The sequence below is a fragment of the Streptomyces sp. NPDC005574 genome (assembly GCF_040605435.1).
Taxonomy (GTDB): domain Bacteria; phylum Actinomycetota; class Actinomycetes; order Streptomycetales; family Streptomycetaceae; genus Streptomyces.
Window position 1 is genome coordinate 169,175 of sequence record NZ_JBEXCW010000002.1, and the last position, 56,799, is coordinate 225,973.

48 protein-coding genes, 1 tRNA gene and 1 pseudogene (1 of these 50 running past the window's edge) are annotated in these 56,799 nt (G+C 72.9%); 24 read left to right on the forward strand and 26 right to left on the reverse strand.

Annotated features, from left to right (window positions below; genetic code table 11):
- On the forward strand, positions 1-423 hold the end of the coding sequence (locus ABZT03_RS02435) for a trehalose-6-phosphate synthase (RefSeq protein WP_356032372.1). It extends 1,059 nt beyond the left edge of the window; only the last 423 of its 1,482 coding nucleotides appear in the window; the start codon falls outside the window, past its left edge; the stop codon is at positions 421-423.
- Here the strand turns inward: ABZT03_RS02435 and otsB are convergent.
- The 3 genes from otsB to ABZT03_RS02450 form a co-directional block, all read right to left on the reverse strand.
- Positions 411-1,280: a trehalose-phosphatase gene (gene otsB, locus ABZT03_RS02440; protein ID WP_356032374.1), complete on the reverse strand. Its 870-nt coding sequence runs from the start codon at positions 1,278-1,280 to the stop codon at positions 411-413. The two genes, ABZT03_RS02435 and otsB, sit on opposite strands and share 13 nt — an antisense overlap.
- 552 nt (positions 1,281-1,832) lie before the next feature.
- On the reverse strand, positions 1,833-2,066 hold the full coding sequence (locus ABZT03_RS02445) for a DUF3263 domain-containing protein (protein WP_356032376.1): 234 nt from the start codon (positions 2,064-2,066) through the stop codon (positions 1,833-1,835).
- A 40-nt stretch (positions 2,067-2,106) separates the two neighbouring features.
- Positions 2,107-3,324, reverse strand: a complete 1,218-nt coding sequence (locus tag ABZT03_RS02450; protein WP_356032619.1) for an extracellular solute-binding protein — start codon at positions 3,322-3,324, stop codon at positions 2,107-2,109.
- 153 nt (positions 3,325-3,477) lie between these two features.
- On the opposite strand from ABZT03_RS02450, the gene ABZT03_RS02455 reads away from it, so the two are divergent.
- The 3 genes from ABZT03_RS02455 to ABZT03_RS02465 all read left to right on the forward strand — a co-directional run bounded on the left by ABZT03_RS02455 (position 3,478) and on the right by ABZT03_RS02465 (position 6,724).
- Positions 3,478-4,461 carry an ROK family protein gene (locus tag ABZT03_RS02455; protein ID WP_356032378.1) on the forward strand — a complete coding sequence of 328 codons (984 nt, stop codon included), beginning with the start codon at positions 3,478-3,480 and terminating at the stop codon, positions 4,459-4,461.
- Entirely contained in the window at positions 4,461-5,678 is a 1,218-nt protein-coding gene (nagA, locus tag ABZT03_RS02460) for an N-acetylglucosamine-6-phosphate deacetylase (RefSeq protein ID WP_356032380.1), read from the forward strand. The genes ABZT03_RS02455 and nagA overlap by 1 nt, the downstream gene beginning before the upstream one ends.
- Before the next feature lie 116 nt (positions 5,679-5,794).
- Positions 5,795-6,724, forward strand: coding sequence for a 1-phosphofructokinase family hexose kinase (locus ABZT03_RS02465; protein WP_356032382.1), 930 nt, complete (start codon positions 5,795-5,797; stop codon positions 6,722-6,724).
- A gap of 15 nt (positions 6,725-6,739) precedes the next feature.
- On the opposite strand, the gene ABZT03_RS02470 is transcribed toward ABZT03_RS02465, so the two are convergent.
- Both ABZT03_RS02470 and cdgB read right to left on the reverse strand, forming a co-directional pair.
- Positions 6,740-7,690 (reverse strand): CBM35 domain-containing protein, encoded by a 951-nt coding sequence (locus tag ABZT03_RS02470; RefSeq protein WP_356032385.1) that lies wholly within the window; start codon positions 7,688-7,690, stop codon positions 6,740-6,742.
- 122 nt (positions 7,691-7,812) lie between these two features.
- Complete coding sequence (gene cdgB / locus ABZT03_RS02475) at positions 7,813-9,468, reverse strand: diguanylate cyclase CdgB (protein WP_356032387.1); 1,656 nt, start codon at positions 9,466-9,468, stop codon at positions 7,813-7,815.
- Between the two features lie 377 nt (positions 9,469-9,845).
- Between cdgB and ABZT03_RS02480 the strand changes: the two genes are divergently transcribed.
- Positions 9,846-10,427, forward strand: coding sequence for a flavin reductase family protein (locus ABZT03_RS02480; protein ID WP_356032622.1), 582 nt, complete (start codon positions 9,846-9,848; stop codon positions 10,425-10,427).
- 222 nt (positions 10,428-10,649) lie between these two features.
- Positions 10,650-11,129: a GNAT family N-acetyltransferase gene (locus tag ABZT03_RS02485; protein ID WP_356032390.1), complete on the forward strand. Its 480-nt coding sequence runs from the start codon at positions 10,650-10,652 to the stop codon at positions 11,127-11,129.
- A 15-nt stretch (positions 11,130-11,144) separates the two neighbouring features.
- Here ABZT03_RS02485 and ABZT03_RS02490 read toward each other — a convergent pair.
- Positions 11,145-11,910: pseudogene (locus ABZT03_RS02490) on the reverse strand (sigma factor-like helix-turn-helix DNA-binding protein).
- 82 nt (positions 11,911-11,992) lie between these two features.
- Positions 11,993-12,430: an alternative ribosome rescue aminoacyl-tRNA hydrolase ArfB gene (gene arfB / locus ABZT03_RS02495; protein ID WP_356032392.1), complete on the reverse strand. Its 438-nt coding sequence runs from the start codon at positions 12,428-12,430 to the stop codon at positions 11,993-11,995.
- Positions 12,431-12,607: 177 nt separating this feature from the next.
- On the opposite strand from arfB, the gene ABZT03_RS02500 reads away from it, so the two are divergent.
- Both ABZT03_RS02500 and ABZT03_RS02505 read left to right on the forward strand, forming a co-directional pair.
- Positions 12,608-13,183: a TerD family protein gene (locus tag ABZT03_RS02500; RefSeq protein ID WP_121402233.1), complete on the forward strand. Its 576-nt coding sequence runs from the start codon at positions 12,608-12,610 to the stop codon at positions 13,181-13,183.
- Positions 13,184-13,261: 78 nt separating this feature from the next.
- Complete coding sequence (locus tag ABZT03_RS02505; RefSeq protein WP_356032396.1) at positions 13,262-14,257, forward strand: bifunctional GNAT family N-acetyltransferase/NUDIX hydrolase; 996 nt, start codon at positions 13,262-13,264, stop codon at positions 14,255-14,257.
- A 339-nt stretch (positions 14,258-14,596) separates the two neighbouring features.
- Here ABZT03_RS02505 and ABZT03_RS02510 read toward each other — a convergent pair whose 3' ends face one another.
- On the reverse strand, positions 14,597-16,165 hold the full coding sequence (locus tag ABZT03_RS02510; RefSeq protein WP_356032399.1) for a M1 family metallopeptidase: 1,569 nt from the start codon (positions 16,163-16,165) through the stop codon (positions 14,597-14,599).
- 6 nt (positions 16,166-16,171) lie between these two features.
- Between ABZT03_RS02510 and ABZT03_RS02515 the strand changes: the two genes are divergently transcribed.
- Positions 16,172-16,672: a hypothetical protein gene (locus tag ABZT03_RS02515; protein ID WP_356032402.1), complete on the forward strand. Its 501-nt coding sequence runs from the start codon at positions 16,172-16,174 to the stop codon at positions 16,670-16,672.
- A 138-nt stretch (positions 16,673-16,810) separates the two neighbouring features.
- Here ABZT03_RS02515 and ABZT03_RS02520 read toward each other — a convergent pair whose 3' ends face one another.
- The gene (locus ABZT03_RS02520; protein WP_356032404.1) at positions 16,811-17,578 is read right to left on the reverse strand and encodes a pentapeptide repeat-containing protein; all 768 of its coding nucleotides are present in this window, start codon (positions 17,576-17,578) and stop codon (positions 16,811-16,813) included.
- Between the two features lie 158 nt (positions 17,579-17,736).
- Between ABZT03_RS02520 and ABZT03_RS02525 the strand changes: the two genes are divergently transcribed.
- Both ABZT03_RS02525 and ABZT03_RS02530 read left to right on the forward strand, forming a co-directional pair.
- Positions 17,737-18,897, forward strand: a complete 1,161-nt coding sequence (locus ABZT03_RS02525; RefSeq protein WP_356032406.1) for an NAD(P)-binding protein — start codon at positions 17,737-17,739, stop codon at positions 18,895-18,897.
- A gap of 261 nt (positions 18,898-19,158) precedes the next feature.
- Positions 19,159-20,661, forward strand: a complete 1,503-nt coding sequence (locus ABZT03_RS02530; protein WP_356032409.1) for a DHA2 family efflux MFS transporter permease subunit — start codon at positions 19,159-19,161, stop codon at positions 20,659-20,661.
- A 71-nt stretch (positions 20,662-20,732) separates the two neighbouring features.
- Here the strand turns inward: ABZT03_RS02530 and ABZT03_RS02535 are convergent, their stop codons facing one another.
- From ABZT03_RS02535 to ABZT03_RS02545, 3 genes are all read right to left on the reverse strand, one after another.
- Positions 20,733-23,990, reverse strand: coding sequence for an IPT/TIG domain-containing protein (locus ABZT03_RS02535; protein WP_356032411.1), 3,258 nt, complete (start codon positions 23,988-23,990; stop codon positions 20,733-20,735).
- A gap of 98 nt (positions 23,991-24,088) precedes the next feature.
- Positions 24,089-25,495, reverse strand: coding sequence for an FAD-dependent oxidoreductase (locus ABZT03_RS02540; RefSeq protein WP_356032413.1), 1,407 nt, complete (start codon positions 25,493-25,495; stop codon positions 24,089-24,091).
- An 8-nt stretch (positions 25,496-25,503) separates the two neighbouring features.
- Positions 25,504-26,157 (reverse strand): rhomboid-like protein, encoded by a 654-nt coding sequence (locus ABZT03_RS02545; protein WP_356032416.1) that lies wholly within the window; start codon positions 26,155-26,157, stop codon positions 25,504-25,506.
- Between the two features lie 34 nt (positions 26,158-26,191).
- Here ABZT03_RS02545 and ABZT03_RS02550 point away from each other — a divergent pair, with 34 nt between their 5' ends.
- Together ABZT03_RS02550 and ABZT03_RS02555 are read left to right on the forward strand one after the other, a co-directional pair.
- On the forward strand, positions 26,192-27,082 hold the full coding sequence (locus ABZT03_RS02550) for an aminoglycoside phosphotransferase family protein (RefSeq protein ID WP_356032419.1): 891 nt from the start codon (positions 26,192-26,194) through the stop codon (positions 27,080-27,082).
- A 9-nt stretch (positions 27,083-27,091) separates the two neighbouring features.
- Positions 27,092-27,565: a GNAT family N-acetyltransferase gene (locus ABZT03_RS02555; protein ID WP_356032421.1), complete on the forward strand. Its 474-nt coding sequence runs from the start codon at positions 27,092-27,094 to the stop codon at positions 27,563-27,565.
- Between the two features lie 52 nt (positions 27,566-27,617).
- On the opposite strand, the gene ABZT03_RS02560 is transcribed toward ABZT03_RS02555, so the two are convergent.
- Both ABZT03_RS02560 and ABZT03_RS02565 read right to left on the reverse strand, forming a co-directional pair.
- Positions 27,618-29,372 carry an HEXXH motif domain-containing protein gene (locus tag ABZT03_RS02560; protein ID WP_356032423.1) on the reverse strand — a complete coding sequence of 585 codons (1,755 nt, stop codon included), beginning with the start codon at positions 29,370-29,372 and terminating at the stop codon, positions 27,618-27,620.
- A gap of 9 nt (positions 29,373-29,381) precedes the next feature.
- Positions 29,382-29,561, reverse strand: coding sequence for a hypothetical protein (locus ABZT03_RS02565; protein ID WP_356032426.1), 180 nt, complete (start codon positions 29,559-29,561; stop codon positions 29,382-29,384).
- A 249-nt stretch (positions 29,562-29,810) separates the two neighbouring features.
- On the opposite strand from ABZT03_RS02565, the gene ABZT03_RS02570 reads away from it, so the two are divergent.
- The 3 genes from ABZT03_RS02570 to ABZT03_RS02580 all read left to right on the forward strand — a co-directional run bounded on the left by ABZT03_RS02570 (position 29,811) and on the right by ABZT03_RS02580 (position 33,069).
- Positions 29,811-30,917 (forward strand): trypsin-like peptidase domain-containing protein, encoded by a 1,107-nt coding sequence (locus ABZT03_RS02570; protein WP_356032428.1) that lies wholly within the window; start codon positions 29,811-29,813, stop codon positions 30,915-30,917.
- 131 nt (positions 30,918-31,048) lie between these two features.
- Entirely contained in the window at positions 31,049-31,216 is a 168-nt protein-coding gene (locus ABZT03_RS02575; protein ID WP_356032431.1) for a hypothetical protein, read from the forward strand.
- Positions 31,217-31,233: 17 nt separating this feature from the next.
- Positions 31,234-33,069 carry an HEXXH motif domain-containing protein gene (locus ABZT03_RS02580; protein ID WP_356032434.1) on the forward strand — a complete coding sequence of 612 codons (1,836 nt, stop codon included), beginning with the start codon at positions 31,234-31,236 and terminating at the stop codon, positions 33,067-33,069.
- A 4-nt stretch (positions 33,070-33,073) separates the two neighbouring features.
- On the opposite strand, the gene fxsT is transcribed toward ABZT03_RS02580, so the two are convergent.
- From fxsT to ABZT03_RS02595, 3 genes are all read right to left on the reverse strand, one after another.
- Positions 33,074-37,237 carry an FxSxx-COOH system tetratricopeptide repeat protein gene (gene fxsT / locus ABZT03_RS02585; protein ID WP_356032437.1) on the reverse strand — a complete coding sequence of 1,388 codons (4,164 nt, stop codon included), beginning with the start codon at positions 37,235-37,237 and terminating at the stop codon, positions 33,074-33,076.
- Between the two features lie 147 nt (positions 37,238-37,384).
- Positions 37,385-38,857, reverse strand: coding sequence for a hypothetical protein (locus ABZT03_RS02590; RefSeq protein WP_356032439.1), 1,473 nt, complete (start codon positions 38,855-38,857; stop codon positions 37,385-37,387).
- A 114-nt stretch (positions 38,858-38,971) separates the two neighbouring features.
- A tRNA-Thr gene (locus ABZT03_RS02595) sits at positions 38,972-39,045 on the reverse strand.
- A gap of 243 nt (positions 39,046-39,288) precedes the next feature.
- Between ABZT03_RS02595 and ugpC the strand changes: the two genes are divergently transcribed.
- From ugpC to ABZT03_RS02610, 3 genes are all read left to right on the forward strand, one after another.
- Positions 39,289-40,425: a sn-glycerol-3-phosphate ABC transporter ATP-binding protein UgpC gene (gene ugpC / locus ABZT03_RS02600; protein WP_356032442.1), complete on the forward strand. Its 1,137-nt coding sequence runs from the start codon at positions 39,289-39,291 to the stop codon at positions 40,423-40,425.
- 205 nt (positions 40,426-40,630) lie between these two features.
- Positions 40,631-41,086, forward strand: a complete 456-nt coding sequence (locus ABZT03_RS02605) for a hypothetical protein (RefSeq protein WP_356032445.1) — start codon at positions 40,631-40,633, stop codon at positions 41,084-41,086.
- A gap of 94 nt (positions 41,087-41,180) precedes the next feature.
- A complete protein-coding gene (locus ABZT03_RS02610) occupies positions 41,181-41,912 on the forward strand; it encodes a nucleotidyltransferase family protein (RefSeq protein WP_356032447.1) in 732 nt (243 codons plus the stop codon).
- Positions 41,913-42,066: 154 nt separating this feature from the next.
- Here ABZT03_RS02610 and ABZT03_RS02615 read toward each other — a convergent pair whose 3' ends face one another.
- From ABZT03_RS02615 to ABZT03_RS02640, 6 genes are all read right to left on the reverse strand, one after another.
- Positions 42,067-43,752: a DoxX family membrane protein gene (locus tag ABZT03_RS02615; RefSeq protein WP_356032450.1), complete on the reverse strand. Its 1,686-nt coding sequence runs from the start codon at positions 43,750-43,752 to the stop codon at positions 42,067-42,069.
- A gap of 117 nt (positions 43,753-43,869) precedes the next feature.
- The gene (gene rlmB / locus ABZT03_RS02620; RefSeq protein ID WP_356032453.1) at positions 43,870-44,811 is read right to left on the reverse strand and encodes a 23S rRNA (guanosine(2251)-2'-O)-methyltransferase RlmB; all 942 of its coding nucleotides are present in this window, start codon (positions 44,809-44,811) and stop codon (positions 43,870-43,872) included.
- 123 nt (positions 44,812-44,934) lie between these two features.
- Entirely contained in the window at positions 44,935-46,335 is a 1,401-nt protein-coding gene (gene cysS, locus ABZT03_RS02625) for a cysteine--tRNA ligase (protein ID WP_356032455.1), read from the reverse strand.
- A 118-nt stretch (positions 46,336-46,453) separates the two neighbouring features.
- On the reverse strand, positions 46,454-46,951 hold the full coding sequence (gene ispF / locus ABZT03_RS02630; RefSeq protein WP_356032458.1) for a 2-C-methyl-D-erythritol 2,4-cyclodiphosphate synthase: 498 nt from the start codon (positions 46,949-46,951) through the stop codon (positions 46,454-46,456).
- Positions 46,941-47,693, reverse strand: a complete 753-nt coding sequence (ispD, locus tag ABZT03_RS02635) for a 2-C-methyl-D-erythritol 4-phosphate cytidylyltransferase (protein ID WP_356032460.1) — start codon at positions 47,691-47,693, stop codon at positions 46,941-46,943. Before ispD ends, ispF begins: the two co-directional genes overlap by 11 nt.
- 366 nt (positions 47,694-48,059) lie before the next feature.
- Complete coding sequence (locus tag ABZT03_RS02640) at positions 48,060-48,542, reverse strand: CarD family transcriptional regulator (RefSeq protein WP_003953493.1); 483 nt, start codon at positions 48,540-48,542, stop codon at positions 48,060-48,062.
- A 734-nt stretch (positions 48,543-49,276) separates the two neighbouring features.
- Between ABZT03_RS02640 and ABZT03_RS02645 the strand changes: the two genes are divergently transcribed.
- Positions 49,277-49,918 carry a DUF461 domain-containing protein gene (locus ABZT03_RS02645; RefSeq protein ID WP_356032463.1) on the forward strand — a complete coding sequence of 214 codons (642 nt, stop codon included), beginning with the start codon at positions 49,277-49,279 and terminating at the stop codon, positions 49,916-49,918.
- Positions 49,919-50,047: 129 nt separating this feature from the next.
- On the opposite strand, the gene ABZT03_RS02650 is transcribed toward ABZT03_RS02645, so the two are convergent.
- Complete coding sequence (locus ABZT03_RS02650; protein ID WP_015659563.1) at positions 50,048-50,728, reverse strand: response regulator transcription factor; 681 nt, start codon at positions 50,726-50,728, stop codon at positions 50,048-50,050.
- A complete protein-coding gene (locus ABZT03_RS02655; protein ID WP_356032466.1) occupies positions 50,725-51,999 on the reverse strand; it encodes an ATP-binding protein in 1,275 nt (424 codons plus the stop codon). Before ABZT03_RS02655 ends, ABZT03_RS02650 begins: the two co-directional genes overlap by 4 nt.
- Positions 52,000-52,223: 224 nt before the next feature.
- Here ABZT03_RS02655 and phoU point away from each other — a divergent pair, with 224 nt between their 5' ends.
- From phoU to ABZT03_RS02675, 4 genes are all read left to right on the forward strand, one after another.
- Positions 52,224-52,913 (forward strand): phosphate signaling complex protein PhoU, encoded by a 690-nt coding sequence (phoU, locus tag ABZT03_RS02660; RefSeq protein ID WP_356032468.1) that lies wholly within the window; start codon positions 52,224-52,226, stop codon positions 52,911-52,913.
- A 174-nt stretch (positions 52,914-53,087) separates the two neighbouring features.
- Positions 53,088-53,246, forward strand: a complete 159-nt coding sequence (locus tag ABZT03_RS02665; protein ID WP_356032471.1) for a hypothetical protein — start codon at positions 53,088-53,090, stop codon at positions 53,244-53,246.
- Positions 53,247-53,558: 312 nt separating this feature from the next.
- On the forward strand, positions 53,559-54,503 hold the full coding sequence (gene sigJ / locus ABZT03_RS02670; RefSeq protein WP_356032474.1) for an RNA polymerase sigma factor SigJ: 945 nt from the start codon (positions 53,559-53,561) through the stop codon (positions 54,501-54,503).
- A gap of 101 nt (positions 54,504-54,604) precedes the next feature.
- Positions 54,605-55,801: an FAD-dependent oxidoreductase gene (locus ABZT03_RS02675; protein WP_356032477.1), complete on the forward strand. Its 1,197-nt coding sequence runs from the start codon at positions 54,605-54,607 to the stop codon at positions 55,799-55,801.
- A 232-nt stretch (positions 55,802-56,033) separates the two neighbouring features.
- On the opposite strand, the gene ABZT03_RS02680 is transcribed toward ABZT03_RS02675, so the two are convergent.
- Complete coding sequence (locus ABZT03_RS02680; RefSeq protein ID WP_356032480.1) at positions 56,034-56,774, reverse strand: class I SAM-dependent methyltransferase; 741 nt, start codon at positions 56,772-56,774, stop codon at positions 56,034-56,036.
- Positions 56,775-56,799 lie beyond the last annotated feature (25 nt).

Below are 56,799 nucleotides of genomic sequence, written 5' to 3' on the forward strand. Positions count from 1 at the left end.
CGGGTGGCCGAGGAGATCAACTCCCGCTACGGCACGCCCGGCTGGACCCCGGTCGTGCTGCACGTCAAGGACGACTTCGCGCGGTCCCTGGCCGCCTACCGGCTCGCCGACGTGGCTCTGGTCAACCCCATCCGGGACGGCATGAACCTGGTGGCGAAGGAGGTACCGCTCGTCTCCGACGAGGGGTGCGCGCTGGTGCTGTCCCGGGAGGCGGGGGCGTACGAGGAGCTGGGCGAGGACGCGATCGTCGTCAACCCCTACGACGTGAGCCAGACGGCGCGGGCGCTGCACACCGCGCTCCGCATGCCGCAGGGCGAGCGCGGTGAGCGCGCGAAGCGGCTCGCCGCGGCCGCCACCGCGCTCCCGCCGGCCCAGTGGTTCCTGGAGCAGCTGACCGCGCTGCGGGAGATTCAGCCCAGCTGAGCGGCGAGCCCGGCGAGCAGTGCCACGACGCCCGCCGGGCCGTCGACCACCAGGTCCGCCCGCTCCCGCAGTTCGGCCACCTCGTCGCTGCCGCTGCACACCAGCAGCCCCGGGGTGCCGTCGGAGCGGAGCTTGTCGACGGCCGTGAAGGCGGGCAGGTCACCGAGGTCGTCGCCGGCGTACAGGACCGAGGCCGCGCCGGTGTCGCGGACGTGGTCGAGCAGCGCCACGCCCTTGTCCATGCCCGGCGGCCGCAGTTCGAGGACCAGACGGCCGGGTTCGACGATGAGGCCGTGCCGGGCGGCCAGGTCGCCCAGAGGGGCGCGCAGGGCGTCGAAGGTGGCCTGGGGGTCGGCGGCTCGGCGGGTGTGCACGGCCACCGCCCGGCCCTTCTCCTCCACCCAGGTGCCCTGGCCGGCCCCGGCCGCGTCGAGCAGCCCGGGCAGTTCGGCGCGGACGGCGGCGACCCCCGGGTGCGGGGGCGGGGCGGTGACGGTGCCGGTGACGGCGTCCCAGCGCTCGGCGCCGTAGTGGCCGAGGACGACGAGGTGTTCGAGGCCGGGGACACCGGCGAAGCCGCCGTGCCGGACGGCGACCTCGGCCGGGCGGCCGGTGACCACCGCCACCGAGGCGACCTTCGGCGCGAGCCGGGCCAGCGCGGGTACGGCGTCCGGGTGGGCGCGGGCCTGCTCGGGGTCGGCGACGATCGGCGCGAGCGTGCCGTCGAAGTCGAGGGCGATCACCGCCCGGCCGGGCCGCGCCAGCAGGCCGGCGAGCCCGTCCCGCCCCTGCCGGGTCGAGGGCTCGGGGAGGCGGAGGGGCTCTGCGGGGTCCGTGGAGTCGTTGTGGCTACCCATGCCTGGACCCTATCCACGAGTCACCGACGACACGCTCCTGGATTCTCCGGACCTCCTCCGGACCTGTTCTCATGACCGGTCCCGAGCGGCCCGGGGCCGGGTCGGAGCCGGCCCGTGACGGGCCTGGGGCGGCCCGGGTCCGGGCGGGGCCGGCCCGTGCCCGGCCTCGGGTCAGGGCGCCGGACGGGGCGGCTCCGGAACGGCCCGCGGCCGAGCCGCGGCCGGAGCGCCGGGCGGCTCAGCGTTCGACCCGGCGCGCCTCTCGGATTCGGCGCGCCGTGACCGGAGCGGGGCGGGGCCGGCCCGTGACTGGCCCCGCCGCGGGCCAGCGGCCGGGGCGCAGGCCGGGGCGGCCCGGTGCCGAGTGGCGGCCGTAGCGCTGGGCGGCTCAGCGCTCGGACGGGCTCCAGAGCGGCCCGCGGCCGGAACACCGGGCGGGGCGGCTCCGGGGCAGCCCGGTTACCGAGCGGCGGCCGTAGCGCCGGGCGGCTCAGCGTTCGGCCCGGCTCCGCAGCGGCCCGCGGCCGAGCCTCGGCCGGAGCGCCGGGCGGTTCAGCGTTCGGCGCGGCGCGCCTCTCGGACCCGGCGCAGGCGGTTGACCGTCACCGGGTCGTGGGCCAGCGCGCGCGGGTCGTCCAGCAGGGCGTTGAGCAGCTGGTAGTAGCGCACCGGCGCCAGTCCCAGTTCCTCGCGTATCGCGCGCTCCTTCGCGCCGGGGCCGGGAAACCCGCGGCGCTCCAGCGCGAGGACGTCCTGTTCGCGGCGGCCGAGCTGCTCCTGGTCCATGTTCCGCACGGTAGTCCCCGCCACCGACAGCACGCCGGGGCTACTCGGCGTTCTGCGCGGTCGACGCCGTCGTCTGGAGCCGGCTCAGTATCGAGGCGGGGTCGCCGCCGGGGGCGACCGCCTGGCCGATCTCCTTCTTCACGTCCGCGCTGACGTCGGCCCAGGAGGTCTTGCCGACCGGCGGGAGTTCGGAGAGCGGCAGTTCGGTGAGGAACGGCTTGAGGTCCGCGTCCCGCTTCGCCCCGCCCATGACCTCGGACGCGGAGTTGGTGACCGGCAGCAGGTCGTACTCACGGGAGAAGGCGAGCACGTTCTTCTTGCTGTAGACGAAGTCGAGGAAGTCACCGACCTGTTCGGCGTGGCCGTTCTTCTTGAACGCCATCATCCAGTCGGCGACGCCCATCGCCACCTTGCTCTGCGCCTGGGCGCCCGGCATCGGCACCATGCCGAACTTCACGCCCTTCGCGGCGGCGCTCTTCATCAGCGAGGGGTGCCCGTTGAGCATCCCCACCTGGCCGTCGGCGAAGGCCGCGAACGCGGTGGCGCGGTTCAGCTTCCCGGGCGCGACCGGCCCGGTCAGGCCCTTGCCGACCAGGTCGTCCTTGAGCCAGGTGAAGGTGTCGATGTTCTGCGTCGAGTCGATCTGGTAGGTGCCGAGCTGGTCGGTGTAGCCGCCTCCGCCGCTGAGCATCCACTGCATCGACTCGGCCTGCGCCTCCTCCGGGCCCAGAGGCAGCGCGTACGGGTACTTCACGCCGTCCGCCTTGAGCGCCGCCGCGTCACTCGCGAGCTCGCCCCACGTCTTCGGCGGGGTGATGCCGGCCCTCGCGAAGAGGGTCTTGTTGTAGAACATCAGGCGCGTGGAGGACGCGAACGGCATGCCGTACTGCACGTTGTTGACCTGGCCCGCGCTCGCCAGCTGGGAGACGAGGTCGGCCTGCGTGGTGATGGAGAGCAGGTCGTCGGCCGTGTAGAGCAGGCCCTTGGCCGCGTAGTCGGCGTAGGCGCCGATCTGTGCCATGTCCGGGGGCCGGCCCGCGTCGGCCATCTCCTCGACCTTGCGGTCCACGTCGTTCCACGAGTACACGCTGACGTCGACCTTCACGTCCGGGTGGCCGGCCTCGTACTCCGCGACGAGCTTCGCCCAGTACTTCCCGGACCCGTTCGCCGCGCTGTCGCCGTAGTCCGCCGCGACCAGCCTGAGGGTGACCTCGCCGGAGCCGCCGGAGAGTCCGCAGCCGCCGAGGACCGCGGTCATGCCCAGCGCGGACACCGCCGCGATCGTTCCCGTCCTTCGCCGTTGCACTTCGCTCGCCCCAACCCTGCCGAAAGTTTTCAGGAACTCGACCATAAGGTCTACACCACGTAGTGGACTAGACCTCTTACGGGTCCACACGCCACACTGTCACCCGTGAGACATGTCATCGCCCTCGACGTGGGCGGCACCGGAATGAAGGCCGCCCTCGCGGACGCGAGCGCCGCGCCCTCCGGCGGCCCGGCCGGGCGCCCCGCGCTGCTGCACCAGGCCCGCCGCGCCACCGGACGCGAGCGCGGACCGGACGCGGTGGTCGAGGCGATCCTCGAATTCGCCGCCGAACTGCGCGCCTACGGCGTCGAGCACTTCGGCGAACCCGCGGCCGCCGCCGGCCTCGCCGTGCCCGGCATCGTCGACGCGGAGAAGGGCGTCGCCGCCTACTCGGCCAACCTCGGCTGGCGGGACGTACCCCTGCGCGACCTGCTCTCCGAGCGGCTCGGCGGCATACCGGTCGCCCTCGGCCACGACGTGCGCACCGGCGGACTCGCCGAGGGCCGCGTCGGCGCCGGCCGGGGCGCCGACCGCTACCTGTTCGTGGCGCTGGGCACCGGCATCGCCGGCGCCATCGGCATCGGCGGACAGGTCGAGGCGGGCGCCCACGGCTTCGCGGGCGAGATCGGCCACATCGTCGTACGCCCCGGCGGCGCCCCCTGTCCCTGCGGGCAGCACGGCTGTCTGGAGCGGTACGCCTCCGCGGCGGCGGTCAGCGAGGCGTGGTCGGCGGCCTCCGAAGACCCCGCGGCGGACGCGGCGGGCTGCGCCGAGGCCGCCCGGTCCGGGAACCCGCGGGCGCGGGCGGTCTGGCAGGACGCCGTCGACGCGCTGGCCGACGGACTCGTCACCGCGCTCACCCTGCTGGACCCGCGCACGCTCATCATCGGTGGCGGCCTCGCCGAGGCGGGGGAAACCTTGTTCACACCGCTGCGGGACGCCGTCCGGCGGCGGGTCACCTTCCAGAAACTGCCGGCCCTCGTCCCCGCGGCACTCGGCGACACGGCCGGCTGCCTCGGCGCCGGACTGCTCGCCCGGGACCTGCTGACCGTCACGTCCACTCCTACGACGCCGGAGGTAACAACCTGATGGCCACCCCACCAGGGGCGCGGGGAACTGCGCGACCAGCCACGCCCCACCCGCGGCCCGCGGACGGCGCCACCCGGCGGGTGCTCACCGGCGCCCGCGTGGTGCTGCCCACCGGCGTCGTGGACGACGGCCGGATCACCGTCGACGGCGGACGCATCGCCCCCGACGCCCCGCAGGCCGACGCCGGCGCGGACATCATCGACGTCAGCGGCCACTGGCTGGTCCCCGGCTTCGTCGACATCCACAACCACGGCGGCGGCGGCACGTCGTTCTCCGGCCCCGCCGAGGACGTCCTCACCGCGGTCCGCGCCCACCGTCTGCACGGCACCACCACCCTGGTCGCCTCCACCGTCACCGACGACATGGACTTCCTGACCCGGCAGGCCGGGCTCCTGTCCGAGCTCGCCGAGCAGGGCGACATCGCCGGCATCCACTTCGAGGGACCGTTCATCTCGCCGTGCCGCAAGGGCGCGCACTCCGAGCGGCTGCTGCGCGACCCGGACCCGGCGGAGGTCCGCAAGCTGATCGAGGCGGCGCGCGGGCAGGCCAGGATGGTCACCCTCGCCACCGAACTCCCCGGCGGCCTCGACTCCGTACGGCTGCTCGCCGAGCACGGCGTGATCGCGGCCGTCGGGCACACGGACGCCACGTACGAGCAGACGGTGGAGGCCATCGACGCGGGCGCGACGGTCGCGACGCACCTGTTCAACGCGATGCCCCAGATCGGCCACCGCGCCCCGGGCCCGATCGCTGCCCTCCTGGAGGACGAGCGCGTCACCGTCGAGCTCATCAACGACGGCACACACCTGCACCCCGCCTCCCTCCAGCTGGCGTTCCATCACGCGGGCGCCGCACGGGTCGCGTTCATCACCGACGCCATGGACGCGGCCGGCGCCGGCGACGGCCGCTACCAGCTCGGCCCGCTGGAGGTCGAGGTCAGCGAGGGCGTGGCCCGCCTGGTGGAGGGCGGCTCCATCGCGGGCTCCACCCTCACCCTGGACCGCGCCTTCCAGCGGGCGGTGACGGTCGACGGGCTGGCCGTCGAGGACGTGGTGGCCGCCCTGTCCGCCAACCCGGCCCGCCTGCTGGGGAGATACGACACGGTGGGTTCCCTGGAACCCGGCAAGGACGCCGACCTGGTCCTGCTGGACGCCGGCTTCAACCTGCGGGGCGTGATGCGCCGCGGCGCGTGGGTGGTCGATCCCCAACTGGCCTGATCCGTACGCGAACCGGGAGACGGTGGCCGATCCGGGGGCTGGGAGCAGCGCCGTCTCTTTGGCATGATCGAGCCTCGGACAGGCACGCGCACGCACCGTCGGGGGAGGTCGCCCAGGTGATCCTCACGGTCACGCTGAACACCGCCCTCGACCTCACCTACCGCGTGCCGGCCCTGCTGCCCCACGCCTCCCACCGGGTGTCCGAGGTCACCGAACGCCCGGGCGGCAAGGGCCTGAACGTGGCCCGCGTCCTGGCGGCCCTCGGGCACGAGGTGACGGCGACCGGGTTCGCGGGCGGTGCCACCGGGCGCGCGGTGCGCGAGCGGCTCGCCGCCGTGCCGGGGGTGGTGGACGCGCTCCTGCCGGTCGCCGGTGCGACCCGGCGCACGGTCGCCGTCGTGGACGAGCGCAGCGGCGACACCACCCAGCTCAACGAACCCGGCCCGTCGGTCGGTCCGGCCGAATGGGCCGCCTTCCAGAGGGCGTACGGCGAACTCGTCGCGTCCGCCTCGGCGGTGGCCCTGTGCGGCAGCCTGCCGCCGGGGGTGCCGGTGGGGGCGTACGCCGGACTGATACGGGTGGCGAGGGCGGCGGGCGTCCCCGTGCTGCTGGACACCGGCGGCGAACCGCTGCGCCGCGGGGTGGCCGCGCGCCCCGACATCGTGAAGCCGAACGCGGAGGAACTCGCCGAACTGACCGGCTCACACGAGCCGTTGCAGGCCACCCGGGACGCCCGGCGACGCGGCGCCCACGCCGTCGTCGCCTCCCTGGGCCCCGACGGGCTGCTCGCGGTGACCCCGGAGGGCCGCTGGCGCGCCGCCCCGCCGGCCCGGGTCCGGGGCAATCCGACGGGCGCCGGCGACTCCGCGGTCGCCGGCCTGCTGTCGGGCCTGGCGGACCACCTGCCCTGGCCGGACCGCCTGGCCCGCGCGGTCGCTCTGTCCACTGCGACGGTCCTGGCACCGGTGGCGGGCGAGTTCAGCCGGACGACCTACGAGAACCTGCTGCCCCGGACAAGGGTGACGAGCGAGGCCGGCGCGGCGTGACCGGCCGGACAGCTCCTAGGAGTCGACCCAGCCGCTGACGAGCCACATCTGGTCGAGCAGCGCGTCGCACTGGTTGCCGTTCTCGCAGGACACCTTGATCGTGTTGGTGCCCTTGTTGAGCTGGATGTAGTTGTAGGTCTTCGTCCAGCCCTTCTCGTAGTCGCCCTCGCCGGCCTTCGCGTAGTTCTTCAGGCCGACCGGCGAGTCGGAGGCCGTGCCGTTGATCGTGAGGGTCGCGGTGGCGTCCTTGCCGGGGACGCTGTAGCCGGTGTAGAGGCTGTACTTGCCGCCCTTGGGGATCCCGCTGACGTTCCAGGTGACCGAGGCTCCGGTGGTGTTGAAGCCGGTCACGTAGACGCCGCCGTCGGCCTTGGCGCCCTTGACGTCGGACGCGGTCGCGGCGCCGCCACCGAGCAGCAGCGCCTTCGCGTCGATGGTCGGCAGGTTCTCCTCGCTGGCCTCGCTGTTGCTGTTCGACGGGCTCGGCTGGCTGCTCTGCGAGGTGGACGGGGCGGTGGACGCCTGGCCCTCGTTCTTCTTGCCGCCGCCGGAGTCGCCGTTCGCCATGGCCACCACGATGCCGATGACGACCGCCGCCACCACCGCGATCGCGCCGATCAGCAGGCCCTTGGTGTTGGGGCCGCGGCCTCGGCCGCCGCCGTGCGACGACTGCTGCGGGGACGTGGGCGCGCCGCCGCCGGGGAACGTCTCGGGCGCGGCGTAGTGGGCGGCCTGCTGGCCGTGCGGGCCCTGCTGCTGCGGCACGGTGGGCTGGCCGTACTGCGCGGTGGTCGCCTGCTGGCCGTACTGCCGCTGGCCGACGGCGCGCACCCGGTTGACGGAGTTCGGGTAGCCGTAGCCTCCGCCGGACGGCGGCTGCGCCCCGTTGGCCTGTCCGTCGGCGTAGAGGTAGCCGAACGGGTCGTCGTCCTCGGGCGGGGTCGCGCCGTTGTTGCCGGACGTCATCCCTTGGTACTCCTCAAACAGGTGCGGGTCGGTCGCGATACGTGTGGTCAGAATGGCGAGCCTACCCGCTCCCCGTGGCCCAAACGGGTGACTCCGCTCGCATCAACTCGCTGACCTGGGGATCATCCCGCGCGTCTGTGCTGTTTGGGACGAGATCGTTTCTCTACGTACATCCGCTCGTCAGCGGATTTCAACACCTCGTCCGCCGTCATTCCGCAGTGCGCCCAGCCGATGCCGAAGCTGGCCCCGACCCGCACGGCCCGGCCGTCGACGCGGATGGGCTGGATGATCTCGTTGCGCAGGCGTACGGCGAGGTCCTGGGCGTCGGCGCGGCCGAGCCCGTCGGCGAGCACGACGAACTCGTCACCGCCGAGCCGGGCCACCGTGTCGCCGTCGCGGACCCCGTTCGACAGCCGCCGGGCGACCTCGATGAGGACCGCGTCACCGGCGTTGTGACCGAAGCGGTCGTTGATCGACTTGAAGCCGTCGAGGTCGCAGAAGAGGACGGCGAGCCCCTTGGCGCCCTCGTCGCGCCCGTCCTCGGGGGCGGCGGTGTGCACGTGGTGGTCGTAGGCGTCGAGCGCCTCGGCGGCCGGCCGGTAGTCGTCGAAGTCCTCGCCGCTCACCGCGTAGACGGGATGACCGAAGGCCGCGTCCAGGGACTCCAGGGCGGCGGAGTGGCCGGCCCGCTGGCACAGGCGGGAGGAGAGGCGGGAGCGCAGTTCGGCGGAGTTGGGCAGTCCGGTGAGCGCGTCGTGGGAGGCGCGGTGCGCGAGCTGGAGCTCGCGGCGCTTGCGCTCCTCTATGTCCTCGACGTGGGTGAGCAGGAAGCGCGGCCCGTCGGCGGCGTCCGCGACGACCGAGTTGCGCATGCTGACCCAGACGTAGGTGCCGTCGCGGCGGCCGAGCCTGAGCTCCGCGCGGCCGCCCTCGGCGGAGGTCCGCAGGAGCGTGCCTATGTCCTCGGGGTGCACGAGGTCGGAGAAGGAGTAGCGGCGCATCGCGGAGGCGGGCCGGCCGAGCAGGCGGCACAGGGCGTCGTTGGTGCGCAGTATTCGGCCGTGCTGGTCGCCGCCCATCTCGGCGATGGCCATGCCGGAGGGGGCGTACTCGAAGGCCTGCCGGAAGCTCTCCTCGCTGGCACGCAGGGCCTGTTGGTCCCTTTCGAGCCTGACCAGTGCGCGCTGCATGTTGGCCCGTAGGCGCGCGTTGCTGATCGCTATGGCGGCCTGGAACGCGTACATCTGGAGCGCTTCCCGACCCCACGCGCCCGGCCGGCGGCCGTTGCGCGGGCGGTCCACGGAGAGCACGCCGATCAGCTCGCCGCAGGCGCCGCCCTGCACGCCGGGCGTGAACATGGGCGCGAACAGCCGGTCCGAGGGGTGCCACTCGTCCTCGAAGCGGGGCGCGGGTCCGTCGGTGTACCACTGCGGTACGTCGTCGTCGTCGAGGACCCAGCCCTCGGTGTGCGGGATGAACACCAGGTCGCCCCAGTGCTCGCCCATGCCGAGCCGGCGCTCCCAGGAATCGCGGGAGCCGACCCGCCCGGTGATGAGGGCCTCGGCGGCCTGGTTGCCGGAGAAGGCGGCGACCACCAGGTCGCCGTCGGGGCGGACCAGGTTGACGCACGCCAGCTCGTACCCGAGGGCGCTGACCACGCCGTCCGAGACGGTCTGCAGTGTGTCCGCGAGGCTGCGTGCCGTGTTCATCTCGGCCATGGCCTGGTGCAGCTGTCGCAGGGACGCAAGGCGGACGTAGGGTTCCGACTCGGTCTCCATGTGCGCCCTCCCCCCGAGACCTCGCAGCGAATCAAGGGTTCTCTTCGGCGTATCGTCCTGGCAGTTTCTCCGCCACTGAATCACAGCGCGCTGCCCACTCGGTACACAGGGTCAACAATTAACGTCTCTTGTGACTCAAGTCACAGCTAGAGATGAACAATTGAGTGGGCTTTCTGCGGTTTTCCTGTGCGTTTCCTGAACGCTGTTTTTCTCCCCGGGCGGGGAGATGGTGCACGTACGGTAACGCCCGGGTACCCACCGCGTCCGGGGGAAGTCCACACACCCCGCCGAGGGAGGTCCTAGGCCGGTCCTAGGTCCGGCCTCGGCCGGAGGCCCGATGCGGGGCGCGGACGGCGGGCACTAGCGTTTCCGGCGTGCTGAAGACTCCCCCCGCCGCGCCCCCCGCCACCCCCGTGCCCGCCGCCGGGCATGCTGAGGGGGTGAGCAACGACGAGTTCCGCGCCGCCATGTCCCGGCTGGCGGCGGGCGTGGTCCTGGTGACCGCCCTCGAGCCCTCCCTCGACCCTGACGACCCCGGCGCTCCGGACGGCGAGGACGTCGGCATGACGGCCACCGCGTTCCTGTCCGTCTCCCTCGACCCGCCCCTGGTGATGGTGAGCCTCCGCGACGGCTCCCGCATGGACGACCTCCTCGACGAGCAGCCCCTGTGGGGCGTCTCCGTCCTCTCCGAGAGCCAGCGGCACATCGCGGGCCGCTTCGCCATGAAGGGCCGCATCAGCGACCGGTTGCTGTTCGAGGACATCCCCTACGTACGCGGCGAGGTGTCCGGCGCTCCCCTGGTGGGCGGCGCCCTGGCCACCCTGGAGTGCCGTACGGAGCAGCGCATACCGGCGGGCGACCACACCCTGGTCATCGGCCGCGTACTGACCGCCCGGGTCCCGAGCGCGGAGGGCGGCCCCCTGACGTACTTCCGGGGGCGCTACCGGCAGTTGGGCTGAGGAGGGCCGATACGGGCGGCCGTCGCGGGAGGCCGACTGCGGGAGGCCCGCACAGGTGGCCTGCAGGGGCAGCCGTCACGGGAGGCCCGCACAGGTGGCCTGTACGGGAGCCGTCACGGGTGGACCGCACGGGAGGCCGTCGCGCCCGGCCGTCCCGCAAGGGGGCCTCGGGGGGCCGTAATTCCGTCGCTCGCCGGTGAACCGCCCTCCTAGGGTGCGGACATGACGACCAGGTGCGGGCCCCGCCTCGAAGAGATCACCAGGCACAACCTCGCCGCCGCCCTCGGCGTACGGGTGCGCCCCGACCAGGAGCACGCGGTCGAGCCCGTCGCGGAGTCCCTCGCCGAGGCGTACGTCCGCGCGGACCTCGCCTGGCCCCGGCTGATCGTCGACGGGGACCGCCCGGTCGGCTTCCTGATGGCCTTCCTCGACATCGACTGGAACGGCGACGGCACCTCCGTCCGCTCCGGTCTGTGGCGCCTGAACATCGCCGCCGGCGAACAGGGCCGCGGCTACGGCCGGTTCGCCGTGCGGTCGGTGGCCGAGGAGATCCGCCGCCGCGGCGGCAAGGAGCTCTACGTCACCTGGCATCCCGGGCCCACCGGTCCGGAGGGCTTCTACCTCGGGCTGGGCTTCCGCCGCACCGGGGAGACGAGCGGGGACCAGCCCGTCGGGGTCCTGGAGCTGTCGCGGCTCACCTGACCCCTCCGAGCGGCGTCACGCCGAGGCGGGAACCCGCTTGGGGTCCCTCTCGACGTCGATGACGGCGATCCGCTCCCCCACGAACGTGGAGATCACCACCCGCTCCACCCGGTCCCCGGCCGGCACCACGAGGCCGGTCGCCCCGTCGACCAGGACGGGGGCGCGCGAGACGGGCGAGGTGGGCGAAACCTCTCGCGCCACCCGCCACCGCCGCCGCGCCCGCGGTCACCCCGGCCGCGCCGCGCGCCAGCACGTCCGGGTCGAGGACCCTCACCAGCCCCTCGAAGTCGCCGTCCCGGGCTGCGGCCGGGAACGCCTCGACGACCTCCCGCCGCCCGGCCTCCGGCGTCCCGGCCCCGCGCACCCGGCGCCGGGCCCGGCCGGCCGGCTGCCGGGACGCCTCCGGGGAGCGCCCCAGCACGGTCGCGATGTCGTCGTAGGGCACCGCGAACAGGTCGTGCAGGAGGAACGCCAGCCGTTCGGCGGGCGTCAGGGCCTCCAGGACGACCAGCAGGGCGACGCCCGCCGGGTCGGCGAGGAGCGCGTCCTGTTCGGGGCCCGCGGCCGGGACGGCACCGGCGCCGTGACATCGAGGGGTCCTCGGCCCGGGACCGGCGCGAGCGCAGCATGTCCAGGCAGACCCGTCCGGTCACCGTCGTCAGCCAGCCGCCGAGGTGGGCGATGTCACGAGTGTCGGAGCGGCTCAGCCGCAGCCATGTCTCCCGCACGGCGTCGTCGGCCTCGGTGAGCGAGCCGAGCATGCGGTGGGTGACGCCCGCAGCCGGCCCGGGTGGGCTTCGAAGTGGGCGCGGGACGGCGGGCGCGGGACGGCGGGCGCGGGACGGCGGGTCGGCCCGGAGGCGTTATCCCCAGTCCCGCCCGGTCCGGCCGCGCTTGGTGTCCGAGCGCTGCTTCTTCTCCCGCAGCCGCCGTTCGTTGATGCCGCGCGGGATGCGCGTGGGACGGCGCGGCTTGGGCGGCGGGGCGGTCGCCTCGGCGAGCAGCGCCGCCAGGCGTACGGCGGCGGTCTCGCGGTTGCGCCACTGCGAGCGGTGCTCGGAGGACCGGACGGTGACGACCCCGTCGACCAGCCGCCCGGACAGCCGCTCCAGGGCCCGCTGCTTCCACACCTCGGGCAGCGCCTCGGTCTTCGCCACGTCGAAGCGCAGCTCCACCTGGGAGTCGCTGGTGTTGACGTGCTGTCCGCCCGGCCCGGACGACCGCGAGAAACGCCACAGGAGCTCGGCCTCGGGGAGCGAGACGGAGCCGCGGATGAGATAGGGACCGGACATGACGTCCATGTTCCCGGTTCTGTCCGGTCCGCGTCACCCGATTATCCCGGGCGGCGAAAGAGTCGGGTAAAGAAAGTAAAGAGAGCTGGAACCCTGCGTACCCCTCTCTGCGTTCCTAGGGGTAGCGGTAGCTTCGTGCCGTACTGGCGTACTTCCGTACGCAAAACTAGGAAAGGACTCCCAACCATGGCTGTAAGCCTGTCCAAGGGTGGCAACGTCTCGCTCACCAAGGAGGCTCCGGGCCTGACCGCCGTCACCGTGGGCCTCGGCTGGGACGTCCGCACCACCACGGGCACCGACTTCGACCTGGACGCGTCGGCCATCGCGGTCAACCCCCAGGGCAAGGTCTACTCGGACGGACACTTCGTCTTCTTCAACAACAAGCAGACCCCGGACCAGACCATCGTCCACACCGGTGACAACCGCACCGGCGAGGGCGCCGGCGACGACGAGGCGATCAACGTCAACCTGGCGGGCCTCCCCGCCGACGTCGAGAAGATCGTCTTCCCGGTCTCGATCTACGACGCGGAGAACCGCTCGCAGAACTTCGGCCAGGTCCGCAACGCCTACATCCGCATCGTCAACCAGGCCGGCGGCGCGGAGATCGCCCGCTACGACCTCTCGGAGGACGCGGCCACGGAGACGGCCATGGTCTTCGGCGAGCTGTACCGCAACGGCGCGGAGTGGAAGTTCCGCGCGGTCGGCCAGGGCTACGCCTCGGGCCTGGTCGGCATCGCGCAGGACTTCGGCGTCAGCGTCTGACGCCCGCCCCGCCCCGACGAAGCCCCCGGCCGCGCGGATGCCGGGGGCTTCGGCGTGCCCCGCGATAGGTTGCCGGGCGTGATCCTCCAGCCGCTCGCCCTCAGTTCCGACCGCGACCTGCCGGCCGCCCTCCTCACCGAACTCACCGCGCTGTACGCCTCCAACCGCGAGTTCCACGCCCTCAGCGGCGACTTCCCCGACCCGGACGACATCCGGCCCGAGCAGGTGGCGACGGCGCTGGCCGACGAACTGGCCGACCCGGACGTGGAGGTCCTGCTCGCCCGCGAGTCCGGGCGGCTCACCGGGATCGCCGTCACCCTGGCCCACCACCCCGACCCCGCCGATCCGGACCCGTGGATCGGGCTGCTGATGGTGGACGCCGGCGCACACCGGCGGGGGCACGGGCGGCGGCTGGCCGCCCTGGTCGAGGACCGCCTCCGGGCGGCGGACCGCACCGCCGTCCGTCTCGCCGTCCTCGACGACAACCCCGGGGCCCTCGCCTTCTGGACCGCCCTCGGCTACGAGGTCGTCGCCCACCGCCCCGACCGCCGTCGCGGCCGCCCCTGCGCGGTGCTGCGCAAGACGCTGCGCACCCCGCGCCCGGCGGCCCGCGTCGCCGTGGTCGACCCTGAGGGCGCGGTCTACCTCTTCCGGTACGACAACCCCGAGACCGGCGTGCACTGGGCGCTGCCCGGCGGGGGCCTGGAGACGGGCGAGACCCCACGCGAGGGCGCCCAGCGCGAACTGCGCGAGGAGACCGGCTGGACGGACGTGGAGCCGGGCCCGCTGCTGTGCACCTGGGAACACGACTTCAGCCGATTTCACGTCCACATCCGCCAGCACGAGCACATCTACGTCGCCCACGGCCCCCACCGCGAGCCCGCCGGCCCCGGACTGGCCGCCGCACAGGCCGAGGACGGCATCCTCAGCGGACGCTGGTGGAGCCGGGAGGAACTCGCCGAGGAGGCGGAGCCGGTGTGGCCGCCCGGTCTGGCCAGGCTGCTCACCGCTTGGGAACAGGAGGGGAGCGGGACGGCCGGGGGAGGGGAGTGGGACGCGCAGCGACCGAGCTGACGGTGGCCCGGGGGTGGTGTGAACCGGTGCGACTGGTGAGGTCGCGTGAACCGGTGCGGTCGGCGTGCTCGTGTGAACCGAGGTAACGCGTGTGTTCGTGTGAACTGGTGCGGTCGGTGAACTCGTGTGAACGGGAGCGGTCGGCGTCCCGTGTGAACCGGTGCGGCTGACGCGCTCGCGTGAACGGAGGTAACGCATGTGTTCGCGTGAACTGGTGCGGCCGGAGGGCCCGTGTGAACCGGTTCGGCTGACGTGCCCGTGTGAACCGGCGCAGCCGCCGTGCCCGTGTGAACCGGGCGCCCCGGTCTGCCCGTGTGAACTCATGCAACCCTGCCGCCCCTATCCCCCGCCCGCCGGTCTGCCGTCCCCGTACAGCCAGTCCTTCCAGATCTCGCTCAAGTCCTTGCCGGGTGCCTTCCGCTCCACGTACGCGGTGAAGTCGGCGGTGTCCGCGTTGCCGTGACGGTGGACGGCGGCCCAGCCGCGGAGGATGCCGCGGAAGGCGCCGTCGCCGACCGTCTGCCGGATCCTGTGCAGGACCATCGCGCCGCGCTCGTACACGGGGCTGTCGGACAACCGCCCGGCGCTCGGCGGTTCGGCGGGCGGGAAGGCCCAGACGGCCTCGTTGTAGTCGGGGCTGTCGTAGTAGTCGCCCCGGTACAGGGCGGAGAAGACCGCCTCGGCCGTGTCACCGCCGTGCTCCTCCTGCCACAGCCACTCCGCGTACGTGGCGAAGCCCTCGTTGAGCCACATGTCCCGCCAGGTTCTCGGCGTGACCGAGTCGCCGTACCACTGGTGCGCGAGTTCGTGGACGAGGGTCCCGGTGTCGGGGACATCGGGGAAGACGGGCCGGTTCTGGGTCTCCAGGGCGTAGCCGAGGCCGTCCGCGCGGTCGACGATCGCCCCGGTGGAGGAGAAGGGGTAGGGGCCGAAGACGCCCTGCGCCCACCGCATGATCCCGGGGATGCCGGCCAGCACCGCCCGGCTCGCCTTCGCCCGCCGGGGATCGACGGCGACGTACACGGGCACTCCGTCCCGGGTGGTGGACCGGGTGATCTCGTACCGCCCGACGGCGACCGTGGCGACGTAACTCGCCATGGGCTGGGCGGTGTGCCAGCGGAAGGTCGTCCGGTGGCGGGCGGTGGTACGGCTCGTCAACTCCCCGTTGGACACGGCCTGGAGACCCTCGGGGACGGTGACGGCGATGTCGTACGACGCCTTGTCGGACGGGTGGTGGCTGCCGGGGAACCAGGTCATGGACCCGGTGGGCTCGCCGAGGGCCAGGGCGCCGTCGTCGGTGCGCACCCAGCCTTCCGCGGAGCCGTCGGCGTCGGTGACCGTCTCCGGTGTGCCCGCGTAGCGGACCGTGACGTGGAACGTGCGGCCCCGGGCGAGCGCGTCGTGCGGGCGGACGGTCAGCTCCTGGCCGGCGCGGGACCAGCGGGTCCGGCTGCCGTCGACGGTGACCTGCTCGACGTCCAGGCCCTTGAGGTCGAGGTCGAAGGCGGAGAGGCGCTGCGTCGCGCGGGCGGTGAGCCCGGCGGTGCCGGTGAGGTGCTGCCGGCCGGGGTCGTAGTCGAGCGCCAGGTCGTAGTGCGTGACGTCGTACCCGCCGTTGCCCGCCTGGGGGAAGTACGGGTCGCGGACACCGGGGGCACCGGACTCGCCGTCCACCCGGGCCTCGCCCGTCCCGCCACCATCCCCGCCGCCTCCACCACCTCCGCCATCGCCACTGCACGCTGTCAGGGCGAGGGCGAGCAGCAGGGCGGCGGAGGTGGCGCCGCGGGCGGAGAGGGCGGCGGTTCGGGCCGAGGTGGTGGCCCGGCCGGAGGTGGTGGCGGACACGGCATTCGGGGCAAGAGGGGCGGATCGGGACACTCCAGTGATCCTAGGCGGGCGTGACACCATCACCACGTGCTCGACATCGGCTACGCCCTCTCCAACCGCTTCCCCGACCCGCCGCAGATGGACTACCGCCGTGCGGACGTCCACACCCTGCGCCACGACCTGTTCTGCGGCGACGTCTACCTCGCCGACACCGACACGGACCGGGAGCTGTCCACAGCCTGGGGATGGGTGCCGGTGCTCGACTTCGCGTGGGCGCTGTGCGACATCGTGGAGCGGATCGACCAGGACCCGGCGGGCTCACGCGCCTCGCGTCCCCAGTGGGCCGAACTCGACTTCACCGAGTCCACCGACCGCATGCTCTTCGAGCGCCGCTTCGGGTGGGTGGACATCGAGGCGGACTGGATGCCGGCCGACGAGAAGCCGCTGACCTTCTCGCACACCGAACTGCGCCGCGAGGCACGTGACTTCCTGCACGACCTGCTCGCCGACCTGACCGACCTGCACGAGGACCTCGGCGAGAACCCGGCCATCTGGTCCCTGCTGGCCCGGTTCCCCCGCCTGAAGTGAGCGCTTCCGAACGCCGGTTGACGCGCAGGACCAACGCCTGACGCGCCCGACCGTCACCCGACGCGCCCGACCGTCACCTGACGCGCCTTGCCGCCCCGTCACACCCCCGCCGCCCCGTGTCCCCGACCCCGCGTGCCCTCAGCCCTCCACCCGGATACCCAGCTCGGCCGCCAGCACCGCCGCCAGGTCGACCAGTTGCGCGGGACTGATCACCGCCCCCGCCAGCCGGTCCACACCCCGCGCGATCTCCAGCGCGGCGGCCCCGCGCAGGTCGACGTCCGTCAGCGTGGCCCCGCTGAAGTCGGCGCCCTTCAGCGCGCAGTCGACGAACTCCACCCGCTCCAGGGTCGCGCCCCCGAAGTCCGGCTCGACCAGGACGCAGCCCTCGAAGACGACGTCCTTGAGGCGGGCCCCCCGCAGGTTCAGGTAGTCGATCTTCCCGCCGCGGATCCACACCCGCTCCAGGATCGCCCCGTGCAACTGCACACCGCCGAGCCGCGCGTCGATCAGCTCGACGTCCCGCAGGGACGACTCGGCGAGGTCGGTGCCCACCCCTCTGATGCCGGTGAGGCGTGAGTCGAGGAGACGGGCGTGGTGCAGTCGGGTCTCGTCCAGCGCGCACCCCGTCAGCGCGCAGTCCATGAAGCGGGCGCCCCCGGCGTCCTGTCCGGCGAAGTCCGTCTCCCGGAACTCCAGCCCGTCGTAGTCCCCGTCGGGCTCCAGCTCCCCGCCGTCATACGGTTCCAGCGCGGGCAGCCGCAGCTCCGGCCGCCGCGCACCCCGCACCCCGGCCGCACCCCGCACCCCGGCCGCACCCCGCGCCGCCGTCGCACCCCGTGCCCCCGTCGCGCCGCGCCCGCCCGCCGCACCGGCCGCACCCCTCTCGCCCACCGCTCGCCTCACCATGCCCCCATCCTGCACCGCGCCACTGACAACTCCCCCGACCCGCGCCACCGGCGACGCGGCTGACCTGCGCGAACAGCGGCGATGTCACATTCCGGGCCCGCCGGACGGTCCTATGGACGTCAGCGAAAGGCGACCCCGACAGAGGGAGACCCCGAGCCATGCACCGCATCACCGTCATCGGCGGCGGCTTCGCCGGCCTCACCGCGGCCGTCACCGCCGCCGAGGCGGGCGCCAAGGTCACCGTGTACGAAGCCCACCACACCCTCGGCGGGCGGGCGCGGACCGCCGAGGGCCCGTACCGCACCAACGAGGGACCGCACGCCCTCTACAGCGCCGGCCCGCACTGGGCCTGGCTCAGGCAGCGCGACCTCCTCGGACCACTCGCCCCGCTCCCGCCCCTGGAGGCGGCCCGGCTGCGGTTCAGGCACCACGGGGTGCTGCGCCGCACCCCGCCCCTCGCCCTGCTGAAGCTGGCGAGGCGCGGCGCGCGGCAGGCGCCCGTGGACGGCGACTTCCTGTCCTGGGCCACCCGGCAGGCCGGCGAGGAGGCCGCCCGCGCCGCCGCCCACTACTCGGCGGTGGCCGTCTTCCACCACGACCCGGGCGCCCTGTCCGCGGCCTTCGTGCAGGAGCGCCTGCGGCGCGCCACGCGGGTGCCGCCCGAGGCGCACTACCCGCGCGGCGGCTGGGCGAGCGTCATCGACCGGATGGCCGCCCGCGCCTGGAACCTCGGGGTCCGCGTGGAGACCCTGTCCCGCGTCGACACACTTCCCACCGACACCCCCGTCGTGGTCGCCACCTCCCTGGACTCCGCCCGCCGCCTGCTCGGCGACGACTCGCTGACCTGGACCGGCGGCCGTACGGTCCTCGTCGACCTCGCCCTTCGCACACGGCGCGGGGACGCGTTCGCCGTCGCGGACCTGGACGCGCCCGGCTGGATCGAGCGGTTCACCGCCCAGGACCGCACGCTGGCCCCGGCCGGCGAGCAGTTGCTCCAAGGGCAGATCCCGATCCCGCCGCACGCGTCCCGGTCGGCCGGCACCGACCGCGCCGACGACCTCCTCGACCTGGCCTTCGAGGGCTGGCGCTCCCGCGTCACCTGGCGGCGGGAGGCCGTCGCGAACGGCCGTACCGGCGCGGTCGACCTGCCCGGCACCAGCTGGCGCGACCGCCCGGCCGTGGACCGCGGCGACGGCGTGTACCTCGCGGGCGACCAGGTCGCCGCGCCCGGGGTGCTGTCCGAGGTCTCGTTCAACAGCGCCCTCACCGCCGTCTCCCTCGCGCTCGGCCGGCGCTCCCTCGACCTCAGGAGAGCCTGAGGTCGAGAGCACGAGCCCGAGAGCACGAGCCCGGAGACCTGAGCTCGGGACGGGGCACCCGGCCCCGGTACGCCTTCCTTCCGACGAGGGAACCAGATGCACGTCTGGGGGAACCACATGCACGTCGTCCGTCCGTACACGTCACCGAACGTCCCGCCGGCGAGGCCGCGGGAACACACCCCGGGAAGGTGGTGCTGAGCCATGACCAGGCACAGGTCCGCAGGGGATGCGGCACCGCCCGATCCGTGGTCTGCTGACCGGATGAGCGCCACCCCGACAGGTGAACCGGCCGCGACCGAGGAAGCCGACCCCCGCCGCTGGTGGGGCCTGGTGGTCATCGCCCTCGCGCAGCTGATGGTCGTGCTGGACGCGACGATCGTGAACATCGCGCTCCCCTCCGCGCAACGCGACCTCGGCATGTCCGACGCCAACCGGCAGTGGGTGATCACCGCCTACACGCTCGCCTTCGGCGGTCTGCTGCTGCTCGGCGGCCGCATCGCCGACCTGGTGGGCCGCAAACGCACCTTCGTCATCGGCCTGATCGGCTTCGCCGCCGCCTCCGCGCTCGGCGGCGCGGCCACCGGCGAGGGCATGCTCTTCGGCGCCCGCGCCCTCCAGGGCGCCTTCGCCGCCCTACTGGCGCCCTCGGCCCTGTCCCTGCTGACGACCACGTTCACCGACCCGAAGGAGCGCGGGAAGGCGTTCGGCATCTACGGCGCCCTCGCCGGCAGCGGCTCCGCGATCGGCTTCATCGTCGGCGGCCTGCTCACCGAGTACCTGAACTGGCGCTGGTGCCTGTACGTCAACGTGCCCATCGCGATCGCCGCGGTCTTCGGCGCCCTCGCCCTGCTCCACGACCGCCCCGGACACGCGGGCGCCCGCCTCGACGTGCCCGGCGCGGTGATGGGCTGCGGCGGTCTCGTCGCGATCGTCTACGGCTTCAGCGAGGCCCAGCCGCGCGGCTGGACGGATCCGGTGGTGCTCGGCCTGTTCGCGGTCGGGGTGGCTCTGCTCGTGACGTTCGTGTGGTGGCAGAACAGGGCGCCGAGCCCACTGCTGCCCCTGCACATCGTCAAGGACCGCAACCGCGCCGGCTGCTTCCTGACCATGGCGCTCGCGGTGATCGGCATGTTCGGCCTGTTCCTGTTCATGACGTACTACCTCCAGGTCGTCCTCGGCTACTCGCCGGTGCGGACGGGTCTGGCCTTCCTGCCCCTGACGGTCGCGATCATCGTCGGGTCCACGCAGATCTCCGCCCGGCTGATGAACCGCGTGCCGCCGCGCGGGCTCATGGTCCCCGGCATGGTCCTGGCCTCCGGCGGCATGGTGATCCTGACCCGGATGACCGTGCACTCCTCGTACCCCACGGAGATCCTGCCCGCGCTGCTGCTGATGGGCCTCGGGATGGGCCTGACGTTCATGCCGGTCTTCGCGACCGCGACCGCGGGCGTCGCCCCGCAGGACTCCGGCGTGACCTCCGCGACCGTCAACACCTCGCAGCAGGTGGGTGGTTCGATCGGGACGGCCCTGCTCAACACCATCGCCACCACCAGCAGCGCCGCCTACGTCACCGCCCACCTGCGCAACCCGGCGCAGAAGGCCCGGATCGTGCAGGAGGGCGTCGTGCACGGCTACACGGTCGCCATCTGGTGGGCCGCCGGCATCATGCTCCTCGCGGGCCTGGTGGCCGGCCTGATGGTGACGGCGAAGGCCCCCCGCCACGACACCCGCACGGACTCCCCGCTCCCGGAACCAGCGGTCTGACCGGACCCGGCCCGCACGGATCGAGGGGACGGCCCGGCGGCCGTCCCCTCGATCCGGTACGTCCGACCCGCTCAGCTCACGACCGCCTTCGTCGCCCTGCTCACCGCCGACCCGTCCTTGCGACCGGTGCGGTGGGCGATCACCTTGACGGTGATCTTCTTGCCCTTCTGTGCCGCCTTGAGGACCAGCGAGGACGTGGTCGCCCCGGCGACGGCCCTGCCGTTCGCGTACCACTGGTACGAGCAGGAGGTCGGCGCCGGAGTCCAGGACCCCTTGGTCGCCTTCAGCGTCTTCCCGACCTTCGCCGTCCCGCTGATCGCCGGCGGCTCGGTCGCCTTCGGCGCGTCTCCCTTGGCAACGGTCACGGCGGCCGAGGTCGCCGTCCCGCTCTGCCAGCCGCCCTTGACGGCGGTGACGGTCACGGTGAGCTTCTTGCCGAGCGCGGACGCGGGGATCGTGTACGTCGACGCCGTCGCCCCGCCGACCGCCGTGCCGTCGGCCTTCCACTGATAGGTGTACGACGACGGAGCCGCCGACCAGCTCCCAGGCGCCGCCGCGACCTTGGCGCCGACCTTGGAGGTACCGGTGATCTTGGGAGCGGCGGTGTTCGTCAGCTGGGGCTGGGTGACAGTGAAGGTGCCGCGCTGGTACTCCCAGCCGCGCGTGATCACGCTGACGTTCCAGACACCGGTGGCGGCGCCCGTCAGGTCGACGGTCGCCGTCACCGTCCGGTTGTCGGCGGAGACCGAGTCCGCCTTGGCCGTGATCGTCTTCCCGGCCTGGCCCAGCCGGACCGTGACGTCCGGGCCGAGCGCCGTGCCGGTGACCGTGAGCTTCACCTTGCCACCGCTGATCCCGGTGTCGGGGCTGATGGCGGTGACGTCCACCTTCTCGGTGCCGCACAGCGAGGACGAGCAGGTCAGCCCGGCGCTGTAGGCCGTGGTGGACGCCTTCTCGGGCAGACCCAGCAGGAACACCGTCGGGGTGCTCTTCGGGGACGAGCCGAGGACGGCGCATCCGTAGCTCTCCGGGAGGAAGTGCGTGCAGCCGTTGGTCCACGAGGAGGTGTTGTACAGCGCGGGCACCGCCGTGGTGGTGGCGCCGCCGGTGTCCTTGAGGACGGCGTCGAAGCGGTCGAACCCGGCGGTCGGAAGCGCCGCGCACACGGCGGTGTGGGACTCGTCCAGGGTGCCGGTGATCGGCCCGTACCCGTACGCGACGGACGGCACCCTGGCGCACTCCGGCGCGGGCCCGTCGGCGGTCGCGATGCGCAAGGCGTCCAGGTGGTACTCGGGCGAGGCCTTCAGGTTGGCCGGGGTCTGCACGAGCACCTGGTGGGTGGTCGACCCGGTGGCCGCGCAGGAGCGGTTGCGGAAGGAGCACTCGCTGCCGCCACCCGCGCCGAAGACGGCGAGGTTGGCGGTGCCCAGCGCGTCCCGCACGTCGAAGTGCACGACGTCGGCGGCCGCGTCGGTGGTGATCTGGTGGCAGGTCAGGGTGCCGGGGGCACCGTAGGAGCCCTTCACGGAGGGCCCGCCGACCTTGGCCACGGCCGTGGCGGAGCAGCCCGCGGAGTTCGCCGTCGCTGTGACGTCGCGCCGGGAGAGGGTGTAGGCGGCGGCCTGGTCCCGGCCGGTGACCAGCACGGTGTGGGCCTTGCCCGGCGTCAGCGGGCAGACGGTCCAGCCGTCGGTGGTGGCCGAACGGTCGCAGACCTTCTTGCCGGTGGAGTCCAGTACGGAGAACTTCGCGGCGGCGGCACCGGAGGTGGCGGCCAGCTGGAACACCTCCGCGCCGGTGTGCGCGTCCGCCGGAATGTTCAGACAGTGCGAGAAGACGCCGTCGCCCGTGGTGAGCGTGGCCTTCGCGCCGTCGGCGGTGAAACTGCCGGCCGGCAGGAGGGGGCAGTCGGCGGTCGCGTCGGTGCGGTGGATCGCGACGGAGTAGGGGCCCGTCGCGCCTTCCGCACTGTTCTCGGTGTGCACGAGCGCCCGGTAGGGGGCCGCGCCGGTGAGCGGGCAGTCGCCGTTCGACAGGCTCTCCGCGTCACACTGCTCGACGCCGTCCCGGTCGAGCACCTCCACGTCGGCCTCGACGCCGGACGACGCGAGCGGGGTGAGCGCGGCGATCCGGGCGCCCTGCGGGGCGGACAGCGCAAGGCAGTCGTACTGGCCCACCGTGCTCAACTGACCCCGGTGCAGCCCTGTCCCGGTCGCCACGCAGCCCGCACCGGAGGCACGGTCGAGCACGAGGAGGCCCTGGTGGTGGTCCCGGAAGAGTGGGGAGCCGTCGAGCAGCGCGGTGTACGTACCGGCCGAGGGCACCCGGCAGGGGTCGCTGCCGGACCTGCAGACCGTTCTTCCGTCGGCGTCGTACACCCAGACCGGGCCGGTCGAGCGGTCCTCGCTCACGTAGTGCACGGTGTAGCGACCGGCCTTGTCGGTGGTGAAGGTGAAGCAGGGGTCGGTCGTGAGGTCCGGGCCGTCGAGAACACCGTAGGGCCGGACGGGCGCCGTCACGCAGCCCTGCGGGTCGTCGAGGCGGCGCACCTGCACGGCATAGTCGGCCGGGAAGCCTTGTTCCGTGGCGGAGACCTGGGAGATCACCCGGTAGGGGCCGGTGCCGTCGGCGGGCAGGACGCAGCTGTTCTCGTCGTCCTCCGGGAAGTGCGGGCAGATCCGGGCGCCGGTCGCGTCGGTGATCCAGGCGAGAGTGGAGCCGTAGACCCTGGTGCCGTGGGCGAGCCGGATCCGCTCGCCCGGCTGGGCCGTGAACGGCTGGCAGTCGACCTCGACCGGGGTCACGGAGGTCCGGGTGACGTCCGGCTGGTCCCAGTTCGTGCCGACCGGTGCGGCACATCCTCGCGTCCCAGCGAGCGGAACCACGGTCACCGGGGTGTTCACGGTGTCCCAGCCCCGGTTGACGACCTTGACGACATAGGTGCCCGCCGTGGGGAGATCACACCAGCCCTTCACCGCGTACTCGACGTCGTAGCACTCCAGTTGGGTGCCGTCAGCGGTGAAGATCTGCGGGTACAGGTCGCTGCTCGGGTCGTCCAGGGACACCAGGTGCAGGCCCGGCGCCTCCGCGGTGACCGTGAAGCAGACGCTGCCGTCGGCCGGTACGGCCACTGTTGCGACGGAGGCGCCCGGGTCGCCGAACGCCGCGAGCGCGAGCGGCGCGCACGGGGGGTCGTCGGCCCGGGCGGTCCCCGCTCCACTCACGACGGTCAGCAGTGAGACGAGCAGCGCGAGGAAGGCGGCGAACACGGTCGGCACGGCGGCCGACCGGCCGCGTCTCGCAGGCGGACAGAAGTCTGCCTCGGGCATCGGATTCCCCCTGGATCATTGACAGTTGGGGGAGATCGTCGCACACAGGTACGACACAGCACCTCCGGGAATACGAGGGGTGCGAGTGGTCCGATGCGTCAGCCCCGCCCCGCCACCCGGTCCGCGAGGCGGGCCAGTCGGGACGAGTGGGGGGCGTGGGTCGCGGTCTCCCGGCGGTCCGCCGTGCGGTAGGTGGCGTACATGCCCTGCACGCCCAGCCACCGCAGCGGTTCCGGTTCCCACTTGCGGACCTTGTGGCCGACCCACGGCAGGCCGGTGAGCTCGGTGGGGCCGTCCTCGCCGGAGTCCAGCCGGACCAGGTCGCGCAGGGTGCGTGCCGCGAGGTTGGCGGTGGCGACGCCCGAGCCGACGTATCCGCCCGCCCAGCCGAGCCCGGTGGAGCGGTCGAGGGTGACCGTCGCGCACCAGTCGCGCGGCACACCCAGCACCCCCGACCAGGCGTGTTCGACGCGCACCCCGGCGAGCGCGGGGAAGAACCCGACGAGGATCTCGCGGAGTGCCTCGACGGTCGCCTGCCGGGTGCGGCCGTCGTTGTCGGTCCGGGAGCCGAAGCGGTACGGCATCCCGCGGCCGCCGAGCGCGATCCGCCCGTCGGCGGTTCGCTGGGCGTACATGTACGCGTGCGCCATGTCGCCCAGCGTCTCCCGCCCGTCCCAGCCGACCGACTCCCACTGTCCGTCGGTCAGCGGTTCGGTCGCGATCATCGAGGAGTTCATCGGCAGCCAGGTCCGCCGCTGCCCCTTCAGCCCGGCCGTGAAGCCCTCCGTGCAGCGCAGGACGTAGGGCGCACGGACGGTTCCGTACGGCGTGACCGCCCGGCGCGGCCGGATCTCCGTCACCGGGGTCAGCTCGTGGACGGTGACCCCGAGCGCCTCGACCGCCGCCGCGAGCCCCTTCACCAGTTTGACCGGGTGCAGGCGGGCGCCGTGCGGGGTCCAGGTGGAGCCGACGGCGTCCGCGACCCTGATCCGCTCCGCGGTCCCCCGGGCGTCGTGGAGTTCGCGGTCCTGCTCGCCGTACGCCAGTTCCGCCGCGTGGAAGTCCCTCAGCCGCGCCAGCTGCGCCGGTGTGCGGGCCACTTCGAGCACCCCGCCCCGGTGGATGTCGGCCTCGATGCCCTCGGCGGCGGCGACCGTGACGACCTCGGCGACCGTGTCGTTCATCGCCCGCTGCAGCCGTACGGCGGCGTCCCGGCCGTGCAGTCTCGCGTACCGGTCGCGGCCCGCGATGCCGTTGTACAGCCAGCCGCCGTTGCGGCCGGAGGCGCCGTAGCCGCAGAACCGCCGCTCCAGGACGGTGACCCGCAGGGAGGGCGCCGCCTTCTTCAGGTAGTACGCGGTCCACAGTCCCGTGTACCCGCCGCCCACGATCACGACGTCCGCCGAGGCGTCCCCGGCGAGCGGCTCCCGCACCGCCGGGAGGCCGTCGTCCGCGTACCAGAAGGAGATGCCACCGTTGACGGCACTGCTCGCCGAGCTGCTCATGCCGGTATTCAACCCCGGTGGGAGTCCACTGTCTCCTTCGGATTCCATGCTTTTCCGCACCCTCTGACCAGCGGATAGCAGCTGAGTCCGATCACCACGGAGAGGAAGTGGCCGAGCTCCGTGTACGTCGGCGCGGCCACGAGCGGGTACGTGTACACGATCAGGACGACGACGAGATAGACGTACCGCCAGGGGGACGCGATCCGGTAGGTGAGGACCGCCACCACGCCCGCCAGCGCGTAACTCACCCCGAAGTCCAGGGTGTTGACCTCCGAGTTCGGTGCCCGGCCGTCCCTGATCGCCAGCCACAGCGCGCCCTCGCTGATGAGGGTCGCCAGCACGTGCGCGGCGGCGGCGACGGCCAGCCAGCGCAGCGTCCCGAGCCAGCGTTCGGCCTGCGCGTGGAAGACGCTGTAGAAGACGACGTACGGCAGCCAGATCCCGCCGTCGATCCACATCGCGCTCGTCACCAGGACCCGCAGCGGATGCTGCGACAACTCGTGCAGGTTGGTCGAGCGCTGCCGCAGGAACTCCTGCTCGAACTCGGGCGACATGCGGTGCATGGCCACCGTCGTGACGAACAGGATGCCCAGCCATACGTACGTGCCGGGGGCGCTGCGGACGTAGCCCCACACCCGATGCGGGCCCCGGTCGATTCGCATGAGCCGATTCACGCACGCCAGTAACGTCCGTGACGTGATCGACATTCCGCAAGCGCTGGTCGCGGCGCAGGAGAGGTACAACGGGGACGCGGGCCGCGCGTTCGTCGCCGCGCTGCCGGGCCTCGCCGCCGGTTTCCTGGAGCGCTGGGAGCTGCGGCCCGACGGTCCGCCGATGCACGGCGTCAGCGCCCTCGTCCTGCCGGTCCTGCGCCCCGGCGGCACTCCCGCCGTGCTGAAACTGCAGCTCCCCGACTCCGAGAGCGAGGGCGAGCCGGTCGCGCTGCGCGTGTGGGACGGTGCCGGGGCGGTCCGGCTCCTCGACCACGACCCGGCCACCGGCACTCTGCTCCTGGAGCGCCTCGACCCGGCCCGCCCGCTGTCGCACGTCCCCGACTCCCGCGCGGCCGTCCTCGTCGTCGCCCGGCTCCTGACCCGGCTCACCGCCGTACCGGCACCGCACGGCATGCGCCGCCTGGGCGACCTCGCCGGCGCCCTGCTCGACCGGACCCCGCGGGCCCTGGAACGCGTCCCGGATCCCGCGGTCCGCCGGCTCGTCGCCGACTGCGCGGCCGCGGTGCGCGAGGTCGTGGACGACCCCGGCGACCGGCTGCTGCACTGGGACCTGCACTACGAGAACGTGCTCGCCGCCGACCGCGCCCCCTGGCTGGCCATCGACCCGAAGCCGCTGGCCGGCGACCCCGGCTTCGAGCTGCTGCCCGCCCTCGCCAACCGCTTCGAGCCCGGCGAGATCCGCTGGCGGTTCGACGCGATGACGGACGTGCTGGGCCTGGACCGCGCCCGGGCCCGCGCCTGGACCCTGGGCCGCGTCCTGCAGAACTGCGTGTGGGACGTCGAGGACGGCCGTCGACCCGAGCCGCGGCGGCTGGAGATCGCCCGGCGGCTGCGCGACGGCGACCGGAGTTAACCTCGCCCCATGATTCGAGCCGCCACATCCGCCGACGTCCCCGTCATCCACACCCTGATCCGCGAACTCGCCGAGTACGAGAAGGCCCTGCACGAGGTGAGGACGACCCCGGAACAGCTCCGCACGGCCCTCTTCGGCGACCACCCGGCCGCCTACGCCCACGTCGCGACCGACGACACGACCGGCGAGACGGTCGGCTTCGCCCTGTGGTTCCTCAACTACTCCACCTGGCGCGGCGTCCACGGCATCTACCTGGAGGACCTCTACGTCCGCCCCACCGCCCGGGGCGCCGGCCACGGCAAGGCCCTCCTCACCGAACTCGCCCGCCTCTGCGTCACTCGCGGCTACCAGCGCCTGGAGTGGGCCGTCCTCAACTGGAACGCGCCGTCCATCGCCTTCTACGAGGCCATGGGCGCGCGCCCCCAGAACGAGTGGACGGTGTACCGGCTGACGGACGAGGCCCTGGAGCGACTGGGCGGCTGACGGACGAGGGCCTGGAGCGACTCAGCGGCCGACGGCTGGCGGCCGGCCGCGATCAGCCCCTGCTCGCCACCGCGCGGAGGGGATCCGCCCCGGCCCCCGTCGGGCAGCGGCCCAGCTCACGGCCGATCTCCAGCGGGTCCGCCGCGCCGGCCGAGTCGGCGTACCGGGCCATCGCCCGTTCCGGCCGGGCCAGCAGCCCCTCGCCGGCCGGGTCCCCCTCGGCCCGCGCGGCGAGGCCGAGGCCGACCCAGGTCTCCGGATCGCCGTCGCCCCGGACGACACGGGCGCGGAACGCGGCCATCGCCTCGGCCGTACGACCGGACACCAGGGCGGCGTCCTCGGGGCGCGCCCCGCTCACCGTGGCGCCCGGGTCGTCGCGCAGTCGCTCGAAGCCCGCGGGGTCGGCCAGCAGCCAGCGCAGCAGGACCGCGCGCGTGTCGAAACCGCGGGCCGGGGTGCGCGGAGTGAGCCGCGGCTCGCCCGTGGGACCGGCGGCCGCCAGGTGGTACGCCCGCCACAGCGCCCGATGGTCGGCGACCGCCAGTTCCGCGGCCGTCAGGACGGGCGCGTCCACCGGCTCCGCCAGCCACGGCTCCAGCCGTCCGGACAGTTCGCCCACCAGCCTGCGCCCCAGGTCGGTGAGCTGCTCCGCCCGGCCGACGGCGCGCAGGGCGTGCGCGGTCTGGGAGCGCCACAGCGCGAACTCGAACTGCCCGAGCGGGTGGCGGCGCCGGCGCCAGAACGCGGTGACGCCGAAGAATGCGTACACGCCCTGGAGCAGACCGCCGAGCGGCCGGGGATCATCCCGCCAGGGGGCGTAGAGCAGCCCGGTGCCCTGGTCGTCGTACAGGGTGAACAGGTGCATGAACGCGCTGAGTTTGTTGTGCTGGAACTCGTGCACGAGCGTGGAGGCGAACTGCTCGGCGTCGTCGGGGAGGGACGCGAGGGCCGTGCCGAAGGCGTCGCCCGAGGAGGCGCTGTGCGGCCGGAAGCGTTCGCCCCGGGGCCGGGGCACCACCGACACCAGCCCGTCCGACAGGGCCCCGGCCGTCTCCGCGTCGGTGGCGGACAGGATCCGCCAGGCCTCGCGGAACAACTCCTGCCAGTCGGCGGCGCGGTCGAGGGGGTCGGGCGCGGCGGGTGTGCGCAGGGCGCGGTAGGGGTCGGTGTCGTCCAGGAGGAGGGTGCAGCCCTCGGCACGCAGTGCGGTCAGCGGATGCCAGCCGGTTCCCCCGGCGGCCCGCCCCGCGATCCGCAGGCACCCGCCGGCCGCGGACACCTCGGTCACGCCGAGGTCCCCGGTGCCGGGCACCCGCGTCGCGCCGAGGTCCCCGGTGGCCGGCACGCGCATCGCGCCGAGCGCGGGCAGCACTGCCCAGCCGTCACGGACCGGGACGCCGGTGCGGAAGTCCAGGCCCGCCCGGAAGGCCGCGGCGGCCGCGATCGCGTGCAGGTACCCGGTGTCCGCCCACAGGGGCGTGGCGTCGTCCCCGGCGCTCCCGCGCAGCCGCCGTAGCGTGTGTGCCGCCCACACGCCGACGGCCGGGTACGCGAGCAGTGCCTCGACCGCGCCGGGGGACGCGGCGTGCGCGCGGGTCAGCAGGCGCCAGCCGTCGGCGAGCCGGGGCAGCGGGCCGGCCGGCGCCGTGCCCGCCGCGTCGAGCAGGGCGCGTACGACCAGCAGGCGCCAGCTGCGCTCACTGGCGCGCAGGGCGGCGACGGTCGCGGGACCGCCCCCGCCGCCGAGGAGTTCCTCGAAGGACCGAGGGGCCAGGACGTGGGGGCGGGGGTGGGCGGTGTGCTGCACGGAGGGGACCTACTCGCCGGCTTCGTCGCGCTGCGGGTTGTAGCCGCCGAGGCTGCTCGCCGGGTCGTCGATGCGGCCGAGCAGGCGCCGCATGGAGTCCCCGGCGGACGGCAGGTTCAGACCGGGCCAGGCGTCCAACGGCACGTCGCTGAGGTCGATCAGCTCCGACTCGACTCCGGACTTGTCCATGGCGCCGTCCCCGTGACTGTGAAAATGATGGTGGGTGGTGAGGCGATCAATACCTCATGCGGACCGGAATATCCCGCTTTCGGGGGTTTGCAGTCGCTTCAGTGACCCTAATGCACCCCAGGCGCCCCACACGGACCACAGCGCGGAATCGACCCGGATCGAGTGACGGATGAGCGTTCCGGGTAGAAGCCGTGTGTGTGAACTGGAGGAAATGACCGAGGTGTTGCACAGAGAGGCGGGCTGACCAGCGTGCCGCCAGCAGACGCCCGCCGCGGGCTCGACCCGGTCCGCGTGGCCGAGGTCATCGCGCGACCGCCGGCGGGGCGGGCCGCGGGCCGCCGGGGCTCCGGCTACCGGACGGGCCCCTCGTGGGTGCTCACCGCCGCCCACGTGGTGCGCGAGGCCGCGCCGGACGGTGTCCTCGTACGGTTCGAGGCCGACCGCGCCGAGGAGTGGACCGTGCCCGCACGCGTGGTCCTGGCCTCCGACAAGGCCGACGTCGCCCTCCTGGAACTCCTCGCGCCCGCACCGCCCGGCATCCACGCCCGGCCGACCCCACCGCCCTCCTACGGCGCCGTGCCCGACGCGGACGTGACCCTGCCGTGCAGCGCCATGGGCTTCCCCCGGTTCAAGCTGCGCGCCGACCCCGCGCACGCGCCGGACGACGGCTCGCCCTCGCAGTACCGCGACTCGTGCCACGCGACCGGCATGACCTCCGTGCTCTCCAACCGCCGCGAGGGCACCCTCGAACTCGCCTTCACCGCACCGGAGTCGGACCGGGAGCCGGAGCGTTCGCCCTGGGAGGGCATGTCCGGCGCGGCCGTCTGGCACGACGACACCCTCATCGCCGTCGTCAGCGCCCACCACCGCAGCGACGGCCTGGGCCGCCTCGCCGCGGTCCGCGTGGACCGCTGGTACGAGACCCTGACCGAAACCGAACTGACCCTGCTGCACGAGCGGGCCGGACTGCCGTCGGTCAGCGGGGAGTTGGTGCGATACGCAGCCAAAGAGACCGGCCCGGCCCGCCTGACCGACCTGCCCGACAGCCTCCCGCTGCGCGAACTCGACCCCCTGGTGGGTGCCTTGACCGCGCTGCCCGCGGTCCGCAACCCCACTCTCCTCGCGCTCGTCCTCGACAGCATCGACCCCGTGGTCGCGGCGATGAGCCCGAGATCACCGATGCTGCGGGTGGACGTCTTCGGGATTCTGCACACGTGTCTGCGTTATCGGGGAACCCTGGACCAGTTCCTGGAAGCGATACGGTTGTTGGAGGGCGACTCCGCCGGTGTGGCCCGCTTGGACCAGGAGGCGATGGAGTTGTCCCGGCGCCATCGCCGAGCAGATGAGCACCACTGACCTGATATCGCGTCGCCGAGCGGGTGCGGGGTTTCATCCTCCGTCCGGCGGGCCATTAAGAGGGGGATGTGAGCAGCCAACATCCACAAGACAAGCCGGGGGGAAGGGGTTTGGCCGTCATGGAGCCGTCTGTGGCCGCCGTCGAGTCCGGTCTCGTCGATCTCGCGGGGGTGTCTCTTGAAACGCTGCGCTCCATGGATGGCCGAGTTATCGCCGCGTCGCTGGAGGAACTGCGCCGCGGTATCGATCACCCACTGGCCAGCGTCAGCGACTTCGGGAACGCCGAGCGCTTCGACTGACGCCGACAGGGCTCCCGATGCCCGCTGAGCCCATGCTGCCGTATCACCGCCTCACGCCCGGCAGTCTCACCGGACTGACCCGCGGCGAGGGGGATCCGGACGCCGTGGCCCTGCTGCTCTCCGCCGAACGCAGCCGGCGTCTCCTGCTCCTGCGGATGCTCGACGACGCCACCGAGCTCGGCCCCGCGTGGGATCTCCTCAGCGAGGCACAGCACCGCGCGCCCGCCGTCGTCGACGAACTGCTCACCTATCCGCAGACCGGAATGTGGCTGGCGACAGCGCTGCGCGGGCTGCGGGCGGCGCCGGTCCCGGGCGAGCCGCCGCTGTGGGTCGTACTCGGCCACTTCTCGGCGCTCGCCGCCGTGGCGGGGCTACGCGCGGAGATCGACTCGACGGTCGAGGTGCCGGTGCGGCACGGACGGGTCGTGCTGCCCACCCTCGGCTGCGCGGTGGTCCCCGCGGCGGAGCCCTGGACGACGGCCACGGTGCGGGCAGAGGGCGGGCGCGCCGTGATCGAGGCGGCCGGCGCCACCGTCGCCGTACCGCGGACTCCCGGTGCGGCCGCGCCGGGATGGCATCCGCTGCGCCGGCTCGTGGTGGGCCCCGCGCCACGGCAGCTGGAGGTGGCCCTGGACGACGTGGACCCGTACCGCACCTATCCGCAGCCGACCGAGCCCCGCCCGCTGCCGGAGGAGGACGTGACGCGGTGGCGGGAGCTGCTGGACCGGGCCTGGGACGTGCTGCTGCGGGAACAGCCCGGCACGGCCGAGGCCGTCCGGCGGGGAGTGCTGTCGCTGACGCCGACTCCGGCGAGGGAAAGGTTTCGGCCACGCAGTGTGACTTCGGGGGACGCGTTCGGCGGCATCGAGGCGTCGGAGCCGGACGACGCCGTCCAGCTGGCTGTGACCCTCGTGCACGAGTTCCAGCACACCAAACTGGGCGGACTCCTGCACCTGACGCCCCTGCTCACCGACGACACCGGTGCCCCCGGTGAGCTGTGGTACGCGCCCTGGCGCGACGACCCGAGGCCGCTGGAAGGGCTGCTCCAGGGCATCTACGCCTTCGTGGGGATCACCCGCTTCTGGCACACCCACCGCGAGAGCCCCGGCGCGCACACCGCCATGGCGGACTTCGAGTTCGCCCTGTGGCGGATCCATGTGTCCCGGGCGATCGAGCAGGTCCATCGCCATCCGCGGCTCACCCCGCTCGGCGCCGCCCTGCTGGAGACCCTGCGCGGCCGCTGCGCCGAGTGGCTGGCGGAGCCCGTGCCGGAGGAGCCGCTGGCCCTGGCCCGGCTCTGCGCGGACAACCACGCCGCCCGCTGGCGGGCGCACCACCTGCGTCCCCCCGCGTCGGCCGTGGACGAGACCGTACGGGCCTGGCTGGCGGGCGCGGGCGGACCACCCTCCTCGCCCGCCGCCGCACCCGACACCGTCCCCGACGCCTCGGCACGCCGGCTGGACAGCCTGGCGATGCTGGTGCGGCACGACATCGCTCGACGGGACGGTGACCGGCATCCACCCGAAGACCCCGAGAAGGCTGCGGCGCAGGTCACCGGGGCCCTGGCGGCCGACGCCCTGCTCGCCGGGGGCGACCCCGCGGCGGCACGCTCCGCCTACCTGACCCACCTGATGACGGACCCCGCCCCGCCGGGTGCCTGGCCGGGCCTGGGCCAGGCGCTCGGCACGACGGGGTGGGAGGCACCGGAGGCGGCCCGTCTGCTCAGCGACCGTCCGGAACAGGTCCGGGCGGTCCACGAGTCGTTGCGGCGGGCCACCGGGACACCACCGGACCCCGTCCGGCTCGCGACCTGGCTCGCCGGGGGTCAGGAGCCGCCCGGCCCCGGCCGCTGACCGGTCACAGTGGCATCGGGTCGATGTCGCAGTTGGCGCGCTCCCTGGCCCGGGCCTGCAGGGTGGCCGGGTGCGGCGCGGGGTCGGCCGAACGCAGCCGCGGCTCGTCCAGCACCCGCTCCATCCGCTCCAGCGTGGCGGCGCGCAGCGCCTCGCCCTTCGTCTCCTCACCCACCGCGATCAGGTCCAGCGACAGGTTCGCCGCGCACACCAGCGTCGTCGGGTGGTCCTCACCCAGACGCGTCCGGCACATCTCCCAGGTCTTCTCGCCCAGTTCACGGGCCTCGGCCGGCCGCCCCAGCAGGCTCAGATCGCTCGCGAGGTTGATCGAGCAGGCCAGCGCGATCGGGTGGTTCTCGCCCAGCCGCCCGGCGAGCGCCTCCGCGGCGGTCTCGTCCAGGCGCTTCGCCTCCTCCACCCGCCCCAGCAACCGCAGCGTCACCGCGAGGTCGATGTCCGCGGCCAGGACGTGCGGGTGGTCGGGGTTGAAGAGCCTGCGGAACCGCTCCGAGGCCTTCTCGCCCCGGTCACGTGCCGCCTCCAGGTCACCGTTGTGCCGCAGCGCCACCGACAGCGCGAGGGCGGCCGTCAGGGACTCCGGGTGGGTGTCGCCGTAGCGGCGGGTGAACTGGTCGAAGGCCTCCCGCGCCAGTTCCAGCGCGGTGGCGTGGTCGCCCTCCTTGCGGCAGGCCTCGCTCAGCTGCCGCAGCGTCTGCAGGGTGGTGGGGTTGCCGGGCCCGAAGGCCGCCCGGTAACCGTCGACGACCGCCTGCTGCAGGGCGCGCGCGCCCACGTAGTCGCCGGTCTCGCGCACGTCGATGGCGATGCTCGCCTCGGTGTGCAGTGACTGCTGGTGGTCGCGGCCGAACAGCCGCGTCCTCATCACGTGGGTGTGCCGGTCGAGTTCCAGCGCGCGCTGGAACTCGCCGACCAGCCTGAGACTCACCCCGAGGTTGTGCGCGGTGACCAGGGTGGTCGGGTCGTCCTCGCCGAAGGCCCGCCGGGCCCGCTCGTAGGCCATCTCGTCCAGTCCCGCGCCGGCGTCGAAGTCGCCCTGCACCCGTCGTACGGCGGCTTCGAGGTTCACCGTCTCCAGCGCGTCCTCGCGAATGTCCTCGCGGTCGGTCGGCGCGGTGCGGGTGTACACGTCCTTGAGCACCGCCACCAGGTCGGAGGCGTCGTTGTACCGCCCCACCTTCAGGTACAGGAAGCCCAGCCACCACCCCATCAGCAGGGTCTGCTGGTCCTCCACGCCGAACAGCCGCCGCCAGGAGTCCCACGCCTGCTCGGAGAACTCACGGGCGACGGTGTGATCCCCCCAGTACCACAGGTACTTCGCCACGTTCATCACCAGTTCGCGCACCCACGGCTGGTCGGACTCGATCGCACCCGACGCGATGACGTGGCCGTACAACTCGGCGTAGCGCGGCCAGTTGGCCGACTGGTTGGGGCCCTTCGGGTCGGCGGCGGCCAGCAGTGTGTGTGCCCCGTTGCGCATGCGGTTCTGTTCCTCGGGGGACATCCGGTGCACCAGCACGGCCTGCACCAGGCGGTGCATCTCGATGGAGTTGGACCGGTGATCGATTCGGGCGAGGGAGTAGCGGTTGATCTCCCGGACGGCCCGGGCGAGCCGCATCGGGTCGTTCAGGGCCCGGTCGAGTTCGGGGTCGATGCTGGAGCCGCCGAGGCCGGAGAAGATCGACCGGGAGATGGGGTCGGGAGCGAAGTACGAGCACAGCTGGAGCAGGCGCAGGGCGGTGAGGCTGCGGGTCTCCAGATGGTCGAGGGAGACGTTCCACGCGGCGGCGACCGGGAGTTGGTAGTCCGGCGGCGGCGAGACCTCCAGGAGTTCGCTGCGCTTGTGCTCGAACAGCCGCAGGTACTCCGACACCGGCATCCCGGTCTCCGCCCGCCAGGCCGCGGCCTGTTCGAGAGCGAGCGGCAGGTCACCGAGGGCCACGGCGAGCTGGTCGGCCTCGGCGTCGGAGAGTTCGTCCCCGTAGGCGTGCGGCCGGCGCAGCAGCTCCTTGCTCTCCTCGCGGGTGAAGACGTCCACCTCGAGCGAGGGCCCCACCACGCTCCAGCGGCGGTTGCGGGAGGTGACGAGGATGGTGCCGCTGCCGCCGGTGGGGAAGTAGTCGCGGACCCGTTCCGGGCTGTCGGCGTTGTCGAAGATCAGCAGCCAGCGGGAGTACGGCCGCCCCTCGCGCAGCGCCTCACGGACCGCGGGTCCGGCGATGTTGGCCTCGGCGCTGGTGCCGAGGCCGAGCCGCTGGGCCAGTTCCACCAGGGCCTGGCCGATCTGGCCGGGGCGCTCGGCGGGGATCCACCAGACGATGTCGTAGTCGGCCTGGTGCCGATAGGCGTACTCGATGGCCAGCTGGGTCTTTCCGACACCGCCCATGCCGTGGATGGCCTCGGGCAGCACGGTGGTCGTGCCTTCCTGGAGGCGTTCGCTGAGCCGTTCCAGAAGGTCCACGCGGCCGGTGAAGTTCGGGTTGCGCGGGGGGATGTTGCCCCAGATGCGCGGCTGCGTCGTACGGCCGCTCTCCACCGATGGCTGCTGCTGCGTGGTGGCCATGGCCGTGGCTCCCTCTGATTCTGAAGTTGTCGTGGGCCGTCGCGCGGCCGCACCGGCCACCCGAGACGGCAGGTTGACCGCGGAGGCCGGTGTTCCGGCGTCCTCGCCCTTGTTCAGGCTGACCGTGTGGCGCCGGTTGTACTCGCGCAGCGCCCGCCCGAGCCGCTCGGCCCGGGGCAGGAACCGGCCGGACAGGGCACGTAACGCGATGAGTTCGACGCGCAGGAAGGCCACGTTGAGCCGCGTCACGAGCGGCACGGCGGAGGTCTCGAGGAGTTCGTCGGCGGACGGCAGGACGGGTTCGGAGCCCTCCGCGGCCGCGGCGATCAGCTCCCGTACGTCGTGCAGCACGCGCGCGGTGTCCCGGCGGCGGGACAGCGCCAATAACTCCTGGCGGATGTTCGGGCCGAAGGTGAAGGCCACGTCGGCCGCGCGCTCGGCGTCGGCGCCCGCGGGCCGCACCAGGCCGCTCATCAGCAGCTCGGTGAGATGGGCGGGCCCGGCGCCGGGCACCGAGGCGGTCAGCACGCCCATCACGGGCAGCGTCAGCGGGGCCGCCGCGAGCCGGGTGGCCAGCGCGAACGCGGTGGGCGAGGCGGCCGCGCGGAACTCCGAGACCCGCTCCCACGGCGGTACGGCGCTGGCCGGATCGGGTACGTCCTCCACCCACGGCACGGCCCGCGCGGCGTCCGGCCGCCGCTTCCAGTCCCGCGCCCGGACCCCGGACGTCTCCACCCAGTCCTCGTCCCGCCCGGCGACCATGTCGACCCACACGGACAGCGACCGCTCCGTCAGTTCCAGCACGGGGACGGGCACCACACCGCTGCGCCCGGCCGCGTCGTCGTCGACGGGCTCCAGGGGCGAGGTGCGCAGCTGCCACTCCAGCGCGTGGTTCGGCGCCCAGGGCGACCCGGCCCGCAGCCGCATCCGGTGCGGGTCCAGACCGGTGCGGAACCACAGGCGTTGCGGCAGCAGGTGCACCACCGCGAGGGGTTCGGAGCGGCCCAGTTCGCGCAGCAGCGGGAGCACGGCGTCGGACCGCCAGCCCGCGGCCAGCCCGTCGGTCAGCACCAGCACCACCCGGTGCGCGGACTCGGCGGGGGGCAGGTGCTCCAGCCGGACGCGGGCCGGTTCGGTGTCGTCGGAACTCAGCAGCCGTACGCGGGTGACCGGGCCGATCCCGTCCCGGGCGGCGAGTTCACCGGCCAGCCGGGCGATCAGGTCGTCCCACACCCGCATGGTGACGTGGTCGTCCACGACGAGCAGGACGGCGGGGCGGAGTCCGGGACCGGGCTGCGCTAGTCCGCTCAGGGCGTGCGCCGGCGCGTCGACTGACGCTTCGTCGGATGCCGGTGCCGCTGCTGCTCGTGGGCCGTCGTCACACTGCATAAGCACTCTCAGAGCGTCCGGTAGTGCCCGAGCCGGGGAGTACCGAGAAGTCCCGCAGGGTGCGGGCATGCGTGACAGCCACGTGCCCAGCCTGGCAGCGGCGGGCGCGCGTTGCAACACGGCCTGCCGCAGCAGAGGGAAGGAGGAAGGGAACAGTCGAACGGCGGGTGTTTCTCGACCCCCTGTGCTGTCACGCATGTGCGACGGCCGGCGGGCCGTCCTCGGCTTCAGCCTGACAGCCCGCACTGCCGCGTGCAAGACCGCGTGCCGCCCGCCGAGGGCCGACGGCGACGAGCCGGCGGACGACCGCACCTCGGGCCCCTCACCGGTCCACGACCCCACGGCCTACACCGGGCCGGGCGGGCCCGGCCGGTGCTCCGGATCGTCCAGCAGGATCGCCAGATGGCGGCCCACGTGCTGCTGCCAGCCGCCGGGGCCCAGGGCCAGCGCCTCCTTGCGCCACTGCCCGACGCGTTCCGCGAGCCGGCCCAGCCCCCGGTCCTCCAGGATCTCGCCGATGGCGTCCTGGAACATCGGGTCAGCGCAGTCGCTGCGGTGCCAGATCATCGCGGGCACCCCCGCCCGCAGACCGGCGAGGATCTCCTGGCGGCCGATGCCCGACGCGTCACCGGGCGGCTGGCTGAGCACCAGGCAGACCGCGTGCCGGTCCTCCTTCAGCTCCCGCTCCAGATGGAAGAAGTACGACCCGTCCTGCCCGGGGCGGCTGCGGTGCGAGTGGCTGTCCGCGGGCCGCTCCCGCAGCTGGCGCCACTTGGTGTGCCAGGGCCGGTGCCACGCGGCCCGCTGTAAGCGCTCCAGGCTGCGGACCACCACCGGATAGTCGAGGGCCAGCGGGGTGGGGGAGCCGCTGCCTGACTCCTTGGACCACCACTCGACGGGTTCGTTGAGCAGTTCCCAGGGCAGCACGAACTCCAGGATGACCGGCTGCCGCAGGTCGGCCCAGCGCGCCTCGGTCTCCTCGACGAGCTGCTCCACCGCGCCGGGGAGTTCCTCGCGGCCCAGGTGGACGGTCTCGCCCCGCACCGGGTGCCAGCCCTCGGAGTCGGACTGGCGCCAGTGCGACAGGTAGTAGCGGTCGGCCTCGATCCGGTCCGGCTCGAACTGGATCATCAGGTAGGCGGGGACCAGCGAGGGCGCGGGCTGCGGGAAGTCGGAGCGCTGCCAGTCCGCGAGCAGCCGCTCCAGGCCCAGCGCCTGGGCCTGGCCGCGGTTGAACCGGCGCACGAGTTCGGCGGCGTCCGGCGTGCCGTCCTCCACGAGCCGGTCGGCCGCCAGCGCGAGGAAGGCCATGCTCGGCGGGAGGTCACCGGCCGGGGCGTTCTCGCCCGCCAGCCGCAGGAACACCTGCCAGGCCGTCTGGCACCAGGCGGGCAGCTCCTGCACCCGCGACCGGCTCGCCCGGCGGGCCATGGCGGCCAGGTCCGGGGGGCGCAGGGAGAACAGGACGGGCCGCAGCTCGCCGAGGTCGGCGTTGTTGAAGAAGTCGACGGCCTCCCACTCGTCCACCAGGGGCCACAGCCCGGCCACCGTCGCCGACTGCTGCTCGACGTACTCCAGGGACCGCACCAGACAGGCCGGTCCGTCTCCTACGGCGGTGCATCCCTTGACGACCTGGAGGAGCCAGGGCCTCAGCCGGTCCCCGCCGAACGGCTCCACGGGCGAGCCCAGTTCGTCGGCGAGCAGCTCCCGCCAGAGCTCACGGCTGCCCGCCTGGTTCACCGTAGCCGAGCCCTGGAGCGCGTCCACGATGGAGACGACCAACTCGTTGCGGACCCGTTCCGGACTACGCCCTCTCAACCCCGTTACCTCCAGACAACCGGCGCGGATCCCTGATGGAGGCGACCAGCGTACGGCGGAGGACCGCGGCGCGGCAGCGGAACGGTGCGGGGCGTCGCCCCTGGTGGATCACGGAGCCCCCTGTCGGATTCGAACCGACGACCTTCGCTTTACAAGAGCGGCGCTCTGACCAGCTGAGCTAAGGAGGCGCGCACGCGCGTGGCGACGTACGTGCCCGAGCAGTGTACCCAGGTCCCAGCGGCGCCGATCGAAAATTTCCGCGAAGTTCACAGGGGTCCGGGTACTGACAGACGAGGTGAACGCCAGGTACCGTCCAGAGCCAGTTCACTCGTGTGGACTACACCACGCCGGTATCACCCGTCGTGGTGGCACACCACCTTCCACAACGGATCGTCCGGCACGTTCCTGCCGGTAGAAGGGGGCCCTTCACCATGGCCACTGTCTCGTTCGACAAGGCGACCCGGATCTACCCGGGTTCCACCAAGCCCGCCGTCGACGGTCTCGACATCCACATCGAGGACGGCGAGTTCCTCGTCCTGGTCGGTCCGTCCGGCTGCGGCAAGTCCACCTCGCTCCGCATGCTCGCGGGGCTCGAGGACGTGAACGGCGGTGCCATCCGCATCGGCGACCGTGACGTCACGCACCTGCCGCCGAAGGACCGGGACATCGCCATGGTGTTCCAGAACTACGCGCTCTACCCGCACATGTCGGTCGCCGACAACATGGGCTTCGCGCTGAAGATCGCCGGCATCAACAAGGCGGAGATCCGGCAGAAGGTCGAGGAGGCCGCGAAGATCCTCGACCTGACCGAGTACCTGGACCGCAAGCCGAAGGCCCTGTCCGGCGGTCAGCGCCAGCGGGTGGCCATGGGCCGCGCCATCGTGCGTGAGCCGCAGGTCTTCCTCATGGACGAGCCGCTGTCCAACCTGGACGCCAAGCTCCGCGTGTCCACGCGTACGCAGATCGCCTCGCTCCAGCGCCGCCTCGGCATCACCACCGTCTACGTCACCCACGACCAGGTCGAGGCCATGACGATGGGCGACCGGGTGGCCGTGCTGAAGGACGGTCTGCTGCAGCAGGTCGACTCCCCGCGCAACATGTACGACCGTCCGGTGAACCTCTTCGTCGCCGGCTTCATCGGCTCCCCCGCGATGAACCTGGTCGAGGTGCCGATCACCGACGGCGGTGTGAAGTTCGGCAACAGCGTGGTGCCGGTCAACCGTGACGCCCTCAAGGCCGCCTCCGACAAGGGTGACCGGACCGTCACCGTCGGCGTCCGTCCCGAGCACTTCGACGTGGTGGAGCACAACGGCGCCGCCGCGACCGCCCTGACGAAGGACACCGAGGACGCGCCGGCCGGTCTCGCGGTCTCCGTGAACGTCGTCGAGGAGCTCGGCGCCGACGGCTACGTCTACGGCACCGCCGACGTCGACGGCGAGATCAAGGACCTCGTGGTCCGCGTCAACGGCCGCCAGGTGCCCGAGAAGGGTTCGCAGCTGCACGTCGTGCCGCGGCCGGGCGAGCTCCACGTCTTCTCGACCTCCACGGGTGAGCGTCTCTCCGACTGAGCCCGACCCGGACAATTTCACCCGCATTGACGAAGAGGGCCCCGCAGCACGCTGCGGGGCCCTCTTCGCTGTCGACAAATACCCCGGCAGACCGGTCATTTCGAGCAGTGTGCGTCAACGCACTACCTGACCCGGGGCACCAGTTCATCCCCCGAACCGGTGACTAAATGTCGCCAAATCATTACCCCGCGCTACCCTCACACGCGTGAAGCACTCCACTAACCAGCAGACGCGACGCGGCCGGGGCCCCGCCCACCGGATCGGCCGCACCCTCGCCCTTGTCCTGCCCGTCGTCATGGTGCTGTCCGGCACCCTGGCCGTCACCCGGGTCAACTGGTCCGGTAGTCCGGCCGGTTCGGTCCTCACCGCCTCGGACGCCTCGGTCATCGGCGCCTCCACCCGGTCGGCCGCCCGCGCCCCGCAGGACGTCCTGCGCGACCAGCTCCTGACCGAGCTCCACGACAAGGACCCGGGCGTCGCGCTGACGCACCTCCAGCAGGCCGTCAACGGCCACCCGTCCCTGGCCGAGCACTGCGTGTCCATCGCCCGCGCCCTGGGCCGCGCCGCGGTCCGTGTGTACGGCCCCTCCCGCGCCCAGTCCTACGCCCGCCCCGTCTGCGACACCTCCTTCGCCACCGGTGTCGCGGCCGCACACAACTGACCGCGACTCCCCCGCGCACCCGGAGAGGGAACGCCTGATCAACGAACGGTCACCGGCCCGAAGCCGCCCGCGGGACGCGACGTACAGTTCGGTCATGACCGATCCGAACGCCGCGTCCCGCCCCGTTCAAGCCGTGATCCTGGCCGGCGGCCAGGGCTCCCGGCTGCGTCCCTACACCGACGACCGGCCCAAGCCGATGGTCGAGATCCCCGGCACGGGGACGCCGATCATCGGCCACCAGCTCGTCTGGCTCGCCGAGGAGGGCGTGACGGACGTGGTGATCAGCTGCGGCCACCTCGCCGACGTCCTGCAGAACTGGCTGAAGACGGCCGACCTGCCGGTGAACGTCCGTACGGTCGTCGAGACCGAACCCCTCGGCCGCGGTGGCGGACTGAAGTACGCCGCCGCGCACCTCCCGCACCCGGACCGGCCCTGGTACGCCACCAACGGCGACATCTGGACCCGTTTCTCGCTGCGCGACATGGCGGACTTCCACACCGAGCGCGACGCCGTCGCCACCCTCGCGCTGGCCCGCCCGCGCATCCCGTGGGGCGCCGTGCAGACGGACGGCTTCGGTCACGTCACGGACTTCATCGAGGCCCCGCCGACGACGTACGAGATCAACGCCGGCGTCTACGTCTTCTCCCCGGCCTTCGCCGACCTGCTGCCCGAGCGCGGCGACCACGAGCGCACCACGTTCCCGCACCTGGCCCGTCAGCTCAGCCTGGCGGGTTTCCCGATCCCGCAGGGCGCCTACTGGCGTGCCATCGACACCGCCAAGGACCTCACGGAGGCTGCGAAGGAACTGGCCGCCCTGGGACGCTGAGCGCGCTTCCGCTCCGGCAGCCGGGCACCGCCCACCACCGCCTTCCCGTACGACGACGGGGCCCCGCACGTCTTCCATGCGGGGCCCCGTCGTCGTACGGGCCGAAGAGTGGTTCAGCCGGCGGGCGTGGCCAGGATGCCGCCCACCGGCCCGGCTACCCCAACAGGCCGCCCACCAGGCCCGGCTGGCCGGAGGACGAGCCTCCGCCGCCGGAGCCGCCACTCGTGCCGCCGCCGGAGGTGCCGCCCCCGCTGGTGGTGGTGCCGCCCGAGGTCGGCCCCGAGCTGGTGCTGGGTGCCTGCTGCGCCGGGGAGGACGGCCGCGGCTGGGCCGGCCGGCCCGCGGTGCCCTGGGTCTGGCTGGGCGAACCGCCGCCGGCCGTACCGGTGTCGCGGGTGGCGCCCGGAGTCGTCGCCGCAGACGACGGGTCGGCCTGGTGCGACGCGGCGCTGCGGCTGGGCGAGCTCGGGGCCGACGGAGTGGCCCGGTGCGGCTTGCCGGGCTCCTCGGGGAGCGGGGAGCCGGGCAGTTCGTTGCGCGGGGCCTCGCCGGGGCCGGGGACGACCACGCGGTCGGAGTCGCGGACGGCGCCGCCGAGCAACGAGCCGACGAGCAGGGTGAGTCCGACGGTGACCGCGGTGACGAGGGCGCCGCGGCGCAGCACGAACTGGCGCAGCTCCCAGATGTCGGAGCGGGGGCCCAGCCGGCGCCAGGCGCTGCCCGCGAGCCGTCCGTCGACGGAGTAGACGGGGGCACCGGCGATGATCAGCGGGGACCAGGCGGCGAGATAGATGATGTCGGGGGCGTCGTAGACCGGGAGGGTCTTCCAGCTGACGGTGACGATGAGCGCGGCCGACAGCAGCGCGCCGAAGACCGCGGCGACCCGCTGCCAGCAGCCGAGGACCGTGAGCACGCCGACGACGACCTGGGCGAAGGCGATGACGAGGCCGGAGCCCACCGGGTGCTGGAGGGCGAACTGGCGCAGCGGCTCGGCGACTTCCCACGGGTGCAGGGTGTTGAGCCACTTGACCATGGAGCCGCGCTTGCCGCCGTCGAAGTAGACGGGGTCGCAGAGCTTGCCCATGCCGGCGTAGATGGAGATGAAGCCGAGGAAGATGCGCAGCGGGAGCAGGACGACGCCGAGGTTCATCCGGCGGCCCGGGTAGTAGGCGTGCCGGGCGGGGTCGTCGCTGTGGCGCCTGGCGCGCCGGCCCTCGCGCGCCGCGCCACCGGACTCCGCGAACTCCTCGTCGCCGTAGGTGTTCTCGTCGTGGGCGGGGCGGTGGGACCGGTCGTACACGGTCTCGCCGTAGGCCGGTTCGTCGTAGGCGGAGCCGACGGTGCGCATGTGCGGCAGCAGGCGGGTGCCGCTCGTGTTCGGGGTGCGCTGGGCGCCGACCACGGGGGTCTCGACGGTCTGGTCCAGGGAGTCGTAGCCGTCGCCGGGGTACCCGCCGCCGGGACCGACGCGAGGGATGACCTGGGTCGACCCGGCGTCGGCGGGCTCCTCGCCGTGGCGGACGCTGCCGCCCCGCACCGCCTGGAGCAGCCGGTGGGCGCCGGTGTCGTCGGGGGCGGACCTGCCGCTCCAGACGACGGGCCGGCGACGGGCGGCCGCGGGCATCCGCGAGGGATCGTCGCCGGCGCTCAAGTGCCGTGCGATCCGCGAGGATTGGGCGCGCCGCGTCGACGCGCCCAACTGCACGCGGAAGCTCGCGTGATTGACGATGATCTGCGCCGGATCGCTCGGCACCTTCACCATGCTCAGCGCGGGAGCGTCGTCGAATCCCGACGGGCCGTCCCCCGTGGGTGTGCGGGGTGTTCTGGTGTCCACACTCATCTAACCGAGTGACGTGTGGATAGGACACTGCTTTGACCCGCCGGATGTGTCCGGACCGCGTCAAGCTCGTCCTGAACGCCCCGACAGACCCGTACGGGTGGAGCGCCGAACGGGTGTTCAGGCCCGTCGGCGGGCCGCCTCGTACAGCACGACACCCGCCGCGACACCGGCGTTGAGCGACTCGCCGCCGCCCGGCATCGGGATCCGCACCCGGTGGTCGCAGGTCTCCCCGACCAGCCGGGACAGGCCCTTGCCCTCGCTGCCGACGACGATGACGACCGGTCCGTCCAGGGCCGCCAGCTCGCCGACCTCCTTCTCGCCGTCCGCGGCGAGACCGACGACCACGATGCCCGCCTTCTTGTACGCCTCCAGGGCGCGCGTCAGGTTGGTGGCGCGGGCGACGGGCGTACGGGCGGCGGCGCCGGCGGACGTCTTCCACGCACCCGCGGTCATCCCGGCCGCGCGCCGCTCGGGCACGACGACGCCGTGGCCGCCGAAGGCCGCGACGGACCGCACGACGGCACCCAGGTTGCGCGGGTCGGTGACCCCGTCGAGGGCGACGATGAGCGGGTCCTGGCCGTGGTCGTAGGCGGCGTTGGCGAGGTCCTCGGGGTGCGCGTACTCGTACGGCGGGACCTGGAGCACGAGCCCCTGGTGGTTGAGCCCGTTGGTCATCCGGTCCAGCTCGGGGCGCGGCGCCTCCATGAGGTGGATGCCACCGCGCTCGGCCGCGAGCTGGAGCGCCTCGCGCACGCGCTCGTCGTTGTCGACGAACTGCTGGACGTACAGCATGGAGGCGGGCACGCCCTCACGCAGCGCCTCGACGACGGAGTTGCGGCCGACGACCATCTCCGACGTGCCCTTGCCGCCGCGGCCGCGCGGCGCGGGACGGCGGACGGTCTGCTTCGCCTTGGCGTTGGCGACGCGGTTCTTCTTGTGGCCCTTGCGCGCCTCGGCCGGCGGGGTGGGGCCCTTGCCCTCGAGGCCCCGGCGCCGCTGGCCGCCACTGCCGACCTGCGCGCCCTTCTTGCCGGACATGCGGCGGTTGTTAGCGGCCATGACCTACCTGTCTGTGTAAGGCGTGCGGACGCCTCCGGGGAGGCCGCACTGATTGCGTACGTCTATGAAGTGTGCCGCCCGGAGCCCCGGACGGCACAATCGATCACCTGAGCCCCTGTGGACTCAGCGCGGGCCGAGGCTCCAGCGCGCCCCCTGGGGGCCGTCCTCGATGGTCAGCCCCGACTGGTTGAGCTGGTCGCGGATGGCGTCCGCGGTGCCCCAGTCCTTGCGGGTGCGGGCCGCCTCGCGCTGGTCGAGCACGAGCCGTACGAGGCTGTCGACGACGCCGTGCAGATCGTCTCCGCGGTCGGCCCCGCCGGCCCAGTGCGGGTCGAGGGGGTCGAGGCCGAGGACGCCGAGCATGGCCCGGACCTCGGCGAGGCGGGCGACGGCGGCCTCCTTGTCGTCGGCGGCCAGCGCGCTGTTGCCCTGCCGGACGGCGGTGTGCACGATGGCCAGCGCCTGCGGCACGCCCAGGTCGTCGTCCATCGCCTCGGCGAACGCGGGCGGCACCTCGGCGGCGGGTTCGACGGCGCCCCCGGCCTTCTCCACCACCCGCTGCACGAAGCCCTCGATCCGCGCGAACGCCGACTCGGCCTCGCGCAGCGACTCCTCGCTGTACTCGATCATCGAGCGGTAGTGCGGGGTGCCGAGGTAGTAGCGCAGCACGATGGGCCGCCAGCGGGTGACCATCTCGCTCACCAGGACCGAGTTGCCCAGCGACTTGGACATCTTGTCGCCGGCCATGGTGACCCAGGCGTTGTGCACCCAGTACTGGGCGAAGTCGTCGCCGAACGCCTTGGCCTGGGCGATCTCGTTCTCGTGGTGCGGGAAGATCAGGTCGAGGCCGCCGCCGTGGATGTCGAAGGCGGTGCCCAGGTACTTGTGCGCCATCGCGGAGCACTCCAGGTGCCAGCCCGGGCGCCCTCGGCCCCACGGGGTGGCCCAGGTGGGCTCGCCCGGCTTGGCGGACTTCCACATGGCGAAGTCGCGCGGGTCGCGCTTGCCCGTCTCCCCGTCACCCGACGGCTGGAGCAGGTTGTCCAGCTCCTGCCGGGACAGCTGGAGGTAGCCGGGGAAGGAGCGCACGTCGAAGTAGACGTTGCCGTCGACCGCGTAGGCGTGACCGCGCTCGATGAGGCCCTGCATCATCTCGATCATCTCGGGCACGTGGCCGGTGGCGCGCGGCTCGTACGCCGGGGGGAGGCAGCCGAGGGCCGCGTACCCGTCGTTGAAGGCGCGCTCGTTCTCGTACCCGATCGACCACCAGGGCCGGCCCTGCTCGGCGGCCTTGGTGATGATCTTGTCGTCGATGTCGGTGACGTTGCGGACGAAGGTGACGTCGTAGCCGCGGTACTCGAACCAGCGGCGCATGATGTCGAAGTTCAGCCCCGACCGGATGTGCCCGATGTGCGGGGCCGCCTGCACGGTGGCGCCACAGAGGTAGATCGAGACACAACCCGGCTTGAGCGGGGCGAAGTCACGAATCTGCCGGGCACTGGTGTCGTACAGGCGAATAGTCACCCCTCCAGGGTAGTGGGCGCGGGGCCATGCCTCAGACGGTTGGGGTGAAGTCGGGCACGGGCGTCCGAGGGCGCGTCCTCACCACGGGCCACCGCCCTCCGGCCGGCCCGCGGGTCCGTCAGCCCGTCCGCACGACCAGTGCCGTGGCCACCGCCATCAGCCCCTCGCCGCGGCCGGGGAAGCCGAGCCCGTCCGTGGTCGCCCCGGACACCGAGACGGGCGCGCCCGCCGCCGCCGTGAGGATCGCCTGGGCCTCCTCCCGGCGCTTGCCGATCTTCGGCCGGGGGCCGACGACCTGCACCGCGACGTTGCCGATCCGGAACCCGGCCGCCCGCACGATCCGGGCCGCCTCGGTCAGCAGGGTCACGCCGGACGCGCCGGACCACTCGGGGCGTCCGGTGCCGAAGTGCTGTCCCAGGTCCCCCAGTCCGGCCGCCGAGAACAGCGCGTTGCAGGCGGCGTGCGCGACGACGTCCGCGTCGGAGTGGCCGGCCAGCCCGGTGCCCTCGCCCTCCCAGCGGAGGCCCGCGCACCACAGTTCGCGGCCCTCCTCGAAGGCGTGGATGTCGGTGCCGATGCCGACCTGGGGCAGCGCCGGGAAGCCGTCAGAAGCCATCGTTGAGCCTCCGGCGCGCCAGGACCGCCTCCGCGAGCAGCAGGTCCAGCGGGCGGGTGACCTTGAAGGCCTCCTCGTGGCCGGGCACCACGACGACCTTCAGGCCCAGTTGTTCGACCATGCTGGCGTCGTCGGTGACGTCGTCGCCGACCGTCTCGTGCGCCCGGACCAGCGTCGCCCGGTCGAAGCCCTGCGGGGTCTGCACCGCCCGCAGCCGCGCCCGCTCCGGCGTCGCGACGACGGGCTCCGGCTCGCCCGGCACCGCCGCCGGTTCGACCTGCTTGACGGTGTCCGCGAGCGGCAGCGCCGGCACCACGGCGGGGGCGCCGTCGCGGACGGCCTCGATCACGGCGTCCACCGTGTCCACCGGCACCAGCGGCCGGGCCGCGTCGTGCACGAGCACGATGTCGTGGCCGGGCGGCACGGCGTCCAGGCCGAGCCTCACCGACTCCTGGCGGGTGTCGCCGCCGGGGACGACCAGGAAGTCGGTCCGGTCGGGCAGGGCGTGCGTGTCCAGCAGGGACCTGACCTCGGCGGCGCCCTCGGGCGGGGCCACGACGACGACCAGGGAGACGGCACGGGAGGCGGCCATGGCGCGCACCGCGTGGATGAGCATGGGCGTCCCGTTCAGCGCGCGGAGCGCTTTGGGAGCTCCCGGACCAAGGCGTACGCCCCGGCCGGCGGCCGGAATCACGGCGGCGGTACGAGCCCCGGCGGGTGAAGGGCGCGAGACGTCAGACATCGGTTCCTGTCAGGTTTGTGTGCCGAACCTACGTGGGTATGGCCAGGAGGAGTGCCGGGCGCGACGCCCTGACCGGACCCTTCCGTGACCCCGGTCCAGGCGGCGGCCCGGCCCGGCACACCAAGTATCGGGGGCCCCGCGTCGTGCGCGGGGACCTCGGGGGTACGGCTTCCGGGATCACGGTGACGTGTCACAGGTGGCCGGCGTCGCCTCACCGTCCGGGCAGTTGGCGTCAGGCCGGTCGGCGTCGGTGCGGTCGATGTCAGGGCATGAACATGCCGCAGCGCCCGGCGACAGTAACTACGTCATCGGGCACCGCGGCATTTACTGTGCGCTGGGCTGAGCGGGCTGGCTGCCGGCGTCAGTTCAGGACGCGAGAACCTCGTCGAGCAGGGCCTCCGCCTTGTCCTCGTTCGTGTTCTCCGCGAGAGCGAGCTCACTCACCAGGATCTGGCGGGCCTTGGCGAGCATGCGCTTCTCACCTGCGGAGAGTCCGCGCTCGCGCTCACGACGCCACAGGTCACGCACGACTTCCGCGACCTTGATGACATCGCCGGAGGCGAGCTTCTCCAGGTTTGCCTTGTAGCGACGCGACCAGTTCGTGGGCTCCTCGGCGTACGGTGCGCGCAGCACCTCGAAGACCCGGTCCAGTCCGTCCTGACCGACCACATCACGCACGCCCACGAACTCCGCATTGTCCGCTGGCACACGCACCGTCAGGTCACCCTGCGCGACCTTCAGCACCAAGTAGGTCTTGTCCACGCCTTTGATCTGGCGAGTTTCGATAGCCTCGATCAGCGCGGCCCCGTGATGGGGATAGACCACGGTGTCGCCAACCTTGAACGTCATGTGACAGGTACCCCTTCCGTGGCTATCCAGAGTAACACGGAAACGGCGGGTTCTGAATGGCGTTTTCGCAGGTCAGGGCATATCTCGGGGCTTGACAACAGCAACAGGAACGTGCTGCGCGAGCCGAGCGGAGGAAGGTATTCGCAGGTCGGAGCCACTGTCCGGGGGAGGCGAAACCCGTACGTCACACACGCCGGGAGGCCCTTCCAAGGGAACGAACATCCCCAAATGTCCGGTTGCAGGCGTGCGACTTCCGCTACTCCGTTCGGTGTGCGCGGCGGGTACGCGACGAATCCGGAATTGATCACGTCGGCCGGCGGAACATCCGGGGAACGCCCGGCGGATGCGTCGCGGAAGGTCCGCAGAACACACGGTGGAACACCCGTCGGAAGGCGCCGGAACGCCCGGCGGAACGCGACCGGGAACATCGGACTCGGCAGTCGGTGATCAATTCCCGCTACGGCCGCGCATTCCTCCACGGAAAATCACCGGTCCGGTGCGAGCGGTATGCCTGAGCTCTTATGTGAATGGCGGACGAGTGCCCGGTCAAAGCTCCTCCGGAGCACTTGTGGGCACGTGCGCCGCACGCCGCGCACCCCGGCCGACCGGAAAGACAGGCCCGCGGGGAGGGTCGGGTGCGGCACGGCGGGAACGGCTCGGTAACCTAAGGCCGCTGACAGTCACTTAGCGCGGCTTTACGGCCGCCCCGCTCAAGTCAAGGAGTTGCCGCCGCCGTGAGCAGCAGCCTTCGACGCGGCGCCCTCGCCGCCGCCGCCACCGCGTTCTCGCTCGCCGCGCTCTCCGCGTGCGCGGCCGGCAACAACGCGCAGACCCTGGAGGTCAAGCCGGACAACGCGGAGACGGCGGTCGGTGACATCAAGATCCAGAACGCTCTTGTCATCACCCAGCCCGTCACCCAGTCCCCGGGTCCGGCCGTGGTCTCCGCCACCCTCTACAACAACGGCTCCACCGCCCAGACCCTGGACGAGGTCACCGTGGCCGGCGACGGCAGCGCGAAGCTCCTGCCCGCCAAGGGCAAGGGCAAGCTGACCATCCCGGCCGGCGGACACGTCATCCTCGGTGGCGCGGGCAACGCCTCCGCCGCGCTCACCGACCCCGGTGAGGGCGTCCGGGACGGCAACGCGCAGAAGGTCACCTTCACCTTCAGCAAGACCGGTGACGTGAGCCTGCGTGCCTTCGTGGTCCCCGCCGACTCCTACTTCTCCACCTGGGGTCCGACGACCGTCCCCTCGGCCCCGGACAGCTCGTCGCCGAAGGCGAGCTCCTCCGGCAAGCCGTCGGGCGACGCCTCGGCCTCCGGGTCGCCCAGCCCGTCGGACTCGGCGTCCGCGAGCGCGTCGGCCACCGGCAACTGAGCGGTCGTAGGGCAGCACCGCCCGGCAGCACGGACACGGCGGAAGGGCGGGACCTCCTCACGAGGTCCCGCCCTTCCGCCGTGTCCACCGTCACGTCCCTTCGCCGTCAGGCCGCGGGGACGGGCCGGTCTACGGCTCGAACTTGTAGCCGAGGCCGCGGACCGTCACCAGGTACCGCGGCGCGCCAGGGTCCGGCTCGATCTTGGCCCGCAGCCGCTTGACGTGGACGTCGAGGGTCTTGGTGTCGCCCACGTAGTCGGCGCCCCACACCCGGTCGATGAGCTGCATGCGCGTCAGGACCCGGCCGGCGTTGCGGAGCAGCATCTCCAGGAGGTCGAACTCCTTGAGCGGCAGGTCGACCTTGGAGCCGGAGACCGTGACCACGTGGCGGTCGACGTCCATCCGAACCGGGCCCGCCTCCAGCGCGGCCGGCGTGACCTCCTCCGGCTCGCCGCGACGGCGCAGGACGGCCCGGATCCGGGCGACCAGCTCGCGCGAGGAGAACGGCTTGGTGACGTAGTCGTCGGCTCCTATCTCCAGACCGACGACCTTGTCGATCTCACTGTCCTTGGCGGTGACCATGATCACCGGAACGTTGGAGCGGCCGCGCAGCTGGCGGCACACCTCCGTGCCCGGCAGGCCGGGCAGCATCAGGTCGAGCAGGACGAGGTCGGCGCCGTTGCGCTCGAACTCGTCCAGTCCGTCGGGCCCGGTGGTCGCCACGGCGACCTCGAAGCCCTCCTTGCGGAGCATGTACGACAGGGCGTCGGAGAAGGACTCCTCGTCCTCGACGACAAGCACTCGGGTCACGGAAGGACCTCCGGGGCGGGAAGCGGTTCGTACGGGGGCGTGTGGGGGTGTGGGGAAGAGGACCGCCCGGGCTCGTCGTCGAGTCCGTCGTGGGCGGGGTGCTGCTGGGCGCGGTCTCGGGCCGCACCCGCCTCCGGCAGCCGCAGGGTGAACGTGGAGCCCTGACCCTCAGCGCTCCACACCGTGACCTCCCCGCCGTGCGAGGCGGCCACGTGCTTGACGATCGCCAGCCCGAGGCCCGTACCACCCGTGGCACGGGAGCGGGCCGGGTCGACGCGGTAGAAGCGCTCGAAGATGCGCTCCTTGTCCTTCTCTGTGATGCCGATGCCCTGGTCGGTCACGGCGACTTCGATCATGTCACCACCCGGTGCGGTCAACCTGCGGGCGGCTATGCCGACCCTCGTCCGCGCGGGCGAGTAGTTGACCGCGTTCTCCACCAGGTTGCCCAGGGCGGCGGCGAGCTGACCCCTGTTCCCCCAGACGCGCAGGTCCGCGGTGCCGCCGGCGGCCATGGTGATCTGCTTGGTGCCGGCCTGGTGCCGGCAGCGGTCGACGGCCTCGGCGACGAGTTCGTCCACGCGGACGGGTTCGGCGTCCTCCAGCGGGTCGTCGTTCTGGACCCGCGAGAGGTCGATCAGCTCCTGCACCAGGTTGGTGAGCCGGGTCGCCTCGATCTGCATGCGGCCGGCGAAGCGCTGCACCGCGTCCGGTTCGTCGGCCGCGTCCATGACGGCCTCCGACAGCAGGGACAGCGCCCCGACGGGGGTCTTGAGCTCGTGGCTGACGTTGGCGACGAAGTCGCGCCGCACCGCCTCGATCCGCCGGGCCTCGGTGAGGTCCTCGACGAGCAGGAGGACGAGCCGGGAACCGAGCGGAGCCACTCTGGCGGACACGGCCAGTGCCTCGCCGCGGCCGGTGCCGCGCCGCGGCAGGTCCAGCTCGACCTGGCGTATCTCCCCGTCGCGCCGGGTGTCCCTGGCCATCAGCAGCATGGGCTCCACGGAGAGCTTGCCGCCGCGGACCAGTCCGAGGGCGTACGCCGCCGAGCTGGCCTTGACCACGGCGTCCGCCTCGTCGAGGACCACGGCCGAGGAGCGGAGCACGGACAGGACCGTGTCCACGCCCGGCGGAAGCACCGGGTCCGTGTGCAGCGAAGTCCTGGTCGGCCGCTTCTGGTCGCGTTCGCTCCAGCGGAACGCCAGCATGGCGATGACACCGGTGAGCACCCCGGCGATCGCTGCCGCTGCGGCGACCGCCGCGTTCACGTCCATGCGCCCAGGTTAGGCATGGGATCCGTCCTGGCCACAGCCATCCGAGTGCGACCTCGAACACTCGTCGCCCAGAGTTCACCTAGGAGCCAGAGGTGGTTCATTTGGGATGCCGGAAACCGACGCGTACAGGCCCGAACGTGGGAACGTGGGGATCGCACCGCCGGTTTTCAGCCGGAACCCCGGCCCCCGGAGCCCCCGAAGATCACGTAGGAGAGGGAACCCAGATGCGGGACGCGTACCACGAGGAACTGGATTCGATCGGCGACGGACTGGTGGACATGGCCCGGCTGGTCGGCTCGGCGATCGGGCGCGCCACGACGGCCATCCTCGACTCCGACCTGAAGCTGGCCGAAAGCGTCATCGAGGCCGACAAGAAGGTCGACGAGCTTCAGCACGACCTGGAGGCCCGGGCGATAGCCCTGCTGGCGCGCCAGCAGCCGGTGGCGACGGACCTGAGGATCGTCGTCACCTCCCTGCGCATGTCGGCCGACCTGGAGCGCTCGGGCGACCTCGCCCAGCACGTCGCCAAGCTGGCCCGGCTGCGCTTCCCCGAGCGGGCCATCCCGCACGACCTGCACGCGACCATCCTGGAGATGGGCCAGCTCGCCCAGCGCCTGATGGCGAAGGCGGCCGAGGTCATCATCACCAAGGACGTCGACCTGGCCCTCCAGCTGGAGCAGGACGACGACGAGATGGACCTGCTGCACCGCACGCTCTTCCAGCACCTGCTGGACGACAAGTGGAAGCACGGCATCGAGACGGCCGTCGACGTGACCCTGCTGGGCCGCTACTACGAGCGCTTCGCCGACCACGCCGTCTCGGTGGCCAAGCGCGTGGTGTTCCTGGTGACGGGCGAGCACGCGGACGCCGTCCAGCAGGACATCCAGGCCGTCGCCGGGGTCGAGGGGGCCTGACCCTCACGGGGTGATCGGCGGCCGGGCCTGTGCCGGGCGCGGCGAGTGAGGTGGGAGTGGCGGAGCGGGGTGACACGGACCCGCTCCGCCCTCGCGCAAGCCACCGTGCGCCGTTGATGCGCCCGGCCGGACGGGCGTCCAATGGGCACAGGCACCAGCCTCCAGGAGGGACCCATGGCCGAATCCCCCAGCACCCCCGCGCCCGACCCCACGCAGGAACGCCGGACCGATCAGCCCACCGAGATCACAAGCCTCCCGCTCTTCGGCGCGTGCGGCTGCGGCTCGGGCTGCGGCTGCGGCTGCCAGTCCGGCAACCCCTGCCAGTGCGGGTGAGGAGATCCGCGAAACCGTAGCGGACGTACGGCGTCGGTGCCGGTGTCGTTGCCGGGCATCAGCGGCGTCTGTGCCAACGCCGGCGCCGGGCATCACCGGCGTCGGTGCCGTACGGGATTTGTTACGGCGGCGAAGGGCTTCGGTGCGGGAAGCGCCGGGGCCCTTTGTGCTCGGCGGGGGCGTGCTCGGCGGGGGCCGTGGAGGTGGGCGGCGGTTGGCGCCGGCCGGTGTGAGGTGGGAGCACGTGCGGGGCACGGGCCGGCCGGTGTGCGGCGTGGGCCCGGGCGCCGCGCCGGAGTTAGGATCCGGGGCATGGCGCTGACCGTGGACGATGTGGACCGGTTCGAGGCGTCCCGGCGCCGCCTGGAGGCCATCGCCTACCGTCTCCTCGGCTCGGCGAGCGAGGCCGAGGACGCCGTACAGGAGACGTTCCTGCGCTGGCAGGCCGCCGACATCGGCCACATCCAGGTCCCCGAGGCATGGCTGACGAAGGTCCTCACCAACCTGTGCCTCAACCAGCTCACCTCGGCCCGTGCGCGGCGCGAGACCTATGTGGGCGAGTGGCTGCCCGAGCCGCTGCTCACCGGGGACCCCATGCTCGGCCCGGCCGACACCGCCGAACAGCGCGAATCCGTCTCGTACGCCGTCCTCGCGCTGCTGGAGCGGCTCTCCCCCAACGAGCGCGCGGTGTACGTGCTGCGGGAGGCTTTCGGCTACCCGCACCGGGAGATCGCCGAGATCCTCGACATCACCGAGGCCGCCGGCCAGCAGATCCTGCACCGCGCCAGGAAGCACGTCGCGGACGGCAGGGCGCGCAGCGAGGTCGACGCGGCCGCCGCCCGGCGGATCCTCGACGAGTTCCTCGCGGCCGCCGCGAGCGGGAGGACCGAGCCGCTGGTCCGGCTGCTCACCGAGGACGCCGTCGCGGTCGGCGACGGCGGCGGCAAGGTGCCGGCCCGCGCCAAGGCGTTCGAGGGCGCCCTCGCGGTCGCGACCTTCATGCGGGGCCTGTTCAAGCCGGGCAAGGCCAAACGGGCGCTGGTCGGCGGGTCGCCCGCGGTCTACGCCACGACCGCCAACGGCGGCCCCGCCCTCGTGGCCGTCCTCGACGGCCGGGTCATCGGCGTCATCTGCGTGGAGGTCACCGCCGACGGCATCGCCGCGTTCCGCAGCCAGGTCAACCCCGACAAGCTCGAACGGGCGACCCGGCGCTGGACGTCCACCGGGCACGGCGAACCGCTTCTGACCGTCTTCTGACCCGTACGGCGGCGGTGTGAGGTGCTTCACACCGGGCGCTGTCAGGAAACGGCGGGCCGCCCGGTTCAAGGGGCACATCCGCCCACGACAGGAGCAGGAACATGCAGCACCGCATCGTCGTCCTCGGAGCCGGATACGCCGGAGCCATCGCCGCCGGACGCCTCGCCAGGCGGCTGCGCCCCGAGGATGTCGCCCTCACCCTCGTCAACGCCGAACCCGACTTCGTCGAGCGCGTCCGCATGCACCAGCTGGCGACCGGCCAGGACCTCACGCCCCGGCCGCTGGCCGAGATGTTCGCGGGCACCGGCGTCGACGTGACGGTCGCCAGGGTCACCGGCGTCGACGTGGACCGCGGGACCGTCACGATCACCGGCGCGCGCGGCACGGAGGAACTGGGGTACGACACCCTCGTGTACGCCCTCGGCAGCGGCTGGAACGGCCAGGGCGTCCCCGGCGCCACCGAGCACGCCCACGAGATCGCCTCCCGCCCCGGAGCACTCCGGCTGCGCGAGCGCCTGGCCGGCCTGGACGGCGGAGAGGCCGTGGTCGTGGTCGGCGGCGGCCTCACCGGGCTGGAGGCCGCGACCGAGATCGCCGAGGCCCACCCGGACCTCGCGGTCGCGCTCGCCGCTCGGGGCGGTCTCGGCGACGGGCTCTCCCCCAAGGGCCGCGGCCACCTGCGGAAGGTCGTCGACCGGCTCGGCATCACCGTGCACGAGCACGCCGCCGTCACCGGCGTGGAGGCCGACCGGGTCACCCTCGCGGACGGCCGTTCCGTCCCTGCCGCGGTCACCGTGTGGACCGCGGGCTTCACCGTCCACCCGATCGCCGCGGCCACCACCCTGGAGGTCGGCGGCACCGGACAGATCGTGGTCGACTCCACCATGCGCTCGGTCTCGCACCCGCAGGTGTACGCCATCGGCGACGCGGCCCTGGCCATGGGCTCCACCGGCGAGCCGCTGCGGATGTCCTGCGCCTCGGGCACCCCCTCGGCGTGGCAGGCCGCCGACGCGATCGCGGCCCGTCTGACGGGCGGGAAACTCCCGAACGTGACACTCCGCTACTACAACCAGTGCATCTCGCTCGGCCGCAAGGAGGGCCTGATCCAGTACGTCACCGCCGACGACCGCCCCGTCCGCGCGGCCCTGACCGGCCGGCTCGCCGCCCTCTACAAGGAACTGGTCTGCAAGGGCGCGGCCTGGGGCGTCACCAACCCCACCCTCGGCCTCCCGACAACCCGCCGCCGGGTCACCCGGGACGTCCCCGCGACGAACTCGCGCAGCGAGGCGCCCGCCTGACCACCCACCACCCGGGGCGCCCTCTCGGCGAGGGCGCCCGGTATGCCTCGCCGCCGCCCTCCGTCGGCCTTGTGGGGACGAGTCCGGGACGCTCGCGGGCGTACAGGTACGCGCCACGTCACCTACGAGTCGGCGGTGCACGACGGGCGCATCCCGCGAATCCGCGTCGGCCCTCTGCCTACCTGGGGCCTGTCCGGCGACGGGATGCCTTCACGTCTCGGCCCGGCGGAACCTACGGTTTGTGGGTCACCCAGAGCAGTTCCGCCGGCCAGCGGTGTGCCCAGTCGGGTGGGTCGGTTTCGTTGTAGCCGTTGGGTGTTCCGAGTTCGGGCCGCGGCTCGATGAGGTCGTCGATGATGAGACCCGCGCCGCGCAGGACCTTGACCCAGTCGCCGTAGGTGAGCTGATAGCTGGTCGCGCCGTCGCCTTCGGCGATGGTGCTCAGCCCGAAGTAGTCCTGCTGCAGCGTCGTGGTCACACGGCTGGCGGCTTCGTCGTAGCAGGCTTCGAACCATGGGCTGGCGACGTTGAACACCAGGCGCCCGCCTCGGCCCAGGACGCGTGCGGCCTGCGGGACGGCCAGGTGCGGGGGCGCCCAGCTGAGCCCACCGAAGTCGCAGAACACCAGGTCGAAGCTCTCGGCGGCGAAGGGGAGTTGTTCGGCGGCGCCTTGCACCAGCGGGTAGCGGGCCGCTCCCATCGCGCGGGCCGCTGCGGCGAGTTGAGTTTCGGACAGGTCGAACCCGACCACGGTGGCGCCCTCGGCGGCGAGCGCCCTGGACCACTGGCCGGCGCCGCAGCCGAGTTCGAGGACGCGCTTGCCGGTGACATCGCCCAGGGCGTGCAGGTGCGCGTCGGGGACGGAGTACATGCCCCACAGCCGGGGTGTGGCGCCGATTTGCGGGTCGTGCTTGTGCTGGTAGGCGCTGCTGATCTGGTTCCAGAGCCGCCGGTTGGCGGGGATGCTGTCCACGTGCCGACTCCAGCACTGCCCGCCG

Excerpts from the sequence above, each read along its gene's own strand:
- otsB (WP_356032374.1), bottom strand. The coding sequence starts at position 1,280 with ATGGGTAGCCACAACGACTCCACGGACCCCGCAGAGCCCCTCCGCCTC.
- ABZT03_RS02445 (WP_356032376.1), bottom strand. The coding sequence starts at position 2,066 with ATGGACCAGGAGCAGCTCGGCCGCCGCGAACAGGACGTCCTCGCGCTG.
- ABZT03_RS02450 (WP_356032619.1), bottom strand. The coding sequence starts at position 3,324 with ATGACCGCGGTCCTCGGCGGCTGCGGACTCTCCGGCGGCTCCGGCGAG.
- nagA (WP_356032380.1), top strand. The coding sequence starts at position 4,461 with ATGGCCACCCCACCAGGGGCGCGGGGAACTGCGCGACCAGCCACGCCC.
- ABZT03_RS02470 (WP_356032385.1), bottom strand. The coding sequence starts at position 7,690 with ATGACGTCCGGCAACAACGGCGCGACCCCGCCCGAGGACGACGACCCG.
- cdgB (WP_356032387.1), bottom strand. The coding sequence starts at position 9,468 with ATGGAGACCGAGTCGGAACCCTACGTCCGCCTTGCGTCCCTGCGACAG.
- ABZT03_RS02485 (WP_356032390.1), top strand. The coding sequence starts at position 10,650 with ATGACGACCAGGTGCGGGCCCCGCCTCGAAGAGATCACCAGGCACAAC.
- arfB (WP_356032392.1), bottom strand. The coding sequence starts at position 12,430 with ATGGACGTCATGTCCGGTCCCTATCTCATCCGCGGCTCCGTCTCGCTC.
- ABZT03_RS02500 (WP_121402233.1), top strand. The coding sequence starts at position 12,608 with ATGGCTGTAAGCCTGTCCAAGGGTGGCAACGTCTCGCTCACCAAGGAG.
- ABZT03_RS02510 (WP_356032399.1), bottom strand. The coding sequence starts at position 16,165 with ATGGTGTCACGCCCGCCTAGGATCACTGGAGTGTCCCGATCCGCCCCT.
- ABZT03_RS02520 (WP_356032404.1), bottom strand. The coding sequence starts at position 17,578 with ATGGTGAGGCGAGCGGTGGGCGAGAGGGGTGCGGCCGGTGCGGCGGGC.
- ABZT03_RS02525 (WP_356032406.1), top strand. The coding sequence starts at position 17,737 with ATGCACCGCATCACCGTCATCGGCGGCGGCTTCGCCGGCCTCACCGCG.
- ABZT03_RS02530 (WP_356032409.1), top strand. The coding sequence starts at position 19,159 with ATGAGCGCCACCCCGACAGGTGAACCGGCCGCGACCGAGGAAGCCGAC.
- ABZT03_RS02535 (WP_356032411.1), bottom strand. The coding sequence starts at position 23,990 with ATGCCCGAGGCAGACTTCTGTCCGCCTGCGAGACGCGGCCGGTCGGCC.
- ABZT03_RS02540 (WP_356032413.1), bottom strand. The coding sequence starts at position 25,495 with ATGAGCAGCTCGGCGAGCAGTGCCGTCAACGGTGGCATCTCCTTCTGG.
- ABZT03_RS02545 (WP_356032416.1), bottom strand. The coding sequence starts at position 26,157 with ATGCGAATCGACCGGGGCCCGCATCGGGTGTGGGGCTACGTCCGCAGC.
- ABZT03_RS02555 (WP_356032421.1), top strand. The coding sequence starts at position 27,092 with ATGATTCGAGCCGCCACATCCGCCGACGTCCCCGTCATCCACACCCTG.
- ABZT03_RS02565 (WP_356032426.1), bottom strand. The coding sequence starts at position 29,561 with ATGGACAAGTCCGGAGTCGAGTCGGAGCTGATCGACCTCAGCGACGTG.
- ABZT03_RS02580 (WP_356032434.1), top strand. The coding sequence starts at position 31,234 with ATGCCCGCTGAGCCCATGCTGCCGTATCACCGCCTCACGCCCGGCAGT.
- fxsT (WP_356032437.1), bottom strand. The coding sequence starts at position 37,237 with ATGCGTGACAGCACAGGGGGTCGAGAAACACCCGCCGTTCGACTGTTC.
- ugpC (WP_356032442.1), top strand. The coding sequence starts at position 39,289 with ATGGCCACTGTCTCGTTCGACAAGGCGACCCGGATCTACCCGGGTTCC.
- ABZT03_RS02610 (WP_356032447.1), top strand. The coding sequence starts at position 41,181 with ATGACCGATCCGAACGCCGCGTCCCGCCCCGTTCAAGCCGTGATCCTG.
- ABZT03_RS02615 (WP_356032450.1), bottom strand. The coding sequence starts at position 43,752 with ATGAGTGTGGACACCAGAACACCCCGCACACCCACGGGGGACGGCCCG.
- rlmB (WP_356032453.1), bottom strand. The coding sequence starts at position 44,811 with ATGGCCGCTAACAACCGCCGCATGTCCGGCAAGAAGGGCGCGCAGGTC.
- ispF (WP_356032458.1), bottom strand. The coding sequence starts at position 46,951 with ATGGCTTCTGACGGCTTCCCGGCGCTGCCCCAGGTCGGCATCGGCACC.
- ispD (WP_356032460.1), bottom strand. The coding sequence starts at position 47,693 with ATGTCTGACGTCTCGCGCCCTTCACCCGCCGGGGCTCGTACCGCCGCC.
- ABZT03_RS02640 (WP_003953493.1), bottom strand. The coding sequence starts at position 48,542 with ATGACGTTCAAGGTTGGCGACACCGTGGTCTATCCCCATCACGGGGCC.
- ABZT03_RS02655 (WP_356032466.1), bottom strand. The coding sequence starts at position 51,999 with ATGGACGTGAACGCGGCGGTCGCCGCAGCGGCAGCGATCGCCGGGGTG.
- phoU (WP_356032468.1), top strand. The coding sequence starts at position 52,224 with ATGCGGGACGCGTACCACGAGGAACTGGATTCGATCGGCGACGGACTG.
- ABZT03_RS02665 (WP_356032471.1), top strand. The coding sequence starts at position 53,088 with ATGGCCGAATCCCCCAGCACCCCCGCGCCCGACCCCACGCAGGAACGC.
- sigJ (WP_356032474.1), top strand. The coding sequence starts at position 53,559 with ATGGCGCTGACCGTGGACGATGTGGACCGGTTCGAGGCGTCCCGGCGC.
- ABZT03_RS02675 (WP_356032477.1), top strand. The coding sequence starts at position 54,605 with ATGCAGCACCGCATCGTCGTCCTCGGAGCCGGATACGCCGGAGCCATC.